Source organism: Nocardioides maradonensis, assembly GCF_054777115.1.
On the sequence record NZ_BAAHAZ010000020.1, the window covers coordinates 54,979 to 95,896 of the forward strand.

At 71.8% G+C, this 40,918-nt stretch carries 37 protein-coding genes, 1 tRNA gene and 1 rRNA gene (1 of these 39 cut by a window edge); 8 read left to right on the forward strand and 31 right to left on the reverse strand.

Annotated elements, in window-relative coordinates; translation table 11 throughout:
- Both ACYVAQ_RS20015 and ACYVAQ_RS20020 read left to right on the forward strand, forming a co-directional pair.
- Nucleotides 1–380 carry the 3' portion of a type 1 glutamine amidotransferase domain-containing protein gene (locus tag ACYVAQ_RS20015; RefSeq protein WP_460792268.1) on the forward strand. 181 nt of this gene lie to the left of the window's left edge, so the window shows 380 of its 561 coding nt (coding positions 182–561); the start codon falls outside the window, past its left edge; it ends in the stop codon at nucleotides 378–380.
- A 5-nt stretch (nucleotides 381–385) separates the two neighbouring features.
- A complete protein-coding gene (locus ACYVAQ_RS20020) occupies nucleotides 386–1,474 on the forward strand; it encodes an enolase C-terminal domain-like protein (RefSeq protein WP_460792269.1) in 1,089 nt (362 codons plus the stop codon).
- A gap of 10 nt (nucleotides 1,475–1,484) precedes the next feature.
- On the opposite strand, the gene ACYVAQ_RS20025 is transcribed toward ACYVAQ_RS20020, so the two are convergent.
- Nucleotides 1,485–2,345, reverse strand: a complete 861-nt coding sequence (locus ACYVAQ_RS20025) for a cation diffusion facilitator family transporter (protein WP_460792306.1) — start codon at nucleotides 2,343–2,345, stop codon at nucleotides 1,485–1,487.
- An 84-nt stretch (nucleotides 2,346–2,429) separates the two neighbouring features.
- Nucleotides 2,430–4,010, reverse strand: a complete 1,581-nt coding sequence (locus ACYVAQ_RS20030) for a GMC family oxidoreductase (RefSeq protein ID WP_460792270.1) — start codon at nucleotides 4,008–4,010, stop codon at nucleotides 2,430–2,432.
- 109 nt (nucleotides 4,011–4,119) lie between these two features.
- Here ACYVAQ_RS20030 and ACYVAQ_RS20035 point away from each other — a divergent pair, with 109 nt between their 5' ends.
- Nucleotides 4,120–5,346: a PucR family transcriptional regulator gene (locus ACYVAQ_RS20035; protein WP_460792271.1), complete on the forward strand. Its 1,227-nt coding sequence runs from the start codon at nucleotides 4,120–4,122 to the stop codon at nucleotides 5,344–5,346.
- Between the two features lie 6 nt (nucleotides 5,347–5,352).
- Here ACYVAQ_RS20035 and ACYVAQ_RS20040 read toward each other — a convergent pair whose 3' ends face one another.
- On the reverse strand, nucleotides 5,353–8,700 hold the full coding sequence (locus ACYVAQ_RS20040) for a bifunctional proline dehydrogenase/L-glutamate gamma-semialdehyde dehydrogenase (RefSeq protein WP_460792272.1): 3,348 nt from the start codon (nucleotides 8,698–8,700) through the stop codon (nucleotides 5,353–5,355).
- 81 nt (nucleotides 8,701–8,781) lie between these two features.
- On the opposite strand from ACYVAQ_RS20040, the gene ACYVAQ_RS20045 reads away from it, so the two are divergent.
- Nucleotides 8,782–9,690, forward strand: coding sequence for a LysR family transcriptional regulator (locus tag ACYVAQ_RS20045; protein WP_460792273.1), 909 nt, complete (start codon nucleotides 8,782–8,784; stop codon nucleotides 9,688–9,690).
- Nucleotides 9,691–9,746: 56 nt separating this feature from the next.
- On the opposite strand, the gene ACYVAQ_RS20050 is transcribed toward ACYVAQ_RS20045, so the two are convergent.
- Nucleotides 9,747–9,820 (reverse strand) — tRNA-Pro (locus ACYVAQ_RS20050).
- 228 nt (nucleotides 9,821–10,048) lie between these two features.
- Here ACYVAQ_RS20050 and ACYVAQ_RS20055 point away from each other — a divergent pair.
- The gene (locus tag ACYVAQ_RS20055) at nucleotides 10,049–10,672 is read left to right on the forward strand and encodes a PDDEXK-like family protein (protein ID WP_460792274.1); all 624 of its coding nucleotides are present in this window, start codon (nucleotides 10,049–10,051) and stop codon (nucleotides 10,670–10,672) included.
- Here ACYVAQ_RS20055 and ACYVAQ_RS20060 read toward each other — a convergent pair.
- Together ACYVAQ_RS20060 and ACYVAQ_RS20065 are read right to left on the reverse strand one after the other, a co-directional pair.
- Nucleotides 10,648–13,962: an error-prone DNA polymerase gene (locus ACYVAQ_RS20060; RefSeq protein ID WP_460792275.1), complete on the reverse strand. Its 3,315-nt coding sequence runs from the start codon at nucleotides 13,960–13,962 to the stop codon at nucleotides 10,648–10,650. The genes ACYVAQ_RS20055 and ACYVAQ_RS20060 overlap by 25 nt on opposite strands.
- Before the next feature lie 31 nt (nucleotides 13,963–13,993).
- Nucleotides 13,994–15,025, reverse strand: a complete 1,032-nt coding sequence (locus ACYVAQ_RS20065) for a MerR family transcriptional regulator (RefSeq protein ID WP_460792277.1) — start codon at nucleotides 15,023–15,025, stop codon at nucleotides 13,994–13,996.
- 116 nt (nucleotides 15,026–15,141) lie between these two features.
- Here ACYVAQ_RS20065 and ACYVAQ_RS20070 point away from each other — a divergent pair, with 116 nt between their 5' ends.
- On the forward strand, nucleotides 15,142–15,351 hold the full coding sequence (locus tag ACYVAQ_RS20070; RefSeq protein WP_460792278.1) for a hypothetical protein: 210 nt from the start codon (nucleotides 15,142–15,144) through the stop codon (nucleotides 15,349–15,351).
- Between the two features lie 28 nt (nucleotides 15,352–15,379).
- On the forward strand, nucleotides 15,380–15,619 hold the full coding sequence (locus ACYVAQ_RS20075) for a DUF1272 domain-containing protein (RefSeq protein WP_460792307.1): 240 nt from the start codon (nucleotides 15,380–15,382) through the stop codon (nucleotides 15,617–15,619).
- A gap of 4 nt (nucleotides 15,620–15,623) precedes the next feature.
- Here the strand turns inward: ACYVAQ_RS20075 and ACYVAQ_RS20080 are convergent, their stop codons facing one another.
- The 23 genes from ACYVAQ_RS20080 to ACYVAQ_RS20190 form a co-directional block, all read right to left on the reverse strand.
- Nucleotides 15,624–16,478, reverse strand: a complete 855-nt coding sequence (locus ACYVAQ_RS20080; protein ID WP_460792279.1) for an LLM class flavin-dependent oxidoreductase — start codon at nucleotides 16,476–16,478, stop codon at nucleotides 15,624–15,626.
- Nucleotides 16,479–16,487: 9 nt separating this feature from the next.
- A complete protein-coding gene (locus tag ACYVAQ_RS20085) occupies nucleotides 16,488–17,387 on the reverse strand; it encodes a phenylalanine 4-monooxygenase (RefSeq protein WP_460792280.1) in 900 nt (299 codons plus the stop codon).
- Between the two features lie 91 nt (nucleotides 17,388–17,478).
- Nucleotides 17,479–19,089 (reverse strand): DNA polymerase Y family protein, encoded by a 1,611-nt coding sequence (locus ACYVAQ_RS20090; protein WP_460792281.1) that lies wholly within the window; start codon nucleotides 19,087–19,089, stop codon nucleotides 17,479–17,481.
- A gap of 10 nt (nucleotides 19,090–19,099) precedes the next feature.
- Nucleotides 19,100–19,687 (reverse strand): hypothetical protein, encoded by a 588-nt coding sequence (locus tag ACYVAQ_RS20095; RefSeq protein WP_460792282.1) that lies wholly within the window; start codon nucleotides 19,685–19,687, stop codon nucleotides 19,100–19,102.
- A 44-nt stretch (nucleotides 19,688–19,731) separates the two neighbouring features.
- Nucleotides 19,732–21,060 carry a ribosome biogenesis GTPase Der gene (gene der / locus ACYVAQ_RS20100; protein ID WP_460792283.1) on the reverse strand — a complete coding sequence of 443 codons (1,329 nt, stop codon included), beginning with the start codon at nucleotides 21,058–21,060 and terminating at the stop codon, nucleotides 19,732–19,734.
- Complete coding sequence (gene cmk / locus ACYVAQ_RS20105; protein ID WP_460792284.1) at nucleotides 21,053–21,751, reverse strand: (d)CMP kinase; 699 nt, start codon at nucleotides 21,749–21,751, stop codon at nucleotides 21,053–21,055. The genes der and cmk overlap by 8 nt, the downstream gene beginning before the upstream one ends.
- A gap of 11 nt (nucleotides 21,752–21,762) precedes the next feature.
- The gene (locus ACYVAQ_RS20110) at nucleotides 21,763–22,848 is read right to left on the reverse strand and encodes a prephenate dehydrogenase (protein ID WP_460792285.1); all 1,086 of its coding nucleotides are present in this window, start codon (nucleotides 22,846–22,848) and stop codon (nucleotides 21,763–21,765) included.
- Nucleotides 22,849–22,858: 10 nt separating this feature from the next.
- Nucleotides 22,859–23,407, reverse strand: a complete 549-nt coding sequence (locus ACYVAQ_RS20115) for a hypothetical protein (protein ID WP_460792286.1) — start codon at nucleotides 23,405–23,407, stop codon at nucleotides 22,859–22,861.
- 126 nt (nucleotides 23,408–23,533) lie between these two features.
- Entirely contained in the window at nucleotides 23,534–24,286 is a 753-nt protein-coding gene (locus ACYVAQ_RS20120; protein ID WP_460792287.1) for a pseudouridine synthase, read from the reverse strand.
- Nucleotides 24,283–24,939, reverse strand: a complete 657-nt coding sequence (gene scpB / locus ACYVAQ_RS20125; RefSeq protein WP_460792289.1) for an SMC-Scp complex subunit ScpB — start codon at nucleotides 24,937–24,939, stop codon at nucleotides 24,283–24,285. The genes ACYVAQ_RS20120 and scpB overlap by 4 nt, the downstream gene beginning before the upstream one ends.
- On the reverse strand, nucleotides 24,932–25,819 hold the full coding sequence (locus ACYVAQ_RS20130; RefSeq protein ID WP_460792291.1) for a segregation and condensation protein A: 888 nt from the start codon (nucleotides 25,817–25,819) through the stop codon (nucleotides 24,932–24,934). Before ACYVAQ_RS20130 ends, scpB begins: the two co-directional genes overlap by 8 nt.
- The gene (locus ACYVAQ_RS20135) at nucleotides 25,812–26,084 is read right to left on the reverse strand and encodes a hypothetical protein (RefSeq protein WP_460792292.1); all 273 of its coding nucleotides are present in this window, start codon (nucleotides 26,082–26,084) and stop codon (nucleotides 25,812–25,814) included. The genes ACYVAQ_RS20130 and ACYVAQ_RS20135 overlap by 8 nt, the downstream gene beginning before the upstream one ends.
- A gap of 62 nt (nucleotides 26,085–26,146) precedes the next feature.
- Nucleotides 26,147–27,007: a ParA family protein gene (locus tag ACYVAQ_RS20140; protein ID WP_460792309.1), complete on the reverse strand. Its 861-nt coding sequence runs from the start codon at nucleotides 27,005–27,007 to the stop codon at nucleotides 26,147–26,149.
- A gap of 315 nt (nucleotides 27,008–27,322) precedes the next feature.
- A complete protein-coding gene (locus ACYVAQ_RS20145) occupies nucleotides 27,323–29,857 on the reverse strand; it encodes a DEAD/DEAH box helicase (RefSeq protein WP_460792293.1) in 2,535 nt (844 codons plus the stop codon).
- Between the two features lies 1 nt (nucleotide 29,858).
- Nucleotides 29,859–30,827, reverse strand: a complete 969-nt coding sequence (gene xerD, locus ACYVAQ_RS20150; RefSeq protein ID WP_460792294.1) for a site-specific tyrosine recombinase XerD — start codon at nucleotides 30,825–30,827, stop codon at nucleotides 29,859–29,861.
- A 42-nt stretch (nucleotides 30,828–30,869) separates the two neighbouring features.
- Nucleotides 30,870–31,985 (reverse strand): alanine dehydrogenase, encoded by a 1,116-nt coding sequence (gene ald / locus ACYVAQ_RS20155; protein WP_460792295.1) that lies wholly within the window; start codon nucleotides 31,983–31,985, stop codon nucleotides 30,870–30,872.
- Nucleotides 31,986–32,105: 120 nt separating this feature from the next.
- Nucleotides 32,106–32,591 (reverse strand): Lrp/AsnC family transcriptional regulator, encoded by a 486-nt coding sequence (locus tag ACYVAQ_RS20160; protein WP_460792296.1) that lies wholly within the window; start codon nucleotides 32,589–32,591, stop codon nucleotides 32,106–32,108.
- Nucleotides 32,592–32,599: 8 nt separating this feature from the next.
- The gene (locus ACYVAQ_RS20165; RefSeq protein WP_460792310.1) at nucleotides 32,600–34,291 is read right to left on the reverse strand and encodes a CTP synthase; all 1,692 of its coding nucleotides are present in this window, start codon (nucleotides 34,289–34,291) and stop codon (nucleotides 32,600–32,602) included.
- Nucleotides 34,292–34,375: 84 nt separating this feature from the next.
- Nucleotides 34,376–36,112 carry a DNA repair protein RecN gene (recN, locus tag ACYVAQ_RS20170; protein WP_460792297.1) on the reverse strand — a complete coding sequence of 579 codons (1,737 nt, stop codon included), beginning with the start codon at nucleotides 36,110–36,112 and terminating at the stop codon, nucleotides 34,376–34,378.
- Nucleotides 36,109–37,077 carry an NAD kinase gene (locus tag ACYVAQ_RS20175; protein WP_460792298.1) on the reverse strand — a complete coding sequence of 323 codons (969 nt, stop codon included), beginning with the start codon at nucleotides 37,075–37,077 and terminating at the stop codon, nucleotides 36,109–36,111. The genes recN and ACYVAQ_RS20175 overlap by 4 nt, the downstream gene beginning before the upstream one ends.
- The gene (locus ACYVAQ_RS20180; RefSeq protein ID WP_460792299.1) at nucleotides 37,074–37,916 is read right to left on the reverse strand and encodes a TlyA family RNA methyltransferase; all 843 of its coding nucleotides are present in this window, start codon (nucleotides 37,914–37,916) and stop codon (nucleotides 37,074–37,076) included. Before ACYVAQ_RS20180 ends, ACYVAQ_RS20175 begins: the two co-directional genes overlap by 4 nt.
- A gap of 3 nt (nucleotides 37,917–37,919) precedes the next feature.
- Complete coding sequence (locus ACYVAQ_RS20185; RefSeq protein WP_460792300.1) at nucleotides 37,920–38,099, reverse strand: hypothetical protein; 180 nt, start codon at nucleotides 38,097–38,099, stop codon at nucleotides 37,920–37,922.
- Between the two features lie 9 nt (nucleotides 38,100–38,108).
- A complete protein-coding gene (locus ACYVAQ_RS20190; protein WP_460792302.1) occupies nucleotides 38,109–39,146 on the reverse strand; it encodes an HAD-IIA family hydrolase in 1,038 nt (345 codons plus the stop codon).
- Between the two features lie 47 nt (nucleotides 39,147–39,193).
- Here ACYVAQ_RS20190 and ACYVAQ_RS20195 point away from each other — a divergent pair, with 47 nt between their 5' ends.
- Nucleotides 39,194–40,333 (forward strand): DUF1015 family protein, encoded by a 1,140-nt coding sequence (locus ACYVAQ_RS20195; protein WP_460792303.1) that lies wholly within the window; start codon nucleotides 39,194–39,196, stop codon nucleotides 40,331–40,333.
- Here the strand turns inward: ACYVAQ_RS20195 and ACYVAQ_RS20200 are convergent.
- Complete coding sequence (locus tag ACYVAQ_RS20200) at nucleotides 40,293–40,631, reverse strand: single-stranded DNA-binding protein (protein ID WP_460792304.1); 339 nt, start codon at nucleotides 40,629–40,631, stop codon at nucleotides 40,293–40,295. The genes ACYVAQ_RS20195 and ACYVAQ_RS20200 overlap by 41 nt on opposite strands.
- Nucleotides 40,632–40,830: 199 nt before the next feature.
- A 5S ribosomal RNA gene (rrf, locus tag ACYVAQ_RS20205) occupies nucleotides 40,831–40,918 on the reverse strand; the annotation flags it as partial.

Here is a 40,918-nt window from a genome sequence, read left to right on the forward strand (position 1 = left end):
TGCAGGACGCCGGTTCCGCGGACGAGTACGCCGCCCTGGTGCTCCCCGGCGGGGTCGCCAACGCCGACCAGCTGCGCACCGACGCCGACGCCGTCGCGTTCGCGGGCGCCTTCCTGGCGTCCGGCAAGCCGGTCGCGGCCATCTGCCACGCGCCGTGGACGCTCGTCGAGTCCGACGTCCTCGCCGGCCGGCGGCTGACCTCCTGGCCCAGCCTGCGCACCGACATCCTCAACGCGGGCGGCGAGTGGGTCGACGAGCGCTGCGTCGTCGACGGCAACCTGATCACCAGCCGCGGGCCGGACGACCTCCCGGCCTTCACCGCCGCGCTGCTCGAGGCCGTCAACCACGGCGCCACCTCGGCGGACGTCGCCGCGATGTGAGCGCCGTGCCCGGGATCGCCGGCGTCACCGCCCGCGCCTGCACGGTGCCGACCGACGCTCCCGAGTCCGACGGCACCCTCGAGTGGGACGCGACGACGATCGTGCTCGTGACCGCGACCGCGGACGGCGTGACCGGTCTGGGGTACACCTACTGCGACGCGGCTGCGGCCGGCGTCGTCGAAGGAGTGCTCGCGGACGCGGTGCGAGGGCGTGACCCGCTCGACGTCGGCGGAGCGTGGTCGGCGATGTGGTCGGCGATCCGCAACCTCGGCCAGAGCGGCATCGCGGCGATGGCGGTCTCCGCGCTGGACATCGCGCTGTGGGACCTGAAGTCGCGGCTGCTCGACGTACCGCTCACGGTGGCGCTGGACGCGACCCACGCGTCGGTGCCGGCGTACGGGAGCGGCGGGTTCTGCAGCTACTCCGACCACCGCCTCGCGCGCCAGCTGGAGGGATGGGCGGAGCGCGGCTTCCGGGCCGTCAAGATGAAGGTCGGTCGCCGCCCGGACCTCGACGAGCACCGGGTCCGCGTGGCGCGGGAGGCGGTCGGTCCCGACGTCGAGCTGTACGTCGACGCGAACGGTGCCCTGACCCGCGGGCAGGCCCGGCGCTGGGCCCAGCTCTACGCCCGCCGCGACGTGCGGTGGTTCGAGGAGCCGGTCAGCAGCGACGACGTGTCCGGCCTGCGAGCGGTCCGCGACGCGACGACCGGCGGCCTCGAGATCGCCGCGGGCGAGTACGGGTGGGCCCTCCCACACTTCCGGCGGCTGCTCGAGGAGGGCGCCGTGGACTGCCTCCAGGCGGACGTCACGCGGTGCGGCGGGATCACGGGCTTCCGCCGGGTCGCCGCGCTCGCCGATGCGTACGGCGTCGACGTCTCGGCGCACTGCGCACCGCAGGTCAGCGCGCACGCGTGCTGCTCGGTCTGGCACCCGCGGCACCTCGAGTGGTTCCACGACCACGTCCGGGTCGAGCAGCTCCTCCTCGACGGGTGCCTCGAGCCGGAGTCCGGTCGACTGGAGCCCGACCGCGGGCGCCCGGGCCACGGGCTGACGCTCGACGAGGCCGCGGCCGAGAAGTGGGCGGTGGCCTGACCAGCGGCGGTCAGTGCATGCCGTGCTCGTGCTCGGCGTGCGAGCGCGGCTCCAGCTGGAACGTCGAGTGCTCGACGTCGAAGTGGCCGCCCAGGCAGAGCTGGACCCGGTCCAGGATCTGCGGTGCGTGGCCGTCGCTGAAGCACGAGTCGTCCACGACGAGGTGGGCGGAGAGGCTGTGGTGGCCGGACGTCACCGTCCACACGTGCAGGTCGTGCACGTCGTGCACGTGGTCGACGCGCAGCAGGTGCTGCCGGATCCCCTCGAGGTCGGTGCCGGCGGGCGCCGCCTCGAGCAGCACCCGCCCGGAGTCGCGGAGCAGGCCCCAGCCGGAGTGCAGCATGAGCGCGACCACCACCAGCGAGGCGACGGCGTCCGCGCGGACCCAGCCGGTGGTGAGGATGACGACGGCCGCGACCGCCGTACCGATGAAGCCGTAGAGGTCGGTGAGGATGTGCCGGTAGGCGCCCTCGACGTTGAGGCTGCTGCGGTTCGCGCGGGCCAGCAGCCAGGCCGCCGCGACGTTGACCACGATGCCGGCCAGGGCGACGACCAGGACGGGGCCGCCCTTCACGTCCGGCGAGGTGTCGACGAGACGCCGGACCGCCTCGACCGCGACCACCGCCGCGATCACGAGCATCGTCACGCCGTTGCCGAGCGCCGACAGGATCTCGGCCCGCTTCCAGCCGAACGTCCACTCCCCCGCCGCCGGGCGGGCCGCGAGCCGCATCGCCCACAAGGCCACCGCGATCGCGCCCGCGTCGGACAGCATGTGCCCCGCGTCGGACAGCAGCGCCAGCGACCCGGTGAGCAGCGCGACGACCACCTCGGCCGCCATGTAGGCGACGAGCAGGGCCAGCGCCGCCGTCAGGTGGCGGCGGTCCGCGTCGGTTGCGACACCGTGGTCATGATCGGCACCCACGGCCGCCAGCGTAGGGCGTCTGACCGAACCCCCTCAGGCGCCGCTCCGGATCAGGTCGGCGGCCTTCTCCCCGATCAGCATCGTGGGGGCGTGCGTGTTGCCGTGGGTGACCCGCGGCATGACCGACGCGTCGACGACCCGCAGGCCCGCGACACCGTGCACGCGCAGGGCGGCGTCGACGACGCCGTCACCCTCGGCACCGATCCGCGCCGTGCACGAGGGGTGGTAGGTGTGCTCCACGCCCTGCCGGATCGCCTCCTCCAGGTCCTTGCGGCTCGAGCCGTACGACGGACCGGGGTGGATCTCGTGGTTCGCGAACGGGCGCATCGTCCGGGACGCCAGCACCTCACGCGCCCGTTCGATCCCCTCGACCATCGACTGCATGTCACCAGCATCGGCGAAGTAGTTGTTGCAGATGAGCGGTTTGGCCTCCGGGTCCGCGGATCCGAGGCGGACCCAGCCCTCGGAGCGGGCGCCGACCAGCGAGAGACCGATGGCGATCGCGGTGCCGTCGTACTCGGCCGCGCCGTGCTGCCAGAAGTAGACCGGGGCGCCGATCATCTGCATCGCAGGGGCGTCGTCGGCCACGCTGGTGTGGAAGAAGGCCCCGGCCTCGCCGATGTTCGAGGTGAGCATCCCGCGGCGGCGCAGCAGGTAGTTCACGAGCTGGCCGGGCTTCTCGGCGTACCCGAGGTTGTCGGGGTGGCTGCTGTCCCAGTTGACCAGGTACATCGGGTGGTCCATCAGGTGCGCGCCGACGTGCGGGTTGTCGACCACCGGCGTGATGCCGTGCTCGGCGAGGTGGTCCGCCGGCCCGATGCCGGACAGCATCAGCAGCTGCGGGGTGTTGTACGCCCCGGCGCTGAGGATCACCTCCTGGCGGGCGCGGATCGTCTCGAGCCTCCCGCCGATCCGGGCGACGACGCCGACGGCACGCCCGTCCTCGACGAGCACGCGGTGCACGTGCGCGCCGGAGGTGATCGTCAGGTTGGGCCGCTTGCGGTGCGGCGCGAGGTAGCCGTCGTACGTCGTCCAGCGCTGCCCGCGCCGGGTGAACCGCTGGTAGAGCGAGGCGCCCTCCTGCTGGGCCCCGTTGAAGTCGTCGGTGCGCCCCAGCCCGACCTCGGCCATGGCCTCGACCAGCTGACGGGAGCCCTCGCGCGGGTCGGGTGCGTCCTCGACGTACTGGGGTCCGGAGGCGCCGTGGTACTCGCTCGCTCCCCTGCTGTTGGTCTCCATCCGGCGGAACAGGGGCAGGACCTCGTCGTAGGACCACCCGGTCGCGCCGGCCTTGGCCCAGCCGTCGTAGTCGGCCCGGTTGCCGCGGATGTAGATCATCGCGTTCATGCCGCTCGTGCCGCCGAGCATCTTCCCGCGGGGCTGGTAGATGCGGCGCCCGCCCAGGTGCGGCTCGGGCTCGGACTCGTAGTCCCAGTCGATCTTCGTGTGGAACTGCTTCGCGAACGCGGCAGGGATCTGCACGTTCAGGTTGGGACGGCTCCGGCCGCCGGCTTCGAGCAGCAGCACGCTGGTGGCCGGGTCCTCGGTGAGGCGGCCGGCGAGCACCGCTCCGGCCGAGCCGCTGCCGACGACGACGTGGTCGAACTCCTGCATGACGATCCTTTCGACGGGTGCTCCGAGCATGCTCGCGACCCGCGGTGGACCGCTTGTGACCCACGCCATAAGGTCGAGCGTCCCCTGGAGGTGACCCCAAAGGAGGGCCATGACCGACGCAGCGGCACCGTCGCCGGCGCTCACCACCTGGCTGCAGGAGTTCGCCGAGACGGCGATGAAGCCCGACGAGGTCGACACCTTCGTGCGTGCGATCGACGACGACATCCTGGCGGCCATCCCCGAGATCGCGGCGGACCCGACGCTCACCGAGGAGCTGCACGCCTCGACCCGCACCCAGTGGCGCAGCTTCGTGGTCGGGCTGGCCGACGAGTACCGGCTGACCCTCCCGGCCGCCGCGGTCGCCCTTGCCCTCTCGATCGCCCGGCGCAACCTGGAGATCAGCGTGCTGCTCAAGGTCTACCGGGTCGCGAACAAGACGGTCTTCCGCTACCTGATGGAACGCACCGAGCCCTCCGTTCTACCGCCGGACCTGCGACGCGACGAGGCGCTCCTCGCGGTGTGGCTGCGGGCCGAGCAGTGGATCGACGACGCGATCGAGCAGCTCATCGAGCACTACACCGCCGAGCGGACCCGGCTCGCTGCCGGCGCGCAGGCACGCCGGGCACAGACGATCGACGCCCTCCTCTCCGGCGCGGTCCCGATCGCCGACCACGCCCGCGACCTCGGCCACAACCTCGGCCAGTGGCAGACCGCGTTCGTGCTGGCCTCGCCGCCGGACGCGGACCCGGCGGCGACGCTGTTCGAGGTCGCGCAGCAGGTCTGCGCGAGCCTCGGTCTCCCCCGGCCGCTCGCCCACCCCGCCGGCAGCCGCGAGCTGTGGGGGTGGGTGAGCACGGCGGAACGGCCCTCGCTCGACCTGGCCCCGGTCGACGGGCTGCTGAGCGAGGCGGGGCTGCACCTGGCCCTCGGCGTACCGATGAAGGGGCCGGGGGCGTTCCGCACCAGCCACCTGCAGGCCCAGGCGGCGCACCGGGTCGGGCTCCGCGCGAGCTCACCCGCGCACGCCTACGAGGACATCGGGGCTGCCGGGTTGATCGGCGACGGCGAGCTCGCCCGCGAACTGGTACGCCGGGAGCTCGCGCCGCTGCTCACCGGCGCCAAGGGTGAGGACGCGCTCCGCGAGACCGCCCTGACCTACCTGCGCGCGGGCCTCAACGTCGACTCGACCGCCGAGCGGCTCTTCGTGCACCCGAACACGGTGCGCTACCGGATCGCCCGGCTCGAGGAGCAGCTCGGCCACCGCGTCTCGGAGCGTGCCGGGCTGCTCGACACCTGCCTCACCTGGCTCGAGGTGTACGGCGCCGACGCGCTCTGAGCTCGCTCAGAACAGCCCTTCGGCCAGGTCCGTGGGCGACCCGAACCGGTGCGCGGTGACAGCGACCGCCTGCTCGTGCAGGAACGTCAGCAGCTCGATCCGGCCGGCCTCGAGGACGGGCTGGGCGTAGAGAGCGATGTCGGGCCGGCCCCCGCTCTGCGCAGCGAACGTCGCGCGGCTGCCGCCGATCAGCCTGACTCGGTGCGGAGCATCCGGACCCTGCAACGTGGCGGACCACTGTGCGGCGTCCTGGTCGACCATGGTCGCGCCCCGGGCGACCAGGTCTCGGCGTACCTCCTCGGGAAGGGGTACGCCGAGGGACACGGTCACCTGCGCACCGACCCTCAGCCCGGCGGCGACGACGCGCTGCAGCTCGACCGGCTTGTCGGCCTCGAGCCGCACCGTCGCGGGCACCGGCAGGTGCCGGAGCACGTTCTTCTCCGCGAACAGGCCGCTGACGTCCCTCGGCGTACCGAGCTCGGCCCAGGCCGCCTCGTCGAAGGCCTTCGCGCGCTCGAGGTCGATCGGGCCGGTGGGCGCCCAGTCGGTGAGCCCGATCAGGTAGCTGGGCCCGCCCGCCTTCGTGCCGGCGCCGACCGCCGAGCGCTTCCAGCCGCCGAACGGCTGGCGCCGCACGATCGCGCCGACGGTGGTGCGGTTGACGTAGGCGTTGCCGGCCTCGACGGTCTCGATCCACCGCTCGACCTCGGCGCGCTCCAGGGAGTGCAACCCGGCGGTCAGCCCGAACTCCGTCTCGTTCTGGATCTCCATCGCCTCCTCGAAGGAGTCGACGGCGATCAGCCCGAGCACGGGTCCGAAGTACTCGGTGAGGTGGAACTCCGATCCCCGACGGACACCGGTCTTCACACCCGGCGACCAGACCCGTCCGGCGTCGTCGAGGCGGCGCGGCTCGACCAGCCACTCCTCCCCCGGCGCCAGCTCGGTCAGCGCGCGCAGCAGCTTGCCGCTGGCCGGCTCGATGACCGGCCCGATCTGGGTGGTCGGGTCCTCGGGGAAACCCACCTTCAGCGACGTGACGGCGTCGACGAGCTGGTCGCGGAAACGACGCGAGCGCGCCACCGAGCCGACCAGGATGCCGAGCGAGGCGGCCGAGCACTTCTGGCCGGCGTGGCCGAACGCCGAGGCGACGAGGTCCTTGACGGCGAGGTCGAGGTCGGCGTGCGGGGTGATGATGATCGAGTTCTTGCCGGACGTCTCGGCGAGCAGCGGCAGGTCCGGGCGGAAGCCGCGGAACAGCTGAGCGGTCTCGAAGGCGCCGGTGAGGATGACCCGGTCCACCTTCGGAGAGGCGACCAGCGCGCGACCGACCTCGTTCTCCGGGACGTGCACGAGCCGCAGCACGTCGCGCGGCACGCCGGCCGCCCACAGCGCCTCGACCAGGACCGAGCCGCAGCGCGCCGCCTGCGGCGCGGGCTTCACGACGACGGCCGACCCGGCGGCGAGCGCGGCGGCGATGCCGCCGGTCGGGATGGCGACCGGGAAGTTCCAGGGAGGTACGACGAGGGTCAGCCGCACCGGCTCGGGCCGCGCGCCCTCGATCCGCTCCAGCTCCTCCCCCCGCTCGGCGTAGTAGTTGAGGAAGTCGATCGCCTCGGAGACCTCGGGGTCGCCCTGGTCGAGGGTCTTGCCGCACTCGGCGCCGGCGACCTCCAGCAGCTCGGCCCGCCGCTCCTCGAAGACCACGGCGGCGGCGCGCAGGATCGCGGCGCGCTCGGCGGCCGGCCTCGCCGCCCATCCGGTCGCGGCCGCGAGCGCCCCCTCGATGACCTCCCCGACGCCGGCGACCGTGTCGACGGCGTACTCCTGGACGAGGTCGACGCCCAGCTTGGAGTCGGCGATCCGGGCGATGATCTCCGCCCCCCACGCGCGGTTGCCCGGAAGGGACGGGTCGGTGTCGGGGGTGTTCGCGAAGGGCGTGGCAGGCGTCGGGACCACGGGGAGCCGGCGGTCCTGGGTGCGGTTCGGCCGCGGCACCGAGCCGTCGACGGCTGCCAGCGACCGGACGAACCGGTCGCGCTCGCGCGCGTAGAGGGTGCTGTCGTGGTCGAGGTCGAAGACGGCGCTCATGAAGTTGTCCTGGCTGGCGCCCTCCTCGAGCCGGCGCACCAGGTAGGCGATGGCGACGTCGAAGTCGTCGGGGTGCACGACCGGGACGTAGAGCAGCAGCCCGCCGACGGTCTCGCGGACCGCCTCGGCCTGCCCCTCGGCCATCCCGAGCAGCATCTCGAACTCGACGCCGTCGCGCACCCCGCGCCCACCCGCGAGGATCCAGGCGTAGGCGACGTCGAAGAGGTTGTGGCCCGCCACCCCGACCCGGACGTTCGCGATGCGCTCGGGGGTGAGTGCGTACCCCAGCACGTTCTTGTACGACGTGTCCGACTCCTGCTTGGAGCCCCAGGTCACCAGCGGCCAGCCGTGCAGGTCGGCCTGCACCTGCTCCATCGGCAGGTTCGCGCCCTTCACCAGCCGCACCTTGATCGGGGCACCGCCTCGGGCACGACGGGCGGCCGCCCACTCCTGGAGCCGGATCATCGCCGCCATCGCGTCGGGGAGGTAGGCCTGCAGCACGATGCCGGCCTCGAGCTGCAGCAGCTCCTCGCGGTCGAGGAGCCGCTGGAAGACCTCGATGGTGATGTCGAGGTCGTGGTACTCCTCCATGTCCAGGTTGATGAACTTGCGCGAGCCGGCCGCGGACTGCTCGGCGGCGTACCGGTAGAGCGGGAGGAGCCGGTCGACGACGTGCTCGACGGCCTGGTCGTAGGCCCACGGGGCGTGCGGCGCGACCGGTGAGGAGACCTTGATCGAGACGTAGTCGACGTCGGGCCGCTGCAGCAGCCGCAGCGTGCCCTCGAAGCGGCGGTTGGCCTCGCCCTCGCCGAGCACCGCCTCGCCGAGCAGGTTGATGTTGAGGCGTACGCCTCGGCTGCGGATGCGCTCGATCTGCCGGCCGAGCCGCGAGTCCGTGGCGTCGATGAGGAGGTGACCCACCATCCGGCGGAGCACCCGGCGGGCGACGGGGATGACCAGCCAGGGCGCGACGAGCGACAGCAGGGCACCGAGCCGGAGCGCGAGCTTCTGGTGCAGCGGCAGGAAGCGGGGCGTGATCGCGACCAGCTCCCGGAGTGCCGCCGCGGCCACGCCGAGGTCCTCGGGCCGGACGACGCGGTCGACGAACCCGATGGTGAACGCGAGGCCGTGGGGGTCCTTGAGGACCTCGGCCAGGCGCTTGGCGGACGGGTGGACGGGCTTGCGGGCGGCCGCGTCGAGCCACGCGCGGACCTGCTGCTCGACCTGCTGCTCGACCTGCTGCTCGACCTGCGGGGTGGTGTCCATACCTCGATCATCGGCCGGCAGATCGATCAGGTCCAGCGACCTTTTCTTCTCGATATCGATCACTCTGGCTAACCTGTTGATGTGCTCGACGTGCGCCGCCTCCGCCTGCTCCGCGAGCTGTCGATCCACGGCACCCTGGCGGCGGTGGCCGAGGTGCTCCACCAGAGCCCGTCCTCGGTCTCGCAGCAGCTCAGCCTGCTCGAGCACGAGGTGGGTGTGGAGCTGCTCCGCAAGGCAGGCCGGCGCGTCGAGCTCACCCCGGCGGCGCAGCTGCTGGTCGAGCACACCGGCCGGGTCCTGGAGCTGCTCGAGCGGGCCCAGGCCGAGGTGGCCGCGCTGGGCGACGACGTGTCCGGGACCGTCCAGATCGCCGCCTTCCAGTCGGCGGCGCTGGCCTTCATGCCGCAGCTGCTCACCCGGCTCGCGGCCGAGCACCCGCGGCTGAAGGTCACCATGTCCCAGCGACTGCCCGAGGAGGCGCTGCTCGAGGCGCGGTCCAACGAGCTCGACCTGGTCATCGCCCAGCAGTACCCGCACCACCCCGCTCCCCTGCACGCCGAGCTGGACCGGGCGCCCCTCACCACCGACCTGCTGCGGCTCGCGGTGCCCCCGACCGGTGCGCGCTGGAAGGGGATCCGCCGGCTGGCCGACGCCGCCGACGTCCCGTGGGTGATGGAGCCGCGCGGTGCGGCCTCGCGCACCTGGGCCGAGTCGATCTGCCGGGCCGCCGGCTTCGAGCCGGAGGTCCGCTTCGAGACCGACGACCTCGAGGCCCAGATCGCCCTGGTCGAGACCGGCAACGCCGTGGTGGTGCTCCCCGACCTGATGTCGGTACGTCGCCGCCCCGCCGTCCGCTGGGTCGAGCTGCCCGGCCGCCCCCGCCGCGAGGTGTTCACCTCGACCCGGGCAGCGATCGCCAACGCCCCGCAGATCGTCGCCTGTCGGGCGGCGCTGGCCGCCGTCGTACCGGCCGAGCTGACGCTGGAATGACGAGAGGCCGCCCCGCGTCGTGCGGAACGGCCCCTGCATCGCCGAATTCTCGTCGGTCGGGCTGACAGGATTTGAACCTGCGACCCCTTGACCCCCAGTCAAGTGCTCTACCAAGCTGAGCCACAGCCCGTTGCTCGATCGTCGAGATCAAGCGGGTGAAACATTACCGCAGGCACACCGGGTCGCCTGAATCGGCCTGCGGTCAGTGTCGGGGGCGGGCTCTAGCGTGCCGATCATGGGTGGATCTCGGACGTACACCGACGAACAGCTGATCCACGCGGTCTCCGTCGCACATTCGTGGCGCGGCGTTCTTCGCGAGCTAGGGTTGAAGGCCACATCAGCCTCTGCGATGCGGTCGGTGCGACGTCATGCAGAGCGTGTCGGGATCGACCACTCCCACTTCACCGGCACCCGACGCTGGACCGACGGACAGCTGTCCGAGGCGATCGCATCGTCGTCGAGCTGGGCGATGGTTGCAGATCGGCTGGGGCTGATGGGCGGTTCGGCGACATCGACCATCCAGGGTCACGCGCTGCGCATGGGGATCGACGTCGCGCACCTCCAGTCGGACGCCCCGATCGAGCCAGCGGCTCCGGTGCCGTCGCTTACCCGCCTCCGCAGAGCGGCGCCGATGATGGCGGCAGCCTGGTTCATGCTGAACGGCGACGAGGTCTCGTGGCCCTTGGAGCCGTGCGCGTTCGACCTGCTCGTCTGGCGCTCCGGAGCCGCTGAGCGCGTCCAGGTGAAGACGACGACTCTTCGGTCCCATGAGTCCTGGGTCGCGAGCATCACACGACGCGACGGCCCCTACCTGCCCTCCGACATCGACAGCTTCTTCATCATCGACGGCGACCTCGCGTACTACTGGATCCCGTTCGCGGAGGTCGCCGGCCTCAAGACGATCACGGTCGGCGCCTACCGGAAGTTCAAGGTGGGATCGTCGTCGCTCGCGTCCGCTCACCTGAAGTCGCGGGAGGACTGACGCGCCTGCAGTGCGGAGCCCGCCCCGGGCAGCAGCACGTCGAGCGCCTCGACCCGGTCGGCGAGCAGGTTCGTGACGCCGTCCTGGCGCTCCAGCCGGCCGCGGATCACCACGGCCACCCGGTTGCGGGCGGCCTGGCGGTGCGCGCGCATCACGCCGACCGAGCAGACGACGTTGAGCATCCCGGTCTCGTCCTCGAGGTTGAGGAAGGTGATGCCCTGAGCGGTGCCGGGTCGCTGCCGGTGGGTGACCAGACCGGCCACGTGCACCCGCCGGCCGGCGTCGACCGAGCCCAGCTCGCCGATGGCGACGATCCCGTGCTCGCGCAGGCGTTCGCGCCAGTGCTCGATCGGGTGCTTGTCCGGGGAGATCCGGGTCGCCCAGAGGTCGGCCAGAGTCTCGTCGATCGCGTCCATCTCGGGCAGAGTCGGGGGCGCCGGTGCGGCGGTCGTGCCGGGCAGGTGGGCCTCGCTCTCGGCGTACCCGCTCATCCAGAGGGCCTGGCGCCGGTCCAGCCCGAATCCCTCGAACGCCCCCGCCGTGGCAAGCGCCTCGAGCTGCTGGGAGGTGAGTCCGGTACGCCGTGCGAGGTCGGTGATGTCTGCGTACGGCGCGACCTGCCGCTCCGCCTCGATCCGCCGGGCGAGCTCCAGCCCGATCCCCTTCACCGCATCCAGGCCGAGCCGAACCGCGAACCCCCCGTCCCATCGCACCTGACCAACGCGTTGGGTTTCCGGCTCAGAACCAACGCGTTGGTCAGGTACGACGGACTCCACCGGCTCCAGCCCCGCCTGCGCCCCCGACAGCGCGATGTCGGGACGGAGCACCGTGACCCCGTGCCGGCGGGCGTCGGCGACCAGCGACTGGGGCGAGTAGAAGCCCATGGGCTGGTTGCGCAGCAGGCCGGCCAGGAACGCCGCCGGGTAGTGCAGCTTGAGCCACGACGAGGCGTAGACCAGCAGCGCGAAGCTGAGCGCGTGCGACTCGGCGAAGCCGAACCCGGCGAAGGAGAGGATCTTGACGTAGATCGCGTCGGCGGCGTCGCCGGTGATGCCCTTCTCCGCCATGCCCTCGTAGAGCTTGGCCTTCACCTTCTCGATCCGCTCGATGCCGCGCTTGGAGCCCATCGCCCGGCGCAGCAGGTCGGCGTCGTCGGCGTCGCAGTTGCCGAGCGCGACGGCCATCTGCATGAGCTGCTCCTGGAAGAGGGGTACGCCGAGCGTCCGCTCCAGCACCGGGATGAGCAGCGGGTGGTCGTAGGTGACCGGCTCGCGCCCCATCTTGCGGCGGATGAACGGGTGCACCGCGCCGCCCTGGATCGGACCGGGACGGATCAGCGCGATCTCGATGGTGAGGTCGTAGAAGCTGCGCGGCTTGAGCCGCGGCAGAGTGCCGATCTGGGCCCGGCTCTCGACCTGGAAGACGCCGATCGAGTCGGCCTCTCCCAACATGTCGTAGACCGCCGGCTCCTCCTTGGGGATGCTCTGGAGGGTCCACTTCTTGCCGGTGTGCTCGGCCACCATCCGCATCGTGTGGTCGAGCGCGCCGAGCATCCCGAGCCCGAGCAGGTCGAACTTGACCAGCCCCATCGTCTCGCAGCCGTCCTTGTCCCACTGGAGCACGGTGCGCCCCGGCATCCGGGCCTTCTCGATCGGGCAGACCTCGCCGATGGGCTGTTCGGTCAGCACCATCCCGCCGGAGTGGATGCCGAGGTGGCGCGGAGCGGACAGGAACTCCTCGGCCAGCTCCTTCACCTGGCGCGGGATGTCGTCGTTCTCGATCGTGCTCCCCCACCCGTCGATCTGCTTGGACCACGCGTCCTGCTGACCGGGCGAGAAACCCAGCGCCTTGGCGGCATCACGCACCGCCATCCGCGGCCGGTAGCTGATGACGTTGCAGACCTGGGCGGCGTTACGACGGCCGTAGGTGTCGTAGACCCACTGGATCACCTCCTCGCGCCGGTCGGAGTCGAAGTCGACGTCGATGTCCGGCTCCTCCTCGCGGTGCTCGGAGATGAACCGCTCGAAGGGCAGGTCGAACTTGACCGAGTCGATCGCGGTGATGCCGAGGGCGTAGCAGACCGCCGAGCTCGCCGCCGATCCCCGGCCCTGGCAGAGGATCCCCTTGCTCTTCGCGAAGGCGACGATGTCGTGGACGATGATGAAGTAGCCGGCGAAGTCCTTGTCCGCGATCACCCGCAGCTCCCGCTCGATCCGCGCTCGCGCCAGCTGCTCGTGCTCCTCGCCGGCGTAGTACTCCACGAACCCGCGCTCGGTCAGGTGCCGCAACCAGCTGTCGGGCGTGAAGCCGACCGGGATGCCCTGCTTGGGCAGCTTCGGCGATGCCTTGCGCAGGTCGAAGGCCAGCTCCTCGGCGAGTACGACGGAGCGGCGGATCGCCTCCGGGTGCCGATCGAAGCGCGCGAGCATCTCCGCACCGCTGCGCAGGTGCGCCGAGCCGGACAGGTCGAGGCGGCCCTCGAGCTCCGCGATCGAGCTGCGGGCACCCACCGCCGCCATCGCGGTCGCGAGCCGGCGGCCGGCCGGCGTCGCGTGGTGCACGTTGCCGGTGGCGACCACGGGGAGGTGCCGGTCGGCGGCGAGAGCGGCGAGCAGGTCGTTGTCGTCGTCGGCGCCGGGGTGGTCGCGGGCGATCAGCTCCACCACGACCGCGTCGACGCCGAACCGGTCGACCAGCAGGTCGAGCTCGCGGGCCGCACCCACCGCGCCCTCGCGGGCCAGCGCCTGCCGCACGCTCCCCCGACGGCAGCCGGTCAGCACCACCCAGTGGTCGCGACCCAGGTCGACCAGCTCGTCGAGGTCGTGCTGCGGCTGCCCCTTCTCCGGGGCCCGCAGCCCGGCCTCGGTCATCGCACCGGAGAGCCGGTGGTAGCCGGCGACTCCCCGCGCCAGCACCAGCAGGTGGCTGTCGGGCAGGGTGAGCTCGGCGCCGTACACCGTCGGCATCTGCTGCTCGGTCGCCGCCTCCGCGAACAGCGGTGCCCCGGCGAAGCCGTCGTGGTCGGTCAGCGCGATCCCGGTCAGCCCCAGCCGCGTCGCCTCCTCGACGAGCTGGCGCGGGCTGCTGGCCCCGTCCAGGAAGCTGAAGTGGGAGTGGCAGTGGAGTTCGGCGTACGGCGTCACGTCGGCCGGTCGCTCGATCCGCTCGGCGACCGGCTTGGCCCGCTTCCGCGAGACCGGCGCATCCAGTCGCGCCGCCTCGCTCGGCGGCCGTCCGGACAGTCGTCGCTCGATCTCCCGCCAGGGCACCGGCGGGTTGTTCCACCCCATGACCCCATCATCGATCGAACAACTGTTCGAGTCAACTGTCGACGACGACGACCCCGTAGTTGTCGGGGGCGCCGGCGGCGAGCACCGCCGCCTCGACCGCAGCCGCCACCTCGTCGGGCGTCATGCAGGCCGTCATCAGACCTCCCAGCTCCGGGGCGGTCAGCACCGCGTGCACGCCGTCGGTGGTCAGCACGAACCGGTCGCCGGGGTGGCGTGCGACCACGGCGAGGTCCGGCTCGGGCGGCATCCCGTCAGCGATCGCGCGGTTGAGCTGTGCCCGATCCTCCCGAGCCAGCGCCTCGTCCGCGGTCAGCAGCCCCTCGTCGACCAGTCCCTGCACCAGCGTGTGGTCGCGGGTCAGCCGCTGCACGCCGCCGTCGCGGACCAGGTGCAGCCGGGAGTCGCCGACGTGCGCGACGGCCACCTTGTCCGCCCCCAGGACCAGTGCCGTGAGGGTGCACCCCGACCCCTCCCGGCCGGCGACCACCGCTGCCGCGCGGGCAACGACCTCCTCGAGCAGCGCGACGGGGTCGATCACCCCGTGCAGGTCGTCGTACCCGGCGATCACGTCCATCACCTCGGCCGCCAGCCCGACGTCGCCCCCGAAGCCGTCCGCGACCGCGAACAGCCGGGCACCGGTCATCACCGCGTCGAGCATCAGCGCCCGGCCGCCCTGTCCCTGTCGTGTGCCGACCTCGACCGCCAGCTCCTCGTCGATCCTCATCCCTGCCTCCTCGTGTCGCGACTCCTCCACGAGGACCGCCATGCTGCGCCGCCGCGACACGTGGTCGGCCTCCACCTGGCGCCAGTACGACGCCAGCTCGGCCGACCGTGCCTCCGGCGGGAGGTCCAGCACGTCACGGATGCGCATCAGCGGCATGGCGACCAGCCGCAGCTGCGCGACGAGCCGCGCTTGCCCGAGCTGTGCGGGGTCGTAGCGACGGTAGCCGCTGAAGGTGTCGACCTCCGCGGGCACGACCAGGCCCATCTCGTCGTACAGGCGCAGCGCCTTGGGGGTCAGCCCCGCGGCCTCGGCGAACTCGCCGATCGTCATCCGCTGCATGGATCCCATCCTCGTCCCCGGCGCGCTGCGCGCCGGACACCCGACACGCTGGACCTTGCCGTCGGGGCAAGGTCAAGCACCCGACTCCTCGGCGGGCGATGGGGTACCGCCCCTGCATGACACCGACACCAGATGACTCGACCGATCAGGAGCAGAGGGACGAGGAGAGGGCGTCGACCCGGGCCGAGAACCTCCTGCCCGAGGAGGAGCAGGCCGGCAGCGACGACCGTGACGCCCAGGCGGAGGCGATCCTCGAGGAGTCCGACGAGCGGGTGGAGGACCCGGAGCGGACCCGCCGCGACAGCAGCCAGACCCCGGGCGGCTGATGGCCCGATACTGGTCCACGTGCTGGAGATGAGGCCGTCCTGCGAGTGCTGCGACACCGACCTGCCGCCGGACGCCGCCGGCGCGGTGATCTGCAGCTTCGAGTGCACCTGGTGCACCGCCTGCGCCGTGGGCTGCCTGGGCGGCCTCTGCCCCAACTGCGGAGGCGTCTTCGAGACCAGGCCCCGGCGTTCGGGCCGGGCGCTCGCCGGCAGCCCGGCCTCCACGGTGCGCGTGCACCAGCCCGGCCTGCACCGCGGCGTGGATTAGCCGCTCAGCACCACCGCTCGGCGATCGCCTCGAACACCCCCGGGTCGCTGTCCCACTCGCTGTCGGGCCGCGGCCAGTGGATGGCGATGTCGGTGATGCCGAGCTCCTCGTAGCGACCGCTCAGGTCCTCGAAGGCGTCGACCGACTCCAGCCAGGGCTCCTCGGTGAACCCGGTGAGCAGCAGCCGCGGGACCGTGTCGCTGTCCCGGCCGATCTCGGCACAGGCGGCCTCGAACCTCCCGACCTGCGCGCGCACCTCGAGGTACGGCGCCTCGGAGCTCGGGTTCGCCACCCAGCCCTGGCCGTAGTGCGCCGCGATGCGGACACCGCGCGGGCCGCCGGCCGCGACCCAGAACGGCGGCCGGGGGTGCTGGACCAGGCCGGCACCGATCGGCGCCTCGACGGCCGACCAGTGCTCGCCGGCCACCGACACCCCGACCCCGCCGAGGAGCGCGTCGAGCTGGGCGACGTACTCCGCGAACCGGTCGGAGCGCTCGCGCGGCGTCCACTCCCGCCCGAGCACCACGCCGTCGGAGGTCGGTGAGTCACCGCCCGCGCCGATGCCGACGGTCAGCCGGCCGGCCGAGATCCGGTCGATGGTGCGGATCGCCGAGGCGGTCGGGATCGGCGTACGGAAGTTCGGGGAGGTGACCAGCGTCCCGAGCCGCAGCGTCGAGGTGACCGCGGCGGCCGCGGCCAGGGAGGCGTAGGCGTCGTCCCACGGCATGTGGCCGCGCCAGGCCAGGTGGTCGTAGACCCACCCGCCCGCGAAGCCCATCTCCTCGGCACGCTCCCAGTGCGACCGCATGGTCGGCCAGTCGTGGATGGGCCACAGCACGGCGTGCAGGTTGATGCTCACCCGCCGAGGCTAGTGGGCGGCCACGGCCTCCGGCACGCCGAGCCGATCCGGCGTCTCGTCGTCGCAGCTCGCGAAGAACTCCCCGACCGCGTCCACCATGTGCGCGAACGACTCCGCCGCGAACAGCACCGGCTGGTAGTGCGTGATGTCGTAGTCGATGCTCGCCATCTGGGCGAAGTCCAGCGGCCGGATCTGCATGTCGCGGAACTCCGCGATCTCGCCGTACGACGAGAGGATGCCGGCGCCGTACGCGCGCAGCTCGCCCTCCTCGTGGAGCACGCCGAACTCGATGCTGAACCAGAACACGTCCGCGACCGCCTGCAGGCCGCGCTTGGTCTCCATCCGCCGGGCCGCGGCACCGGCGAGCCGGTTGACCTCGGCGACCTGCGGGTCGGCGAGCAGGTTGCCGTGGCCGAGCACCTCGTGGATGACGTCGGGCTCGGGCGTGTAGAGCGGGACGGCGTGGTGGCGCAGGTACTGCGTGGAGTGGAAGATGCCGTCCTCGAGCGATCCGTAGAACTGCTCCGAGGGCACGATGCCCGCCGCGGGGACGTAGGAGAACCCGGTGAGCCGGCTCAGCCCGGCGGTGACCTCGTCGAGCTGCGGCACCCGGTCGCGCGGGAGGTCCAGGGCCGCGACGGCGTCGCGGTAGGCACGGCACGCGTAGGTCTCGTGCAGCGGCGCGATCTCGCGGCACACGGTGCGCCAGACGTCGTGCTCGACCTCGGTGTAGTCGATGCGCGGCAGCGGCTGACCCGGCGACCAGGCGAGCGCTGCGGCGGCGATCTCGTTGCGTCGCGCGCGGTACTCGGGGTCGTCGACACCGGGGTGACCGGCGTCGAGGTGGACCGTGACACTGCCGTCCTCACCGGTGGTCACCGGGGAGTAGAGCTGTGCTTCTTCGAACATGTACTGACTCCAGGATCGCCGGAACAATTACGTCCTCAACGCTACGCGTCAGAAAAACGTGCGACAAGTCACAGCGGCCGCGGGTCGTCCTTCAGTCGTACGCCGCCTCCACGACCCACCCCTCGACGGACCACCGGACCAGCCACGCGCGGCCGTCGACACCGACCAGCTGGAACCGGACCGACCGGCCGGCGTCCGACTCGAGCCACCACCGCTCCTCCACCGGCCACGGCCCGGCCCAGCCCCCGACCGCGCACCAGCGCGACGCCCGGCGCTCCGGCGCCACCCGGAACCGCGCCGGCCCGCCCGTCACCACACCGCGCTCGGTCACCGCCACCGGCCGCCCGGCCTCGTCGACCACCTCGGCCGCCAGCGGTACGCCGAACACCCGGCTCGGCGCCGGCCCCGGGATGCGACCCGGCCACGGCTCGGCAACGTCACGCAGCCCGGCGGGCCGGGTGCCCCAGGGCACCAGCGCCTGGCGGTCCGCGGCACCGCGCCCGCCCTGGAGGACGGGCACCCTCACCGCGTCGTACCCGACCATGGCCTGGACCCGCGCCACCCCGCGCAGCACCTGCTCCTCCGCGCCGCCGCCCCACAGCCCGTCGGCGTGGTCGCCGGCGGGCTCGACGGTCTCGGGCAGGAAGCGGACCAGCGTCACCGGCGCCGTGACCGCCCCGGCGCTCTTGCGGCTGCGCAGGCCGGAGCTCGCCATGCCCGCCTGGAGCTGCCAGTGCACCCGGTCGACCAGGTCGCGGGAGGTGAAGCAGCGCGGGTGCAGCCAGGTCCGGGTCGAGAGACCGGCTCCGTCGAACTCGGCCTCGATGCGCACCGCGGCCGCAACCAGCTGGCGGTCGGCGAGGCCGGTGACGAAGCGCTCGGCGGTCGTGCGCACGGAGAAGGTCACCGCCTCGGCCGAGTCCAGCGGCGGCTCGAAGGCGATCTCGCAGGCCAGCTCGGGCGGCGGCTCCCGGCCCGCGACCAGCGACCGGCCCTGCCCGTGCACCCGTCGCCAGAGGTCGGCGCCGTAGGCCCCGAACCGGTTGCTGACCTCGTCGGCGCGGAGGTCGCCGAAGTCGCCGAGCCGGGTCAGCCCGAGCCGGCGCAGCAGGTCGGCGACCTCGCGCCCCTCGTCGCCGTCGTCGACCAGCACGGTGACCGGGAGGTCACGCAGGAAGGCGGCCGACTCCCCCGGTCGCACGACGACGCACCCCTGCAGCGGGGCCGACCGGGCCGCGCGCTCGGCCGTGTAGAGGTCGTCGGCGACCCCGAACCGGCAGTCCCAGACACCCGCGTCGACCAGGTGCTCGGCGAGCAGGGCGGCACCGGTCTCCTCGCTGCCGGTCGAGCCCGCCCCGAACCGCCCGGCCGCCCGCACCGCCAGCAGCCCCGGCCGGATCGGGGCCACCCCGGGACGGAGCTCCTCGACCACCGCGAGCACCGGCTCGAACCAGCGCGCGTCCCGATCCGGATCGGCCTTGAGCAGCACCACCTCGGGACACTTGGACTGGGCATCGCGCCGACGCTGGCCCCGGCGTACCCCCTCGTCGCGGGCGGCCTGGTTGCAGACCTGGACGATATTGCCCGACAGCACGACGGCCGGGGACCGGGACGAGACAGCGCCCTCCTCGCTCTCAGCCGCCTCCGCGAGCGCCGCCGTCACCGACCAGTCCGGGCACCAGACGACCAGGACGCGCGCCATCAGCCCACCCTCATCCGACCAGCGGGAAGTCGAGGAGGGCAGCCTGCGGACGTCCGGTCGCCTCCACGGCGACCCGCATCCGCCGCGACCGCAGCCGGCCGCGCCCCTGACCGACACCGGACCACTCCGAGCCGAGGTCGGCCAGCCGCGCATCGCAGCGCGGCCAGTCGCCGTGCACCACGAGCACGCCGGACCGCGCGCGCAGCCGGGCGTCCAGGATCGACGCGGACTTCGCGTCGACCCCTCCGTTCGGGCGGAGCACCACCACCTTGAGCACGTCGACCAGCGCCGCGGTCACCTCGAGCCAGTGCTCCCCCGGCGCCGGTACGACGACGGTGCGACCCAGGTCGATGCCGAGCTGGTGCGCCGCCTCGACCCCGAAGTCGTCCCAGCCGGCGAACCCGATCCACTCGCCCGCGCGGGACGCCCCCGCGGCGAGCGCCATGGCGAGCGACGCGGACTCCACGGCGTACGAGCCACCGGTGCGCAGCTGCACCAGGCCGTCGAACATCGGCAGCACCGGGACGGTCAGCCGGGTCGGGCCGCCCTGCAGCGCGGTGATCTTCCCCCGCAGCTCCTCGACGACCGCCAGACTCATTCACCCATGATCGAACATTTGTTCGATCATGGCAAGGCGGTGAGCTACTTGCGCTTGCGCTTCTCCCGGGGCTTGACGTTGAGCACGATCGGGGTCCCGACGAACCCGAACTCCTCGCGCAGCCGGCGCTCGATGAACCGCTCGTAGCCCGCGTCCAGCTTGCCGGAGGTGAAGAGCGCGAAGGTCGGCGGCGCGACCGTCACCTGGGTCCCGAAGAGCACCTTGGGCTGCTTGCCCGAGCGCACCGGGTGCGGGTGCTCGGCGACGAGACGGCCCAGGAAGGCGTTGAGCGCACCGGTCCCGATCCGCGTCTCCCACCCCTCGATCGCCTTGTCCAGCGCGGGCACGATCCGGTCGATGTGCCAGCCCGTCTTGGCGGTGATGTTGATCCGCGGCGCCCACTTGACCTGCACCAGGTCGCGCTCGATCTCGCGGTCCAGGTAGTAGCGACGCTCCTCGTCGACCAGGTCCCACTTGTTGAAGGCGATGACGAGCGCCTTGCCCGCCTCGCGGACCTCCTGCAGGATCCGCAGGTCCTGCTCGGCGATCGACTGCTCGGCGTCGAGCACCAGGACGCAGACCTCGGCGCGCTCGATCGCCGACGAGGTCCGCAGCCAGGCGTAGTACTCGTGGCCCGACGCCTCCTTGACCCGCTTGCGGATGCCGGCGGTGTCGATGAAGCGCCACTCGCGCCCACCCAGCTCGACGATCTCGTCGACCGGGTCGACGGTGGTGCCGGCGACGTTGTCGACGACGACCCGCTCGGAGCCGGCGAGCTTGTTGAGCAGCGAGGACTTGCCGACGTTCGGACGGCCGACGATGGCGATCCGGCGCGGGCCGCCGACCTCGGTCTCCTCCTCGTCCGGCGGGTCGGGAAGCTTCGCGAGGATGGCATCCAGGAGGTCGCCCGAGCCCCGGCCGTGCAGTGCCGAGACCGTGAACGGCTCGCCGAGCCCGAGGTTCCACAGCACGGCGGCCTCGTGCTCCTGCCGCTCGTCGTCGACCTTGTTGGCCGCAAGCAGCACCGGCTTGCCGGACTTCCGGAGCACCCGGACGACCGCCTCGTCGGCGTCGGTGATCCCGATCGTCGCGTCGACCACGAAGAGCACGGCATCGGCCAACGAGACGGCGATCTCGGCCTGCGCCTTGATCATCGCGGCCATGCCCTTGGCGTCGGGGTCCCAGCCGCCGGTGTCGACGAGCGTGAAGGCCTTCCCGTTCCACTCCGCGTCGTAGGAAACGCGGTCGCGGGTGACGCCGGGGATGTCCTGCACGACCGCCTCACGGCGCCCGAGGATGCGGTTCACCAGCGTGGACTTCCCGACGTTCGGGCGCCCCACGACGGCGAGCACGGGCTGGTAGCGGTCAGACATGGTGGTCCTTCGGTACGGCGATGAGCTGGGCGACCCGGTCGACGACCTCGTCGAGGGTCAGGTCGGTCGAGTCGATGTGCACGGCGCCCTCGACCATGGTGAGCGGGGCGACGGTACGGCCGGAGTCGATCTTGTCGCGTGCGAGCAGCGACTCCTGCGTGGCGGTGACGTCGGCGCCACCGTTCTCGGCGGCACGCCGGGAAGCGCGGGCGGCCGGGTCGGCGGTCAGGTAGACCTTGACCTCGGCGTCGGGCCACACCACCGAGGCGATGTCACGGCCCTCGACGACGATGCCGCCACCGTCGATGATCGCGCGCTGCTCGGCGAGCAGGCGTCGGCGTACCTCCGGTACGGCGCTGATGGGCGAGACCGCCGCGTTCACCGCGTCGGAGCGGATCTCGACCGAGACGTCGACGCCGTCCACGGAGATCGTCGGCGCGGCCGGGTCCGTGCCGGACACGAGGGTCGGCTTGTCCGCGAGCTCCGCGACGGCGACCGGGTCGTTCACGTCGACGTCGTGCTGCAGCATCCACAGCGCGACCGCGCGGAACATCGCGCCGGTGTCGAGGTAGCGCAGCCCGAACCGGGACGCCACCGCACGGCATGTGCTCGACTTGCCGGAGCCGGAGGTTCCGTCCACCGCCACGACGAGGGAAGCCAGGTTCGTTGCGCTGGAATCGGGAAGAGCCACGGGCCGCAATCCTACCGTTGGACGGCCCATCCCCTCGCTTCGAGAGCGCCCACCAGCTCCGGTGCCGCAGCCGTCGCCACGTCCAGCTCGACCAGGCCGTAGTCGCGACCGGGGTCGTGGTCGATCCGCACATCCTCGATGTTGACACCGCTGTCGCCGGCGTCGGCGAAGAGCCGGGCGAGCTCGCCCGGGTGGTCGGGCACGGCCACGCGCACCGCGGTCATCGGCCGCAGCGGTCCTCCGTGCTTGCCCGGGATCGCCTGGGTGCCGACGTTGCCCTGCAGCAGCAGCGACGCGAGACCCTCACGGTCACCGCCCGCGACCGCGTCGATGGCGAGGTCCAGCCGCGAGCGCACCTCGGTCAACAGCGCCGCCACGGCCTCGGCGTTGCCGCCGATGATCTGGCTGTAGAGCCGCGCGTCACCCCCCGCGACCCGGGTGACGTCACGCACGCCCTGCCCGGACAGCGCGAGGTGGTCCGGCGACGCGCCCGCCAGGGTGCCGGCCACGAGCGCGGACATCAGGTGCGGGACGTGCGAGGTCCGCGCGACCGCGCGGTCGTGCTCGACCGGCGAGAGTCGCACGACGACGCCGTGGCACAGCGCGATCAGGTCCTCGACCACCTGCGCCGCACTGGCCGTCGCCCGGGGCCCCGCGGTGATCGCCCACGGCCGACCGTCGAAGAGGTCCGCGAACGCGGTCAGCGGTCCCGACCGCTCGGTGCCGGCCATCGGGTGGCTGCCGACGTACTGCGACGCCCGCGGGTGGTCCTCGACCGCCCGCAGCGGCGCCTCCTTGACGCTGCCGACGTCAGTCACGACGGTCGCTGGCCCGGCGGCGTCGAGCGCCTCGCGGATCGTGGCACCCAGGTGGTCCGGAGGTACGGCGACCACGACCAGCTGCGGCATGTCCTCCGCGGCCCGGGGCCGGCCCGCCCCGAGCCCCGAGGCCGTGCGGACGTGGTCGGGGTCCTTGTCGCTGAGCAGCACCTCGAGCCCGGCGCGGCTGCAGGCCAGCGCGATCGACGTACCGATCAGGCCCACGCCGATCACTTCGACCGGACCGACCAGGCGCCCGCCACCACTCGCTGCTGTCACGCGGGCAAGGCTAGCGACCGACGATCTCCACCGGCGCACCCCGACCCAGCCCGAGCATCCGCCCCGTCACCCCGCCCAGCCACGTCCCCGGCGCCGCGAGCTCGAAGCACATGGCGCGCGGCCGGGCGTCGCCGTCCGCCCGACGGAAGTCCGTCGTCAGCGCTCCGCTGATCACGCAGCCCGAGACCGACAACAGCAACGGCACCTGGCGTCCGAGACGCTGCCAGCAGTAGACCGTCATCGCCTGCCACGGCCCCAGCGGCCACGGTCCGCGCAACGCGTCGATCGTGTCCGGCCAGGCAGCTTCCGCATCGACCGAGCGAGTCCGTGGGAGCCGCGCGACGAGGAACCCGTCAGGGAACAGCGCCTGACACTCCTCAGCCGACACCGCCGGGCGCCTCGCAAGCTCCTCGATCCTGTTCGCGTCGTACAGGCGGGCGGCGGTCGTCATCACTGGCTGGCCGGCGACGCCGGTTCTCAGGAGGTGCTGAGCGGCCGAGAGGCTGAGGCCGATTGCCGCGAGCTTCCGTGCCGACTCTCGCTCCGAGATGTAGTCCATCGGCCCACCGTGGCCCTCACCGCCGACACATCACCGGTCGCTACCCCCTATGGGTCACCTGACCCATAGGGGGTAGCGCGATCTGACGAGGGAGTCGGCCGCAGACCGCCCCGCCGCAGGTCCGTGTCAGCGCCCGACGATCTCCAGCAGCTGGCCGAGCTCGTCGTCGGTGAGCTCCCGGGTCGCGCCAGGCTTGAGCGTTCCGAGCTCGACCGGCCCGAAGCGGATCCTGCTGAGCTGCTTGACCGGGTGGCCGACGTGGTCCATCAGCCGGCGGACGATCCGGTTGCGGCCCTCGTGGATGACCAGCTCGACGATCGAGGCCGATGCGTTCGCGTCGATGACCCGCACCCGGCGGACCTGCACCGGGCCGTCGTCCAGCGCGACGCCGGCGAGCAGGTCGGCGACGGTCCCGCGAGCGATCCGCCCGACCACCTCGGCGACGTACGTCTTCTCGACCTCGTACGACGGATGCGCCATCCGGTGGGCGAAGTCGCCGTCGTTCGTGAGCAGCAGCAACCCCGAGGTGTCGGTGTCGAGACGCCCGACGTGGAAGAGGCGCTCGGGCCGGTCGGTGACGAAGTCGGCGATCGTACGACGCCCCTCGGGGTCGGCCATCGTCGAAACGACCCCGCGCGGCTTGTTGAGCACCAGGTAGACGTGGTCGGACACCGGCGGCAGCCGCTTGCCGGACACCTTGATGACCGCCGTGCGGGGGTTCACCTTCGTGCCGAGACGGGTGACGACCTCACCGTCGACCTCGACCTCGCCGTCGAGCATGAGCTCCTCGCACTTGCGCCGCGACGCCACGCCCGACTGGGCGAGCAGCTTCTGCAGCCGGACCAGGCCCTCGTCGTCGGTCTCGATCTCGCGGCTCACTGCGGTGCTCCCTCGCCGTCGCCGTCGTCGGTGGTCGAGCCCTCGTCGGTGGTCGAGCCCGTCGAGACCCCGAGCGCCTCGGACAACTCGTCCTCCAGCTCGTCCAGATCGGGCAGGTGCGGCGCCAGCTCGGGCAGCTCGTCGAGCGAGACCACGCCGATCCGCTCCAGGAAGTACGACGTGGTGCGGTAGAGCGTGGCACCGTGCTCGCCGTCCTGACCGGCCTCCTCGACCAGGCCGCGGTTGACCAGCGTGCGCATCACGCCGTCCACGTTGACCCCGCGGATCGCGGAGACGCGGGCGCGGGACACCGGCTGCTGGTAGGCGACGACGGCCAGGGTCTCGAGAGCGGCCTGGGTGAGTCGCGCCTGCTGCCCCTCGAGCACGAACGCCTCGACCACCGGGGCGAACTCCTCGCGCGTGTAGAACCGCCACCCGCCCGCGACGTTGCGCAGGTCGAAGCCGCGGCCCTGGTCGGCGTACTCCTGGGACAGTGCGGCCAGCGCCTCCCCCACCTCCGTCGACGGGTAGCCCACGGCGGTGGCCAGCGCCACCTCGTCGAGCGGCTGGTCGGCCACCATCAGCACCGCTTCCAGCGCCGGCCGCAGCGAGGCGACCGGGACGGCGAGGGCCTCCTCGGTCTGCTCAGTCATCGGTGTTCTCCTCGGGGGTGTCCAGCGGGTCCGACGTGGTCTCGTCCGGCGGCGGTCCGCCGTCGAACTCGTCGGTGATCAGGTCCTCGGCGTCGACGTCGTCGTCGCCGGTCCAGCGGATGGTCAGCTCGCCGAGAGGCGTGACCTGGTCGAAAGCGACGGCTCCCTCGCGGAACAGCTCCAGGAGGGACAGGAACCGCGCGACGGTGGTGAGCGTGTCCGGCGAGTCGCCGCACAGCGACCGGAACGTCACCGTTCCGGTGCGTCGCAGACGCTCCACGACGATGGCCGCCTGCTCCCGCACGGAGACCGTCGGTGCGTGGATGTGGTGGAGCGTCAGCTGCAGCTCCGGCTTGGGCGCCATGGCCTTCGCGGCCAGCGCCGCGAACTGGTCGAGGCCGATGCCGATCAGCACCTCGGGCAGCAGCCCGGCGTACCTCTCCTCGAGGCCGACGGCGCGCGGGAACCGCTTGGCCTCCTCGGCCAGCCGCCGGTCGAGCACCGCCGCGATCTGCTTGTACGCCTTGTACTGCAGCAGCCGGGCGAAGAGCAGGTCCCGCGCCTCGAGCAGCGCGAGGTCCTCCTCGTCCTCCACGTCGCCCTGCGGCAGCAACCGGGCCGCCTTCAGGTCCAGCAGCGTCGCCGCGACCAGCAGGAACGAGGTCGTCTCCTCCAGGTCGCTGTCCGGCAGCGCCTTGACGTGCGCGATGAACTCGTCGGTGACTTTCGACAGCGCGATCTCGGTGACGTCGAGCTTGTGCTTCGAGATCAGGCTCAGCAGCAGGTCGAAGGGGCCCTCGAAGTTCGCGAGCCGGACCTCGAACCCGCCGTGCTGCTCGGGCTGCTCGGTCTCCAGCGCCGGCCCGGCCGCATCACTCACGCAGGCGCCTCACCAACGGCGCGTCCTCACCCTGCTCCTCGAGGTCGCCGAGCACGATGTGCAGCGCCTCGCGCACCAGCCGGCCGCGGTCGACGGCGAGACCGTGCTCGCCCCGCAGGGTGAGCCGGGCGGTCTCGATCTGCATCAGCTCGGTCGCCGTGACGTAGACCGTGATCTTCTCGTCGTGCCGGATCCGCCCGCTCGGCCGCTTCCCCACGGCCGAGTCGGGCGAATCCGGGGTCTTGTCGGGCGGTGTGTCAGGCACCGCCCGGAGCTCTTTGCCCCCCTCGGCCGTCGGACGGAAGAGATCGTCCGCGGCCGGCAGGCTCACGCGTCGGGCCACCGCAGGGACACCTCCTTGGCCAGCTGCCGATACGCCTCCGCACCCGTGGAGTCAGAGGCGTACGACGTGATCGGCTCACCGGCCACGGTGGAGTCGGAGAACTTGACGGTACGACGGATCACGGTGTGGAAGACCGTGTCTCCCCATGCCTGCACCAGGCGCTCCATGACCTCACGGCCGTGCAGCGTGCGGCCGTCGAACATCGTGCCGAGGACGCCGTCGATCTCCAGCCGGGGGTTGAGGCGCTCCTTGACCTTGTCGATGGTGGTCTTGAGCAGCGCCACGCCGCGCAGCGCGAAGTACTCGCACTCCAGCGGCACGATGACGCCGTCGGAGGCGGTGAGCGCGTTGACCGTCAGCAGGCCGAGGGACGGCTGGCAGTCGATGAGGATGACGTCGTACTCCTTGATCGCGGGAGCGAGGACGCGCTGCAGCGTCTGCTCACGCGCGACCTCGTGCACCAACTGCACCTCAGCGGCCGAGAGGTCGATGTTCGACGGGAGCAGGTCCATGCCCGGGACGCCCGAGGGCACCACGACGTCGTGGATGTCGACGTCGCGCTCCATCAGCAGGTTGTAGATGGTGAAGTCCATCTCGTGCGGGTTCAGGCCCAGGCCCACCGACAGCGATCCCTGCGGGTCGAAGTCGACGAGCAGCACCTTGCGGCCGTACTCCGCCAGCGCCGCACCGAGGTTGATCGTCGTCGTGGTCTTGCCGACGCCACCCTTCTGGTTGCACATCGAGATGATGCGCGCGTTGCCGTGCTCGACGATCGGCTTCGGGTCCGGCAGGACCGGCATCGGCCGGCCGGTCGGGCCGATCTCGGTGGTCGGCGCGGTCACCATGGGCTCCTGGGTGGTCGCGACCGTCGCGACCGCGGGCTTCTCGAACGGAAGCGGCTCGGTCGCGTGCTCGACGCGGTCGCTGTCGCCCAGCGGCGGGGTCGGGATGACTGCCCTGGGGGGCATGTCCGGTGCACTGGAACCTCCGAAGAAACCACCGACCACGGAACTCACCTCGAGCTTGTTGTGAGGGCGGCTTCCCCACCGCCCCGGACGAGTTCAATCCAACAATGTCGACACGGAGACATTGCGCCGACACGCCGTCCTTCGTTGGTTGAGTAGGAGCGAGCGCCAGCGAGCGACGTATCGAAACCAACCTCAACCATCGAACCGGCGCATCGCGAGGGTCCGTACGACGGCCTCCCCCGCCTCGTCCGACGCCGCGAGGTCGACCTCGGCCTCGATCACCCAGTCGTGGTTGCCGGCCGGGTCGTGGATGGTCTGGACGACCCGCCAGGTCGCCGTCGCCCGCTCGACCCGCAACAGCGACGGGCCGCGCGCGTCGGCGTCGGTGAGCACCCGGTCATGCTCGGCGTAGTAGTCCTCGATCGCCGCGTCCCAGTCATCGGCGGTGAACGACGGCTCGGTCTCCAGTGCCGCCAGCTCGTCGACCCGGTCCCGCGCCACGAGGTCGACCCGGCGCCACATCGCGTTGCGCACCATCACCTCGAACACGCGCCCCTGCTGCGACAAGGGCCGCGGTGGTGGCGGCGGGGCGTGCTCGCTGACCGCGCGCGAGACGTGGTCGGGGTCGGCCATCGCCTCCCACTCGTCGAGCAGCGAGGAGTCGACCTGGCGCACGGTCTCGCCCAGCCAGTCGATGAGGAGGTCCATCTCCTCGGTCCGGTACGCCGCCGGCACGGTCTGCCGCAGCGCCCGGTAGGCATCGGTGAGATAGCGCAGCACCAGACCCTCGGAGCGCGCGAGCTCGTAGCGGGAGACCAGGTCCCCGAAGCCCATGCCCTGCTCCCACATCTCCCGGACCACCGACTTCGGCGCAAGCGCGTCGGGGTCGAGCCACGGGTGGCGCTCCCGGTACGTCTCGTAGAGCGGCTCGAGCAGGTCGGCGAGCGGCTGCGGCCAGGTCACGTCCTCGATGAGCGCCATCCGCTCGTCGTACTCCACGCCCTCGGCCTTCAGCGCCGCGATCGCCTCGCCCCGCGCGGCGTGCTGCTGCGCGAACAGCAGCGGGCGCGGGGCCTCGAGCACCGCCTCGACGACGGAGACCACGTCCAGCACGAAGGTCGGGGAGTCGGGGTCCAGCACCTCGAGCACCGCCAGGGCGAAGTGCGACAGCGGCTGGTTGAGCGCGAAGTCCTCGGGCAGCGCCTCGGTGAGCACGTAGCGGCGCCCGAAGGCGTCCCGCTCGGGCAGGCGGGTGACCACCCCGGACGCCACCAGGCTCCGGGTCAGCCGGGTCGCACGCTTGGCCAGCTTCAGCTGCGTCGCCCGGTCCTCGTGGTTGTCCGTCATCAGCCGGCGCATGACCGGGAAGGCGTCCTCCTCCCGCGACAGGACGTTGACGAGCATCGCGTTGTCGACCTTCATCTGCGACTTCAGCGGCTCCGGCCGGCCCTCGACGAGCTTGGTGAACGTCTGCTCGGTCCACACGACGGTGCCCGGCGGCGGCTTGCGCAGCTGCGCCTTGGAGCCCCGCTTCGCGCGCTTCTCCTCGCTCATCGCGGCGTTCTTGGCGGCCGCCTTCGCCTTGGCCTTCTCGTTCTCGATCGTGTGCTCGGGCGCCTGGACCACCACCGTGCCGGCGATGTCGAAGCCGGCCCGGCCCGCGCGGCCCGCGATCTGCAGGAACTCGCGGGTCCGCAGCACGCGCATCCGGCTGCCGTCGTACTTGGCGAGGGCGGTGAACAGCACGGTCCGGATCGGCACGTTGATCCCGACGCCGAGGGTGTCCGTCCCGCAGATGACCGTCAGCAAGCCGGCCTGGGCGAGCTGCTCCACGAGCCGGCGGTAGCGCGGCAGCATCCCGGCGTGGTGGACACCGATGCCCGCCTTCAGCAGCTGGGACAGCGTCTTGCCGAACCCCGCCGCGAACCGTACGCCGGCCAGCCGCTCGGCGATCATCGGCTTCCGCTCGGGGTGGACCTTGTCGAGGGCCTTACCGGCCAGCAACGAGGTCGCGTGCTCCACGGCAGCCGCCTGGGTGAAGTGCACGACGTACACCGGCCCCTGCCCCGTCGCGACCAGCTCCTCGAGGGTGTCGCCCAGCGGCTCGAGCGACCACTCGAAGGTGAGTGGCACCGGCCGCTCGGCCTGGTCGACCAGTGCGGTGTCCCGCCCGTTGCGACGGCTCAGGTCGGCGGCCAGCCCGGTCGTGTCCCCCAAGGTCGCCGACATCAGCAGGAACTGCGCCTGCGGCAGCTCGATCAGCGGCACCTGCCACGCCCACCCGCGCCCGGGCTCGCCGTAGAAGTGGAACTCGTCCATCACGACCATGCCGACGTCCGCGCCGGAGCCCTCACGCAGCGCGATGTTGGCCAGCACCTCGGCGGTGCAGGCGATGATCGGTGCGTCGGCGTTGACCGACACGTCTCCGGTGAGCATCCCGACGTCCTCGGCGCCGAACACCGCGCACAGCTCGAAGAACTTCTCGCTCACCAGCGCCTTGATCGGCGCGGTGTAGAAGGTGACCCGGTCATCGGCCTGCGCAGTCATCGCGGCAGCGACAGCGACCAGCGACTTCCCCGAGCCGGTCGGCGTCGCGAGGATGACGTTGTTCCCGGCGAGCAGCTCCAGGATCGCCTCCTCCTGGTGCGGGTACAGCTCCAGGCCGCGCCCCTCGGCGTACGCGAGGATCCGGTCGTACGCCGCGTCGCCGCCATCGGTCGAGCCCACGTCAGACCCGCGCCCGCGGATGGGCGGTGGCGAAGACCTCGCGCAGGTTGTCCACGGTCACCAGCGTGTAGATCTGCGTGGTGGTGACCGAGGCGTGACCGAGCAGCTCCTGCACGACGCGTACGTCGGCGCCGCCGTCGAGGAGGTGGGTCGCGAAGGAGTGGCGCAGGGTGTGCGGTGAGACGTCCTTGGTGATGCCCGCCCGCTCCGCGGTCCGAACGAGGACGGTCCAGGCGGACTGCCGCGACAGCCGCCCACCCCGGGCGTTGAGGAACAGCGCCGCACCGCGGGCGCGAGCGCTCGCGACGGATGCCGACTCGACGATCGAGGGCCGCGCCCTGGTGAGGTACGTCGCCACGGCCTCCCGCGCGAACGACCCGACCGGCACGATCCGCTCCTTGCCGCCCTTGCCGCGCAGGAGCACCGTGCCGGCGAGCCCGTCCTCGGGCGGATCGAGGTCGATGTCGTCGACGTCGAGACCGACGACCTCGGAGATCCGCGCTCCGGTGCCGTAGAGCAGCTCGAGCAGGGCACGGTCGCGCAGCGCCAGCACGGTGTCGGGTGCACCCGCGGCCTCGAGGAGCGCCTCGACGTCCGACAGCGGCAGCGCCTTCGGCAGCCGCTTGGCCGGGCTCGGCGGCTTCACGCCGGCAGCGGGGTCGGCCGTGGCCAGCCCGTCCGCGACGGCGAATTTGTGGAAGCCCCTCACGGCCACGACTGTCCGCGCCGCGGAGCTCGCGGTGAGCGGCTGGTGGTCGGCATCGCCCTCGCGCAGCCGCACCAGGAAGTCGGTCACGGTCTGCTCGCGCACGCCGTCGACGTCGTCGATGCCGGAGGCCGCGAGGAACTCCAGGTAGCGCCGCAGGTCGCGCCGGTAGGACTTCAGCGTGTTGTCCGCGACGCCCTTCTCCACGGTGAGGTGGTCGAGGTAGACCCGCACCGCGCGCTCGACCGGGCTGGGACCACTCACGCGGTCAGGCTAACGCCCCAGCCCGGTCGAGACTTCGCTACCTCAGGCGAGGACGCTGTCCGGCGCAACCGCGTCGATGCCGACGGCCACACCGACCGGCGCGTTGGTGAGCAGACCGGCGTAGGTGTTGAGGCCGAGGGCGAGGCTGTGGTCGTCGCGGCAGGCCTGCGCCCAGCCCTTGTTGGCCAGCGCCACGGCGTACGGCAGCGTCGCGTTGGTGAGCGCGTACGTCGAGGTGTTCGGCACCGCGCCCGGCATGTTGGCCACGCAGTAGAAGACCGAGTTGTGGACCGTGTACGTCGGGTCGGCGTGCGTCGTGGCGTGGCTGTCCTCGAAGCAACCGCCCTGGTCGATGGCGATGTCGACGAGCACCGAGCCCGGCTTCATCTGCGCGACGAGCTCGTTCGAGACGAGCTTCGGGGCAGCGGCACCGGGGATCAGCACGGCGCCGATGACGAGGTCGGCCTGCTTGACCTGCTCCTCGATGGCGAGCTTGGACGAGGCGAGACCGTGGACCCGGTTGTTGTAGCGCCAGAAGGACATCCGCAGCTTGTCCAGGTCGGTGTCGAGCAGCGTGACGTCGGCACCCATGCCGAGCGCGATGTTAGCGGCGTTCTGGCCGGAGACGCCGGCACCGATGATGACGACCTTGGCGTTGGCGACACCGCCGACGCCACCCATCAGCACGCCGCGCCCGCCCTGGGCCTTCATCAGCGAGTGGGCGCCGACCTGAGGCGCGAGGCACCCCGCGACCTCGGACATCGGGTAGAGCAGCGGCAGCGCGCCCGACGGCAGCTGCACGGTCTCGTAGGCGATCGCGGTGACCTTGCGCGCGAGCAGCTCGTCGGTGAGCGGCTTGTCGGCGGCGAGGTGCAGGTAGGTGAAGAGGAGCTGGCCCTCACGCATCCGGTGGTACTCCGACGCGATCGGCTCCTTGACCTTGAGGATCATGTCGGCCGAGCCCCACACCGCGTCCGCGTCGGGCAGGATCTTGGCGCCGGCGGCCAGGTAGTCCTCGTCGGAGATCGAGGAGCCCACGCCCGCGCTGGTCTCGATGACGACCTCGTGGCCGTGCGCCACCAGCTCGTGGACACCGATCGGGGTGATGGCCACCCGGAACTCGTTGTTCTTGACTTCCTTCGGGACGCCGATGCGCATTGCTGATCTCCTGTGAGGCGGAACACTTGTGTGACCACCAGTGTCGAAGAATCCTCCGACGCAGCGCCAGATGCTGCAGCGAATATTCAGGAGACCGGAGAAACTTCGTCAGTACGACGGTCAGGGCCGCTTGGCGGGCTTCTCTCCCGAATCCGATTCGGCATGTCCCCGCAGGTGCTCGAAGATCAGGTTCGTCTCCGTCATCGCGACGTCCCGACGCCCGCTCAGGTGGTGCACCACGAACTCGCGCAGCTCCTCGGAGCCCGGGGTCGCGACCTGGAGCAGGAAGTCGTCGGCGCCGGCCAGGAAGTACACGTTGAGCACCTCGGGCAGGGCCGCCATCGTGTGCGCGAACGCCTGAAGGCTCGCGCGCGACTCGGGTCGCAGCCGGACCGAGATCATCGCCTGCAAGGGGCGCCCCACCTTGGCCTGGTCGACGTCGGCGTGCACCCCGCGGATCACGCCGCGCTCGAACAGCGACCGGACCCGGCCGTGGCAGGTCGACGGCGCGATGCCGACCCGCGCGGCGAGGACGTTGTTGGCGATCCGCGCGTCCGCCACGAGCTCGCGGACGATCGCGGCGTCGATCGGATCCAGGTCGGCCACCGCTCGCCTCAGTCTTCGTCGACGGGCTCGGGGTAGAGGTTGGACTCGTCGATCGGGATCCGCAGCTCGCGCTGGCGCACGATCGCGGCCTCGATCAGCCCTGCGAACAGCGGGTGCGGCCGCGTCGGGCGCGACTTCAGCTCCGGGTGGGCCTGGGTGGCCACGTAGTACGGGTGCACGTCGCGGGGCAGCTCGACGAACTCGACGAGGCCGTTGTCCGGGTTGGTGCCGGACACGACGAGCCCCGCCTCGGTGAGCTGCTCGACGTAGTCGTTGTTCACCTCGTAGCGGTGGCGGTGCCGCTCCTCGACCCGCGTCGCGCCGTACACCTCGGCGGCGATGCTGCCGCCAAGCAGGTCGGCTGGCTGCGACCCGAGCCGCATGGTGCCACCCAGGTCGCCCGCGCCCTCGACGTACGACTTCTGCTCCTCGATGGTCGCGATGACCGGCTCGGGCGTGTTGGGGTCGAACTCCGTCGACGCCGCCTTGGTCAGGCCGAGCTCGGTGCGGGCGTACTCGATCACCATGCACTGCAGGCCCAGGCAGATGCCGAGCGTCGGGATGCCGTGCGTGCGGGCGTAGGTCAGCGCGCCGAGCTTGCCCTCGAGTCCGCGGATGCCGAAGCCGCCCGGCACCAGGACGGCGTCGACGTTGGCCAGGTGCTTGGCGGCGCCCGCCGGCGTCTCGCACTCGTCCGAGGCGATCCACTCGATGTTGACCTTGGCCTCGTTGGCGAACCCACCGGAGCGCAGCGCCTCGGCGACCGAGAGGTAGGCGTCGGGCAGGTCGATGTACTTGCCGACCAGTGCGACGGTCACCTCCTCCTTGGGGTGGTGCACGCGCTTGAGCAGGTCGTCCCACAGGGTCCAGTCGACATCGCGGAACGGCAGGTCGAGACGGCGTACGACGTACGCATCGAGCCCCTCGCGGTGCAGGACCTTGGGGATGTCGTAGATCGACGGGGCGTCCGCGGCGGTGACGACCGCCGCCTCGTCGACGTCGCACATCAGGGCGATCTTGGTCTTGATGCCCTGCGGGAGCTCACGGTCCGCACGGCACACGACCGCGTCCGGCTGCAGACCGATCTGGCGCAGCGCCGCGACCGAGTGCTGGGTGGGCTTGGTCTTCAGCTCCTTGGACGGGCCGATGTACGGCACGAGCGAGACGTGGACGAAGAAGACGTTGTCGCGGCCGATGCGTTGACGCACCTGCCGCGCAGCCTCCAGGAACGGCAGCGACTCGATGTCGCCGACGGTGCCGCCGATCTCGGTGATGACGACGTCGACGTCGTCGGCGTGCATGGCGAGGATCCGGTCGACGATCTCGTTGGTGATGTGCGGGATGACCTGCACCGTCTCACCCAGGTAGTCGCCGCGCCGCTCCTTGGCGATCACGTTGGAGTACACCTGCCCGGTCGTGACGTTGGCGTTGCCGACCAGGTTCGTGTCGAGGAAGCGCTCGTAGTGCCCGATGTCGAGGTCGGTCTCCGCGCCGTCGTCGGTCACGAAGACCTCGCCGTGCTGGAAGGGGTTCATCGTCCCCGGGTCGACGTTCAGGTACGGGTCGAGCTTCTGCATCGTCACCCGCAGCCCGCGCAGCTTCAGCAGGCGACCGAGGCTGGAGGCGGTGAGGCCCTTGCCGAGCGAGGAGGCGACGCCTCCGGTCACGAAGATGTGCTTGGTTCGACTGCCCGGCGCCATGTTCACCACGGGATTCCATCCTAGGGCATGGAAGCCGGTTCCCGGTGCTCGACGACGGAGTTTCGCGGTGGGCTGACGGAAAGATCAGCCGCGGGCCATGTCCAGCAGCTCGCGTGCGTGCGCGAGCGCCGTGTCCGAGTCGGCCAGGCCGGCGAGCATCCGGGACAGCTCGCGCTCCCGCCCGGCGTCGTCGAGCAGGGTCAGGCCCGAGCTGGTCACGGTGCCGTCGGAGGACTTCTCGACGACGACGTGCCGGTCGGCGAAGGCCGCGACCTGCGGCAGGTGCGTGACGACGAGGACCTGCGCCTCACCGGCCAGCTTCGCGAGCCGACGACCGATCTCGACCGCCGCAGCACCACCGACGCCGGCGTCGACCTCGTCGAACACGAACGTGGGTACCGGGTTGGTGCCTGCCAGGCAGACCTCCACGGCCAGCATCACCCGCGAGAGCTCACCACCGGAGGCGCCCTTGTGCAGCGGACGCGGCTCGCTGCCGGTGTTGGCGGCCAACAGCAGCTCGACCTCGTCGATGCCGTGCCGGGTGAAGCGCAGCCACCGCTCCCCCACCTTCAGGACGCCCTCGGGCAGCTCGCCCTCGGCCGGGGGCGTGATCTCGCTCTGGGTCACCGCGACGCTCAGCCGGGCGTGCGGCATGGCCAGCAGGGTGAGCTCGTCGCTGACCTCCTCGGCCAGCCGAGAGGCCGCCTCAGCGCGGGCGACGGACAGCTGCTCGGCCGCGTCCGCGAGCAGCTCCCGCAGCTCGCGACGGCGTGCGTCGAGGGTGGCGATGCGCTCGTCGGTGCCGTCCAGGTCGAGCAGGCGGGTGCTGGACTCCTCGGCCCAGGCGAGCACCGCGTCGATCGTCTCGCCGTACTTGCGGGTCAGGCCGATCAGGGCCGCCCGCCGTTCGGAGACCGCGGCGAGTCGGGTCGGGTCGGTCTCGATGCTCGAGGCGTACGACGCCACGTCGGCGGCCACGTCGGACAGCAGGTAGCTGACCTCGCTGACCCGGTCGGCGAGCGCTGCCGCCGCGGGATCGTGGTCCCGGACACCGTCCAGGAGTCCGCGCGCCGCCGCCACCGCGCCGAGCGCGTCCGGCGAACCGTGCTCGCTCGAGAGCGCCTCGCGCGCCTGCTCGGCCGCGCCCCGGAGGGTGTCGGCGTGACTGAGCCGGGTCTCCTCGGCGACCAGCTCCACGTCCTCGCCCGGCTGCGGCGCGACCGCGGACACCTCGTCGACGCCGAACCGCAGCAGGTCGGCCTCACGGGCACGCTCCATCGCGCTGGCCCGCACCTCGGCGAGCTCGCGCTCCGTTGCGACCAGCGCCGCGTGCAGCTCGCCGTACGCCGCGAGCAGCTGCTCGGTCCCGGCGTACCTGTCCAGCGCCTCGCGCTGGGTCTGCGCCCGGAGCAGTCGGTGCTGGTCGGACTGACCGTGCACCGCCACGAGTGGCTCGGTGACACCGGCCAGCGTCGCCACGGGCACGCCCGCGCCACCGACGTAGGCGCGTGACCGACCTTCGCTGCTGACGTTGCGGGCGAGCACGACGACGTCGTCCTCGACCTCGCCACCGGCCTCATCGATCGCCTCCGCGACGTCACGCAGCCCGGTGACCCGGACGACGCCCTCGACGCGTGCCTGCTTGGCCCCGGCGCGGACGGCTCCGCTGTCCGCGCGGCCGCCGAGCAGCAACCCGAGCGCGCTGACGACCATGGTCTTGCCCGCGCCGGTCTCGCCGGTGATCACGGTCAGGCCGGGCCCGAGCTCGAGCGTCGAGGAGTCGATCACCCCGAGCGAGCTGATCCGGAGCTCCTCGATCATCGCGTCTCCCCCTCACGCTCCACCTCGAACCGTCGGTGCCGTTCGGCAGCACCCCGCCATCCCTCGACCGATAGCCCGAACTTCGCCACCAGCCGGTCGGTGAAGGGCGCCTGGTGCAGGCGCACCAACCGGACCGGTCGGGCACCCCGGCTCACCTCGATCCGGGCGCCTGGTGGCAGGTCGACGCTGCGACGACCGTCGCACCACAGCACGCCCGTCCCCTGGTTGCCGGCCAGTACCTCGACCGCCATCACCGACGACGGCGCGACCACCATCGGCCGGGCGAACAGGGCGTGCGCGCTGAGCGGCACGATGCACAGCGCCTCGACCTGCGGCCACACGATCGGCCCACCGGCACTGAAGTTGTACGCCGTGGACCCGGTCGGCGTCGCGCACACGACGCCGTCACAGCCCCATCGCGACAGCGGGCGGCCATCGATCTCGACGACGACCTCGAGCATCCTCTCGCGTGCGGCCTTCTCGACGCTGGCCTCGTTGACCGCAAAGGTCGCGTAGAGCAGCTCGCCGTCGAGGTAGGCCCGCACGTCGAGGGTCAACCGGTCTTCGGTGGTGTACCGCTGCTCGATGATGGCCTCGATCGTGGCCGCGACGTCGTCGTGCTCCGCCTCGGCGAGGAAGCCGACGTGTCCGAGGTTCACCCCGAGCACCGGCGTCAGGCTCTCGTGGGTCACCTCGGCCGCGCGGAGGATGCTGCCGTCGCCGCCGATGACCACGGTCAGCTCGCACCCGTGGCTCGCGTCGCTCTCCGAGTCGGTCAGCTCCACCTGCGGCTCGTACCCCTCGGGATCGAGAGCCAGTTCAGCCGCCTCGTGGCGCAGCAGCCGGACCACGATGCCGTTGCCGGTGAGCTCCTTGACGAACGCCCGGGCCACCTCGCGCACCTCGGGCCGTGCCGTGTGGGCGAGCACCAGCACCCGGCGTACGTCGGCTCCGTCCTCGCTCATGTCTCCAGCCTCTCATCCGGTGCCCCCACGCCGTCGGTACCGCGGCGCACCACGCCTGTGATCTCCTCGTCGCCGATCGTCGCGTCGCCCCGCCGCAGCCACAGGAAGAACTCGACGTTCCCCGACGGACCCGGCAGCGGGCTGACCGTCACGCCTCTCGCACCCCATCCCCGCGCAGCCGCCGCGTGCGCCACGTCGCGCACCGCCTCGGCGCGGAGGTCGGGGTCCCGCACGACCCCACCGCGGCCCACTCGTTCCTTGCCGACCTCGAACTGCGGCTTGACCATGAGGGCTAGGTCCCCGTCGGCCGCGGTCACCCCCAGCAGCGCATCGAGCACGAGGGTGAGCGAGATGAAGGACAGGTCGCCGACGACGAGGTCGACCGGTCCACCGATCTGCTCGGTCGTCAGCGTGCGGACGTTCGTGCGGTCGTGCACCACGACCCGCTCGTCGGACTGCAGCGACCAGTCGAGCTGGCCATAGCCCACGTCGACCGCAACCACCTCCGCCGCGCCCGCACGGAGCAGGACATCGGTGAAGCCGCCCGTCGAGGCTCCGGCGTCGAGACAGCGCCTGCCCCGCACGACGAGGCCGGCCGGCTCGAAGGCTGCCAGCGCCCCGACCAGCTTGTGCGCACCACGCGATACGTAGTCCGGACCGTTCGCGCCTTCCTTGACCACGATCGCGACGTCGGTCGTGACGGCCGTGGCGGGCTTGCTGGCGACGACACCGCCGACGGTGACCCGTCCATCCGCGATGAGCTGCGCGGCGCGCTCGCGGGAGGGCGCGAGCTTGCGCCGGACGAGCTCAGCGTCCAGCCGGAGTCGGCGGGGCGGCATGCGTCAGGCGGTGGCGGCGTCGGGCTGCGCGTCGAGCGCGCTCCGCAACTGGGCGTGGGCGTCCTCGAACACCGTGACGTGCTCGGCCAGCGGCCGTCCGTCGAGTCCTGCCACCAGGTCGAGCACGGCGTCGACCGACGCGATGCCGGTGGGCGCCTGAGCCGGAACGGGTACCTCGGTCATGCCTCGAGGCTATCGCGGGATCGACGCCACGTCGGGGATGCCCAGGCCTGCGACATCCACCACGTCGCCGGTCCGGTCCAGATGCGCCCAGGACGCAACCGCGACGGCGCGCCACCAGTCGTCGCCGCTGCCGTCGCCCTCAACGACCAGCTGACGACCGTCGGTGGACGCGATCCAACCCTCCACCGTCCAGCGGCCATCGGTCGGACGCACCTCGGGGTGCCTCGACACGAGCCCCGCCAGGTCACGTGCCAGGTACGTCGGCCGCTCCTCCGGCCGCGCCGCAACGAGCTCCTGGAGCCCGGTCACCCCGGTCATCACCAGCAGGGAGTCGACGTCCGCGTTGCGCCCGCCTCTGATGTCGGTGTCCAGCCGGTCACCCACCATGAGTGGCCGGGTTGCGGACATCCGCCGCACCGTCTCATCCAACAGCGGCCGCGCCGGTTTCCCGGCGACCTCCGGCTGCGTCCCGGCGAAGGCAGCGATCAGGTCGACCAGCGCACCGTGACCCGGAGCCACCCCGTACGCCGTCGGGATGGTCGCGTCGGTGTTGCTGGCGATCCACGGAACGCCCGACCTCACCACCGACGCCGCACGCATGATCCGGTGCCACGGAATGTCAGGCCCGTAGCCCGTCACCACCGCCTCCGGGGCGTCGTCGGGATCCACCACGACCAGTCCAGCGTCTCCGAGCGCCCACTCCAGCCCGGGGCCACCGACACACGCGATCCGTGCGCCGGGGCCGAAGCGCCGCAGGGTCAGACCTGCCGCCGCCTGGGCCGACGTCACCACGTCGGTGGCGCACGCGGGGACGCCGATCTCCGAAAGGTGCCGGGCGACGTCCTGAGGAGAGCGAGCCGCGTTGTTGGTGATGAACGCGAGCCGGATGCCTTCAGCGCGAGCGTCGGCGAGATGCCCTGGGGCACCGCGCACGGCGTCACCACCGACGTAGACGACGCCGTCGAGGTCGAGCATCGCGACGTCGTGCACGTGGCAGAGCGGTTCGGCGGAGGCGCGGAGCCCGGCGGTCGCCGGCGTGGTGGACATGGACACCACCCTGCCAGGAGCAACCACGCCATCCGTAGGATTCGACGATGGACGCCGTGACGCTGGTGCCCCCGCCGTACGTGGCCGGGCCGCTCCGACTCCACCCCTTCCCCGCACTCCGGCTCGCCCCGCGCCGTGTCGGGGACCCGACCACGGGACGGGCATTCGCCCGGCCCTATCGCGACGTGGCCTCGCGACTCAGCCGCTGGCAGGCCCGCGGGCTGCTCGAGCGTGACACCGTGCCTGCGCTCTACCTCCACGAGTACTCCTCGAACGGCATCACCATCCGAGGGCTCGTCGGGGCACTCGACGTGTCGCGCCGTGCCACACAGCCCGAGGATCGAGCGGTGCTGCCCCATGAGGGCATCCACCCGGGGCAGGCCGACGACCTGGCCGCGCGCATGGCGGAGATGCGCCTCAACCCCGCACCGATCCTGCTCGTGCACAACGGCACCGACCACCTGCGCGAGCTCATCGCGACGGTCATCGCCGCGCCGGCCGACCACCGGTTCACCGACCGGAGTCATCAGGAGCACCGGATCTGGGCCATCACCTCGGAAGCCTTGCAGGCGCAGATCGGCTCCGAGCTGGGAGCGACGAAGGCCCTCATCGCCGACGGTCACCACCGGTACGCCGCCTACCTGCGTCTGCAGCGTCGAGAGCCGGGAGGTCCCTGCGACGCCGGCCTCGCCATGCTCGTCGACCAGCGCGAGACCCCGCTGTTCCTCGGGCCCATCCACAGAACGCTGAAAGGCACGACGTTCGACGACGTCCGGGACGCGGCCGACCTGCTCGGACTCCCGCTCGACGTGGTGTCCGAGCACGACGCCGTGCTCGGCCTCGCTGCCGACGCTCTCCCCATCACCGACGGTGAGCAGTGGGGCCTCATCAAGCTTCAGCTCACAGCGCAGAGGACAGCGGTCGAGGTGCTCCACCAGGACCTCCTGCCAGCACTCCCCCACGGTCCGAGCGCGATCGACTACCACCACACGGTTGATGAGGCGCTTCAGGCGGCCAAACAGCCGTCGACCGTAGGCATCCTGTTGCCGGCTCCTCCGGTCGACACGGTCATCGAGGTCGCCGCTGCGAACCGTCTGCTCCCCGAGAAGGCGACCTCGTTCCAGCCCAAGCCGAGCCTGGGCGTCCTCATTCGCGATCTGCACGACGCACCAGCCGACCCGAGCTGACCTCGATCTCGACACGCGCAGCCGTCTGACCGGCGACGCGGAAGAAACGCCGGCGCACGGCGCCACGCACGTCGACGAGGTCCCCCTCTCGCCAGCCTCGCATCACCCGTTGCGTCCGCGGCGACCATGCCGAGCACTCGAGCACATCCACCGACTGGCGTCGCTGGGTCGGTCCTCCCACCTCCGGCCTGGACACCACCAACCGGGCGACCACCACGACGTCGCCGCTCGGGAGCTCCCGATCCACCGCCTCGGCACTGAGCCGACCGACCAGGCGTACTTCGTTCACCGCTTCCATTGCTCCTCCTCTGAGTGATGCAACGGAGCCTGCCGAGCGGTCCCGACACGGAGCCGACGAGGCACGGAAGCGTTGTGGAGGACGCGCATTCTCCACAGAAATCGGCGGCGCAGGTGGTCCCTCGTGGGGCTGGAGAGGAGCTCGCGACAAAAAGCAGATGAGGGCCAGTGCACCTGCACTGGCCCTCATCGCAATGTTTGTCCGGCGGCGTCCTACTCTCCCACAGCGTCTCCACTGCAGTACCATCGGCGCTGGCAGGCTTAACTTCCGGGTTCGGGATGGGACCG

What these genes read in the sequence shown, in the direction of transcription:
- ACYVAQ_RS20190 (WP_460792302.1), bottom strand. Translation starts at nt 39,146, where the DNA reads ATGTCCACCACGCCGGCGACCGCCGGGCTCCGCGCCTCCGCCGAACCG.
- der (WP_460792283.1), bottom strand. Translation starts at nt 21,060, where the DNA reads ATGTCTGACCGCTACCAGCCCGTGCTCGCCGTCGTGGGGCGCCCGAAC.
- ACYVAQ_RS20095 (WP_460792282.1), bottom strand. Translation starts at nt 19,687, where the DNA reads ATGAGTCTGGCGGTCGTCGAGGAGCTGCGGGGGAAGATCACCGCGCTG.
- ACYVAQ_RS20090 (WP_460792281.1), bottom strand. Translation starts at nt 19,089, where the DNA reads ATGGCGCGCGTCCTGGTCGTCTGGTGCCCGGACTGGTCGGTGACGGCG.
- ACYVAQ_RS20195 (WP_460792303.1), top strand. Translation starts at nt 39,194, where the DNA reads ATGGACGCCGTGACGCTGGTGCCCCCGCCGTACGTGGCCGGGCCGCTC.
- ald (WP_460792295.1), bottom strand. Translation starts at nt 31,985, where the DNA reads ATGCGCATCGGCGTCCCGAAGGAAGTCAAGAACAACGAGTTCCGGGTG.
- ACYVAQ_RS20180 (WP_460792299.1), bottom strand. Translation starts at nt 37,916, where the DNA reads ATGCCGCCCCGCCGACTCCGGCTGGACGCTGAGCTCGTCCGGCGCAAG.
- ACYVAQ_RS20065 (WP_460792277.1), bottom strand. Translation starts at nt 15,025, where the DNA reads ATGCAGCGGATGACGATCGGCGAGTTCGCCGAGGCCGCGGGGCTGACC.
- ACYVAQ_RS20085 (WP_460792280.1), bottom strand. Translation starts at nt 17,387, where the DNA reads ATGTTCGAAGAAGCACAGCTCTACTCCCCGGTGACCACCGGTGAGGAC.
- ACYVAQ_RS20200 (WP_460792304.1), bottom strand. Translation starts at nt 40,631, where the DNA reads ATGGAAGCGGTGAACGAAGTACGCCTGGTCGGTCGGCTCAGTGCCGAG.
- ACYVAQ_RS20035 (WP_460792271.1), top strand. Translation starts at nt 4,120, where the DNA reads ATGACCGACGCAGCGGCACCGTCGCCGGCGCTCACCACCTGGCTGCAG.
- ACYVAQ_RS20175 (WP_460792298.1), bottom strand. Translation starts at nt 37,077, where the DNA reads ATGAGCGAGGACGGAGCCGACGTACGCCGGGTGCTGGTGCTCGCCCAC.
- ACYVAQ_RS20115 (WP_460792286.1), bottom strand. Translation starts at nt 23,407, where the DNA reads ATGGACTACATCTCGGAGCGAGAGTCGGCACGGAAGCTCGCGGCAATC.
- ACYVAQ_RS20030 (WP_460792270.1), bottom strand. Translation starts at nt 4,010, where the DNA reads ATGCAGGAGTTCGACCACGTCGTCGTCGGCAGCGGCTCGGCCGGAGCG.
- ACYVAQ_RS20140 (WP_460792309.1), bottom strand. Translation starts at nt 27,007, where the DNA reads ATGGTGACCGCGCCGACCACCGAGATCGGCCCGACCGGCCGGCCGATG.
- ACYVAQ_RS20185 (WP_460792300.1), bottom strand. Translation starts at nt 38,099, where the DNA reads ATGACCGAGGTACCCGTTCCGGCTCAGGCGCCCACCGGCATCGCGTCG.
- ACYVAQ_RS20040 (WP_460792272.1), bottom strand. Translation starts at nt 8,700, where the DNA reads ATGGACACCACCCCGCAGGTCGAGCAGCAGGTCGAGCAGCAGGTCGAG.
- ACYVAQ_RS20075 (WP_460792307.1), top strand. Translation starts at nt 15,380, where the DNA reads ATGAGGCCGTCCTGCGAGTGCTGCGACACCGACCTGCCGCCGGACGCC.
- scpB (WP_460792289.1), bottom strand. Translation starts at nt 24,939, where the DNA reads ATGACTGAGCAGACCGAGGAGGCCCTCGCCGTCCCGGTCGCCTCGCTG.
- recN (WP_460792297.1), bottom strand. Translation starts at nt 36,112, where the DNA reads ATGATCGAGGAGCTCCGGATCAGCTCGCTCGGGGTGATCGACTCCTCG.
- ACYVAQ_RS20060 (WP_460792275.1), bottom strand. Translation starts at nt 13,962, where the DNA reads ATGGGGTGGAACAACCCGCCGGTGCCCTGGCGGGAGATCGAGCGACGA.
- ACYVAQ_RS20070 (WP_460792278.1), top strand. Translation starts at nt 15,142, where the DNA reads ATGACACCGACACCAGATGACTCGACCGATCAGGAGCAGAGGGACGAG.
- ACYVAQ_RS20165 (WP_460792310.1), bottom strand. Translation starts at nt 34,291, where the DNA reads ATGGCGCCGGGCAGTCGAACCAAGCACATCTTCGTGACCGGAGGCGTC.